General features: G+C 42.8%; 49 protein-coding genes and 1 pseudogene (1 of these 50 cut by a window edge). 24 read left to right on the forward strand and 26 right to left on the reverse strand.

Annotation, left to right across the window (positions count from 1 at the left end):
* The 7 genes from CYLST_RS30085 to CYLST_RS30115 form a co-directional block, all read right to left on the reverse strand.
* Nucleotides 1-149: the 5' portion of an ATP-grasp domain-containing protein gene (locus CYLST_RS30085; protein ID WP_015328313.1), read on the reverse strand. Its footprint begins 1,126 nt before the window's first position; the window shows 149 of its 1,275 coding nt (coding positions 1-149); the start codon lies at nucleotides 147-149; the stop codon falls past the left edge of the window.
* A gap of 292 nt (nucleotides 150-441) precedes the next feature.
* Nucleotides 442-1,218: an FkbM family methyltransferase gene (locus tag CYLST_RS30090; RefSeq protein WP_015328314.1), complete on the reverse strand. Its 777-nt coding sequence runs from the start codon at nucleotides 1,216-1,218 to the stop codon at nucleotides 442-444.
* The gene (locus CYLST_RS30095) at nucleotides 1,218-1,958 is read right to left on the reverse strand and encodes a methyltransferase domain-containing protein (protein ID WP_015328315.1); all 741 of its coding nucleotides are present in this window, start codon (nucleotides 1,956-1,958) and stop codon (nucleotides 1,218-1,220) included. The genes CYLST_RS30090 and CYLST_RS30095 overlap by 1 nt, the downstream gene beginning before the upstream one ends.
* Nucleotides 1,959-3,315: 1,357 nt before the next feature.
* Complete coding sequence (locus CYLST_RS30100; protein ID WP_015328316.1) at nucleotides 3,316-4,299, reverse strand: tyrosine-type recombinase/integrase; 984 nt, start codon at nucleotides 4,297-4,299, stop codon at nucleotides 3,316-3,318.
* Nucleotides 4,300-4,518: 219 nt separating this feature from the next.
* Complete coding sequence (locus CYLST_RS30105; RefSeq protein WP_015328317.1) at nucleotides 4,519-4,944, reverse strand: carboxysome distribution maintenance protein McdB; 426 nt, start codon at nucleotides 4,942-4,944, stop codon at nucleotides 4,519-4,521.
* 24 nt (nucleotides 4,945-4,968) lie between these two features.
* Nucleotides 4,969-5,820 (reverse strand): ParA family protein, encoded by an 852-nt coding sequence (locus CYLST_RS30110; protein WP_015328318.1) that lies wholly within the window; start codon nucleotides 5,818-5,820, stop codon nucleotides 4,969-4,971.
* Nucleotides 5,821-6,255: 435 nt separating this feature from the next.
* Nucleotides 6,256-7,071, reverse strand: a complete 816-nt coding sequence (locus CYLST_RS30115) for an Rpn family recombination-promoting nuclease/putative transposase (RefSeq protein WP_015328319.1) — start codon at nucleotides 7,069-7,071, stop codon at nucleotides 6,256-6,258.
* Nucleotides 7,072-7,772: 701 nt separating this feature from the next.
* Between CYLST_RS30115 and CYLST_RS30120 the strand changes: the two genes are divergently transcribed.
* The gene (locus CYLST_RS30120) at nucleotides 7,773-8,366 is read left to right on the forward strand and encodes a hypothetical protein (RefSeq protein WP_015328320.1); all 594 of its coding nucleotides are present in this window, start codon (nucleotides 7,773-7,775) and stop codon (nucleotides 8,364-8,366) included.
* Nucleotides 8,367-8,702: 336 nt separating this feature from the next.
* On the opposite strand, the gene psbA is transcribed toward CYLST_RS30120, so the two are convergent.
* From psbA to CYLST_RS30160, 9 genes are all read right to left on the reverse strand, one after another.
* Nucleotides 8,703-9,785: a photosystem II q(b) protein gene (gene psbA / locus CYLST_RS30125; protein ID WP_015328321.1), complete on the reverse strand. Its 1,083-nt coding sequence runs from the start codon at nucleotides 9,783-9,785 to the stop codon at nucleotides 8,703-8,705.
* 427 nt (nucleotides 9,786-10,212) lie between these two features.
* A complete protein-coding gene (locus tag CYLST_RS30130; protein ID WP_015328322.1) occupies nucleotides 10,213-12,258 on the reverse strand; it encodes a hypothetical protein in 2,046 nt (681 codons plus the stop codon).
* Nucleotides 12,259-12,313: 55 nt separating this feature from the next.
* A complete protein-coding gene (locus tag CYLST_RS30135) occupies nucleotides 12,314-12,877 on the reverse strand; it encodes a hypothetical protein (protein WP_015328323.1) in 564 nt (187 codons plus the stop codon).
* A 72-nt stretch (nucleotides 12,878-12,949) separates the two neighbouring features.
* Nucleotides 12,950-13,621, reverse strand: coding sequence for a hypothetical protein (locus CYLST_RS30140; RefSeq protein WP_015328324.1), 672 nt, complete (start codon nucleotides 13,619-13,621; stop codon nucleotides 12,950-12,952).
* Between the two features lie 3 nt (nucleotides 13,622-13,624).
* Nucleotides 13,625-14,113, reverse strand: a complete 489-nt coding sequence (locus CYLST_RS30145; protein ID WP_015328325.1) for a hypothetical protein — start codon at nucleotides 14,111-14,113, stop codon at nucleotides 13,625-13,627.
* Nucleotides 14,114-14,195: 82 nt separating this feature from the next.
* On the reverse strand, nucleotides 14,196-14,459 hold the full coding sequence (locus CYLST_RS30150) for a hypothetical protein (RefSeq protein ID WP_015328326.1): 264 nt from the start codon (nucleotides 14,457-14,459) through the stop codon (nucleotides 14,196-14,198).
* Complete coding sequence (locus CYLST_RS35355) at nucleotides 14,449-14,619, reverse strand: hypothetical protein (protein WP_015328327.1); 171 nt, start codon at nucleotides 14,617-14,619, stop codon at nucleotides 14,449-14,451. Before CYLST_RS35355 ends, CYLST_RS30150 begins: the two co-directional genes overlap by 11 nt.
* Nucleotides 14,620-14,876: 257 nt before the next feature.
* Nucleotides 14,877-15,476, reverse strand: coding sequence for a hypothetical protein (locus CYLST_RS30155; protein ID WP_015328329.1), 600 nt, complete (start codon nucleotides 15,474-15,476; stop codon nucleotides 14,877-14,879).
* A gap of 5 nt (nucleotides 15,477-15,481) precedes the next feature.
* Nucleotides 15,482-15,844 carry a hypothetical protein gene (locus CYLST_RS30160; protein WP_015328330.1) on the reverse strand — a complete coding sequence of 121 codons (363 nt, stop codon included), beginning with the start codon at nucleotides 15,842-15,844 and terminating at the stop codon, nucleotides 15,482-15,484.
* Nucleotides 15,845-16,112: 268 nt separating this feature from the next.
* Between CYLST_RS30160 and CYLST_RS35360 the strand changes: the two genes are divergently transcribed.
* From CYLST_RS35360 to CYLST_RS30165, 3 genes are all read left to right on the forward strand, one after another.
* Complete coding sequence (locus tag CYLST_RS35360) at nucleotides 16,113-16,277, forward strand: hypothetical protein (protein WP_172642204.1); 165 nt, start codon at nucleotides 16,113-16,115, stop codon at nucleotides 16,275-16,277.
* Nucleotides 16,274-16,405, forward strand: a complete 132-nt coding sequence (locus tag CYLST_RS36470) for a hypothetical protein (protein WP_015328332.1) — start codon at nucleotides 16,274-16,276, stop codon at nucleotides 16,403-16,405. Before CYLST_RS35360 ends, CYLST_RS36470 begins: the two co-directional genes overlap by 4 nt.
* 644 nt (nucleotides 16,406-17,049) lie before the next feature.
* Nucleotides 17,050-20,043, forward strand: a complete 2,994-nt coding sequence (locus CYLST_RS30165; RefSeq protein ID WP_015328333.1) for a plasmid replication protein, CyRepA1 family — start codon at nucleotides 17,050-17,052, stop codon at nucleotides 20,041-20,043.
* A 54-nt stretch (nucleotides 20,044-20,097) separates the two neighbouring features.
* Here the strand turns inward: CYLST_RS30165 and CYLST_RS30170 are convergent, their stop codons facing one another.
* From CYLST_RS30170 to CYLST_RS34975, 4 genes are all read right to left on the reverse strand, one after another.
* Nucleotides 20,098-20,958, reverse strand: coding sequence for a hypothetical protein (locus CYLST_RS30170; protein ID WP_015328334.1), 861 nt, complete (start codon nucleotides 20,956-20,958; stop codon nucleotides 20,098-20,100).
* The gene (locus tag CYLST_RS30175) at nucleotides 20,951-21,955 is read right to left on the reverse strand and encodes a CobQ/CobB/MinD/ParA nucleotide binding domain-containing protein (RefSeq protein WP_015328335.1); all 1,005 of its coding nucleotides are present in this window, start codon (nucleotides 21,953-21,955) and stop codon (nucleotides 20,951-20,953) included. The genes CYLST_RS30170 and CYLST_RS30175 overlap by 8 nt, the downstream gene beginning before the upstream one ends.
* A gap of 9 nt (nucleotides 21,956-21,964) precedes the next feature.
* Complete coding sequence (locus tag CYLST_RS30180; RefSeq protein ID WP_015328336.1) at nucleotides 21,965-22,432, reverse strand: hypothetical protein; 468 nt, start codon at nucleotides 22,430-22,432, stop codon at nucleotides 21,965-21,967.
* Between the two features lie 108 nt (nucleotides 22,433-22,540).
* The gene (locus tag CYLST_RS34975) at nucleotides 22,541-22,843 is read right to left on the reverse strand and encodes a hypothetical protein (protein ID WP_157162739.1); all 303 of its coding nucleotides are present in this window, start codon (nucleotides 22,841-22,843) and stop codon (nucleotides 22,541-22,543) included.
* A 14-nt stretch (nucleotides 22,844-22,857) separates the two neighbouring features.
* Here CYLST_RS34975 and CYLST_RS30185 point away from each other — a divergent pair, with 14 nt between their 5' ends.
* The 5 genes and pseudogenes from CYLST_RS30185 to CYLST_RS33885 form a co-directional block, all read left to right on the forward strand.
* The gene (locus CYLST_RS30185; RefSeq protein ID WP_015328337.1) at nucleotides 22,858-23,313 is read left to right on the forward strand and encodes a plasmid mobilization protein; all 456 of its coding nucleotides are present in this window, start codon (nucleotides 22,858-22,860) and stop codon (nucleotides 23,311-23,313) included.
* Entirely contained in the window at nucleotides 23,291-24,946 is a 1,656-nt protein-coding gene (locus CYLST_RS30190; RefSeq protein ID WP_015328338.1) for a relaxase/mobilization nuclease domain-containing protein, read from the forward strand. The genes CYLST_RS30185 and CYLST_RS30190 overlap by 23 nt, the downstream gene beginning before the upstream one ends.
* A 1,240-nt stretch (nucleotides 24,947-26,186) precedes the next feature.
* Nucleotides 26,187-27,857, forward strand: a complete 1,671-nt coding sequence (gene ltrA / locus CYLST_RS30195) for a group II intron reverse transcriptase/maturase (RefSeq protein ID WP_015328339.1) — start codon at nucleotides 26,187-26,189, stop codon at nucleotides 27,855-27,857.
* 127 nt (nucleotides 27,858-27,984) lie between these two features.
* Nucleotides 27,985-29,646: an ISL3 family transposase gene (locus CYLST_RS30200; RefSeq protein ID WP_015328340.1), complete on the forward strand. Its 1,662-nt coding sequence runs from the start codon at nucleotides 27,985-27,987 to the stop codon at nucleotides 29,644-29,646.
* A 33-nt stretch (nucleotides 29,647-29,679) separates the two neighbouring features.
* Nucleotides 29,680-29,817, forward strand: a pseudogene (locus tag CYLST_RS33885) (four helix bundle protein); the annotation flags it as partial.
* Between the two features lie 116 nt (nucleotides 29,818-29,933).
* Here CYLST_RS33885 and CYLST_RS30205 read toward each other — a convergent pair.
* A complete protein-coding gene (locus CYLST_RS30205) occupies nucleotides 29,934-32,957 on the reverse strand; it encodes a Tn3 family transposase (protein WP_015207665.1) in 3,024 nt (1,007 codons plus the stop codon).
* Between the two features lie 153 nt (nucleotides 32,958-33,110).
* On the opposite strand from CYLST_RS30205, the gene CYLST_RS30210 reads away from it, so the two are divergent.
* From CYLST_RS30210 to CYLST_RS30225, 4 genes are all read left to right on the forward strand, one after another.
* Nucleotides 33,111-33,731: a tyrosine-type recombinase/integrase gene (locus CYLST_RS30210; RefSeq protein WP_015210838.1), complete on the forward strand. Its 621-nt coding sequence runs from the start codon at nucleotides 33,111-33,113 to the stop codon at nucleotides 33,729-33,731.
* Between the two features lie 292 nt (nucleotides 33,732-34,023).
* Nucleotides 34,024-34,179, forward strand: coding sequence for a ribbon-helix-helix domain-containing protein (locus CYLST_RS30215; protein WP_157162740.1), 156 nt, complete (start codon nucleotides 34,024-34,026; stop codon nucleotides 34,177-34,179).
* A gap of 68 nt (nucleotides 34,180-34,247) precedes the next feature.
* Nucleotides 34,248-34,550, forward strand: coding sequence for a hypothetical protein (locus CYLST_RS30220; RefSeq protein WP_015328343.1), 303 nt, complete (start codon nucleotides 34,248-34,250; stop codon nucleotides 34,548-34,550).
* A 737-nt stretch (nucleotides 34,551-35,287) separates the two neighbouring features.
* Nucleotides 35,288-38,338 (forward strand): plasmid replication protein, CyRepA1 family, encoded by a 3,051-nt coding sequence (locus tag CYLST_RS30225; protein ID WP_015328344.1) that lies wholly within the window; start codon nucleotides 35,288-35,290, stop codon nucleotides 38,336-38,338.
* A gap of 219 nt (nucleotides 38,339-38,557) precedes the next feature.
* On the opposite strand, the gene CYLST_RS30230 is transcribed toward CYLST_RS30225, so the two are convergent.
* The 5 genes from CYLST_RS30230 to CYLST_RS30250 all read right to left on the reverse strand — a co-directional run bounded on the left by CYLST_RS30230 (nucleotide 38,558) and on the right by CYLST_RS30250 (nucleotide 41,605).
* A complete protein-coding gene (locus tag CYLST_RS30230) occupies nucleotides 38,558-38,953 on the reverse strand; it encodes a type II toxin-antitoxin system death-on-curing family toxin (protein WP_015328345.1) in 396 nt (131 codons plus the stop codon).
* The gene (locus tag CYLST_RS30235; RefSeq protein ID WP_015328346.1) at nucleotides 38,950-39,174 is read right to left on the reverse strand and encodes an AbrB/MazE/SpoVT family DNA-binding domain-containing protein; all 225 of its coding nucleotides are present in this window, start codon (nucleotides 39,172-39,174) and stop codon (nucleotides 38,950-38,952) included. The genes CYLST_RS30230 and CYLST_RS30235 overlap by 4 nt, the downstream gene beginning before the upstream one ends.
* Nucleotides 39,175-39,281: 107 nt before the next feature.
* Nucleotides 39,282-39,416 carry a hypothetical protein gene (locus tag CYLST_RS36475; protein WP_281172844.1) on the reverse strand — a complete coding sequence of 45 codons (135 nt, stop codon included), beginning with the start codon at nucleotides 39,414-39,416 and terminating at the stop codon, nucleotides 39,282-39,284.
* 56 nt (nucleotides 39,417-39,472) lie between these two features.
* Complete coding sequence (locus tag CYLST_RS36230; RefSeq protein WP_015328347.1) at nucleotides 39,473-41,128, reverse strand: CobQ/CobB/MinD/ParA nucleotide binding domain-containing protein; 1,656 nt, start codon at nucleotides 41,126-41,128, stop codon at nucleotides 39,473-39,475.
* A gap of 9 nt (nucleotides 41,129-41,137) precedes the next feature.
* The gene (locus CYLST_RS30250; RefSeq protein WP_015328336.1) at nucleotides 41,138-41,605 is read right to left on the reverse strand and encodes a hypothetical protein; all 468 of its coding nucleotides are present in this window, start codon (nucleotides 41,603-41,605) and stop codon (nucleotides 41,138-41,140) included.
* Nucleotides 41,606-42,053: 448 nt separating this feature from the next.
* Between CYLST_RS30250 and CYLST_RS30255 the strand changes: the two genes are divergently transcribed.
* The 11 genes from CYLST_RS30255 to CYLST_RS30310 all read left to right on the forward strand — a co-directional run bounded on the left by CYLST_RS30255 (nucleotide 42,054) and on the right by CYLST_RS30310 (nucleotide 57,371).
* Nucleotides 42,054-42,503 carry a plasmid mobilization protein gene (locus CYLST_RS30255; RefSeq protein ID WP_015328349.1) on the forward strand — a complete coding sequence of 150 codons (450 nt, stop codon included), beginning with the start codon at nucleotides 42,054-42,056 and terminating at the stop codon, nucleotides 42,501-42,503.
* A complete protein-coding gene (locus CYLST_RS30260) occupies nucleotides 42,487-44,142 on the forward strand; it encodes a relaxase/mobilization nuclease domain-containing protein (RefSeq protein WP_015328350.1) in 1,656 nt (551 codons plus the stop codon). The genes CYLST_RS30255 and CYLST_RS30260 overlap by 17 nt, the downstream gene beginning before the upstream one ends.
* A gap of 230 nt (nucleotides 44,143-44,372) precedes the next feature.
* Nucleotides 44,373-44,981 (forward strand): hypothetical protein, encoded by a 609-nt coding sequence (locus CYLST_RS30265; RefSeq protein ID WP_015328351.1) that lies wholly within the window; start codon nucleotides 44,373-44,375, stop codon nucleotides 44,979-44,981.
* A 133-nt stretch (nucleotides 44,982-45,114) separates the two neighbouring features.
* The gene (locus CYLST_RS30270) at nucleotides 45,115-45,819 is read left to right on the forward strand and encodes a hypothetical protein (RefSeq protein ID WP_015328352.1); all 705 of its coding nucleotides are present in this window, start codon (nucleotides 45,115-45,117) and stop codon (nucleotides 45,817-45,819) included.
* Between the two features lie 514 nt (nucleotides 45,820-46,333).
* Complete coding sequence (locus CYLST_RS30275; RefSeq protein ID WP_015328353.1) at nucleotides 46,334-46,594, forward strand: hypothetical protein; 261 nt, start codon at nucleotides 46,334-46,336, stop codon at nucleotides 46,592-46,594.
* A 324-nt stretch (nucleotides 46,595-46,918) separates the two neighbouring features.
* The gene (locus tag CYLST_RS30285; protein ID WP_015328354.1) at nucleotides 46,919-50,998 is read left to right on the forward strand and encodes a HEAT repeat domain-containing protein; all 4,080 of its coding nucleotides are present in this window, start codon (nucleotides 46,919-46,921) and stop codon (nucleotides 50,996-50,998) included.
* Between the two features lie 44 nt (nucleotides 50,999-51,042).
* Nucleotides 51,043-55,179: an NB-ARC domain-containing protein gene (locus tag CYLST_RS30290; RefSeq protein WP_015328355.1), complete on the forward strand. Its 4,137-nt coding sequence runs from the start codon at nucleotides 51,043-51,045 to the stop codon at nucleotides 55,177-55,179.
* A gap of 438 nt (nucleotides 55,180-55,617) precedes the next feature.
* Entirely contained in the window at nucleotides 55,618-56,271 is a 654-nt protein-coding gene (gene parA / locus CYLST_RS30295; RefSeq protein WP_015328356.1) for a ParA family partition ATPase, read from the forward strand.
* The gene (locus tag CYLST_RS30300; protein WP_015328357.1) at nucleotides 56,258-56,527 is read left to right on the forward strand and encodes a hypothetical protein; all 270 of its coding nucleotides are present in this window, start codon (nucleotides 56,258-56,260) and stop codon (nucleotides 56,525-56,527) included. The genes parA and CYLST_RS30300 overlap by 14 nt, the downstream gene beginning before the upstream one ends.
* A gap of 40 nt (nucleotides 56,528-56,567) precedes the next feature.
* A complete protein-coding gene (locus CYLST_RS30305; RefSeq protein WP_015328358.1) occupies nucleotides 56,568-56,924 on the forward strand; it encodes a hypothetical protein in 357 nt (118 codons plus the stop codon).
* A 3-nt stretch (nucleotides 56,925-56,927) separates the two neighbouring features.
* Entirely contained in the window at nucleotides 56,928-57,371 is a 444-nt protein-coding gene (locus CYLST_RS30310) for a type II toxin-antitoxin system VapC family toxin (RefSeq protein WP_015328359.1), read from the forward strand.
* Nucleotides 57,372-57,671: the final 300 nt, after the last annotated feature.

Genomic DNA, 57,671 nt, shown 5'->3' on the forward strand with positions numbered 1-57,671 from the left:
ATATTATAGTTCTTGTATGGTTCTGAGGAAGATGCCGCTATGGCAATATTAAGTCCTGCATTCCTAGCAGATTTTATCTCTTCCTCTCTTTCCAAAGGGAAAGAACGTGTGTCTAGATACAGAATGAAATTACTCGCCTGATTTTTCATATTTATTTTGCGACTCTAATGGGGCTGATTGTCATGGAAATTATTTTTGTACTTGCCTAATCTCTAAATTAAGGGCAGTTAATCTTCCGTAAAACCTTAATATAGCCGTTCTATATTAATTAATATTTATAAATTTTCTGTCTAGCACGACTACTAGATTAAGAGGATCACCTGACTAATATTTTACAGGATTTAGTTGCACAGCAGCTAAATCCTCAATACAAATACCTTGCACCCAACAATAGGTTTTAAACGCAAATGGACACGTACCAAAATCATTGATACCAGAGGTTTAAAAATTTTTGCTAGCAAAAACCATCCTTTCGCGTTTAATGTGATCCTCTGTCCACTTATTCGGGTTAATGAAGTTCTCGTAGACAGAATCGACAATTGGAATGAAGATAGGTGATGTAGTATCTCTGAAATTATCTAGTTCAAACAGTTTGAAACCTGACTCCAAAAGGATGTCCAGTATTTGTTGGTGGGAATAATCCACTAACAAATGAGCAGCATGAATTTCGATAAAGAGATATTTGATAGTCTCATTGAGCGCTTTTTTCATCCCATATAGCACTTTCCCCTCAGCCCCATGCACATCAATTTTCACTATTTCGGGTCTAATATTTTCCTGACTATTCAACTCATCAAAGGTTGTGGCTTTAATCCTTTCTGTTTCTAGTTCGCCTTCAACTTTCATGGTTCTATTATGAAAGAGAACTTCCTTTGTTTCATCAGAAAGAGCTACGTTATAAACCCTAGCCTCAACGTCGTTAATTCGGAGATTGTGCCTCAAAACTTCAAGGTGTTTCGCCCCAGGCTCAAAGGAATAAACCCGGCTGTTAGCACTGATTTTACTCACATAAACTGTGTAATAGCCATAATGCGCTCCTACATCTAAAAAACAGAGATTCTCTTTTTCTAGGATTTGTTTCAAATGTTGAGTAACCGCAGGTTCATAGTCTAGTCCTTGGGTAGTTTCTTTAGCTACACTTCTATCTGGATCTAACAGTTGGAAGCTAGCTCCATGAATTGTGTAAAAATCAAGATTTTTGCCATCAGTATCAATCATTAAATCAACCTACCTTTAACTGCTATTAAACCAGAGAAATTATACCACTTGAAAAATATTTCTATATCGGAAAATCCTGATTCACTAAGCAATTCAAGGTTCTGTTGTAGAGTTAACGGATTCAATATCCCTCTCAAACTCTTAGACTTCTGCCTTATCATAGAATCAGTTAAACCTTGCCTCTCTTTAAAGTCCCAATAAAGCTCTAGCCAGGGACTTTCAAAGAATGAATTTTCACATCTAGTTTTTTCAACCATAATTAAGGCCCCGCCCTCTACTAAACCACCATAAATCCTCCGGAGTACATTTAACCTGTGATTGAAGGGTATGAACTGCATTGTTAGAATACTAGTTACGAAACTAGCATTTTCAAAACATATATTGTGGTCTGTTACATCTTGAAGAATGAAATTAACATTCGGGTAGCTACATTTACTTCGGGCACTTTCTATCATTGATGGGCTTTCCTCTATACCAAATAAATTAATGTTCTTCTTTGAACTATGTTGTTGACACATAGACAATAGAGTTGTGCCCGTAGAAGAACCTATGTCGTATACAGTACTATTATCCCTGATAAAATACTCGCTGATTTCAACTACCATTCTCTGAATTTCTTCATATAAAGGTACACTCTTAATGACATGACTGTCAAAAACCTGAGTTACCTGCCGATCGAATCTCCAGTTTCCATTAGTAGCTGTAATTGAATCATCAACAGCTTCGATTGAATTAGTCATCCATTTATCCTCACTATCATATTGCGTAGTTATTCAGTTTACCCTTCAATTCAGTTCAGATGGATAGCTACTTACAAAAAGTCGGATTATAGGTTATTACTATAATCAATCCTAAATTACTTATGAGTAAATAAGGCTAAGAGTCTTATAACTCCGTACTTTTTGTAACCGTATTCCCTCACGTTTAAACCCGTGTTCCTAAGTCTCTGTTTTGTTCTTCTTCGACATAACAAATTTTAACTCTCGTCTTGGATAAGTTTTGAGTCGTCGCATCAAGAGAGGAACTCATTCTTTTAAGGAAATTATAAAGTCAGGTGAGAAGAAGTTTTCAATACAATGCAAGATTTCTTTGAGCAGGGAGTTAAGTTGAATAGCTATCTTAACCCCCTTCTGTCGAGCTAGGGGGGAGGAGAATAATTTACTAACTAATATTTAAATACAGATGTATTTAAGACATCATGTAAAGCATATCTTGAAAGAACACATCCTGTCAAGAATAAACGACGGTAAAGTTCCAATAAACTAGAGCGTAAATGTAATATGAGTTGACAAAAACATCGTTTATTGAGACATATTGTAATTTTAAATATTTTATAGTTAGAACTTATACATTGACAGAAAAAATGAAGTGTGTAATCGATATTTTCCGACATTTTAGAAAATAATTGAATTTTAAAACGATTGGTGAGCCGTCACAATCTATCTAAGGGTAGATGTTAACAGTCGTAAACAACCAAATTTATCACACATAACGGTCTATTTGTACAGTGCGTAAGTCCTATTAACTAAAGATAGATAAATAAACTCTATAGAATCGATAAATAGTTCCAGTAAATATTATTCAGTAAATATCCTTATTCATAAATATAAATAACCCCCTCAGCGAGTTCCAGTAAATATTATTCAGTAAATATCCTTATTCATAAATATAAATAACCCCCTCAGCGAGTTCCAGTAAATATTATTCAGTAAATATCCTTATTCATAAATATAAATAACCCCCTCAGTCGCCTCTATCGCCATCGGTTCACACTGAGCAAGAGAAAGAGTATGTTCATGCAACCGCTCCAAAGTCAGCGTATCACAGCCATCATGCAACGCCACAGCCCGACCAATCCTTCAACACACCCACACAACCAATGGGCTGAAGCACAATTATAGTTGCATTTAATCCTGGTTTGAAAGTGTGATGATTGCAGGTTTGAGCGATTAGTATTGCAGGTTGCTACACCTAGCATGGATTATTATGAACAACGTTACCAGGAACGAGTCATCAATAACCTCCAGAAAAAGGCTCTAGCTCTAGGTTTTGAGCTTATTCCCCAGCCCGAAGCAAATACGGTTTCTCAGGAGAGGGTTAATTACGCTTATCCCGCCTACTGTAAGGTACATTCAACAAATCAATCGCCCGTTTCTTGGCCGCTTCCCCACGCCTATCATACTTACTTGTAGTACTCGGCGACGCATGACCTGCAAGTTTGGCTATGGTAACGATATCTGCCCCCGCATCCAATAGATTACCGATAAAAGTTCTTCTAAAATCATGAGGTGTAAACGCATCCACCTCAGCTTTTTCTCCCCGCCGCTGCAATGCTCGCAACACCCCCTGCTCACTCATCCGTCTCAGTATGATTTTCTTTGCCTTATTTAAGGGATAAAAAAGCGGACCTGGTGCTTGACCCCGGAGCAGTAGCCAATCAAGGAGAGCTTGCACACCACCTTCAGGTAAGTAGACAATTCGTTCCTTCCGCCCCTTCGCTTCACGTATTGTTAGTGAGCGACTGCGCGGCTTAAAATCGCTCAAATCAAGGTAAGTCACCTCACTGCGACGCAACCCTACCGTCAAAACTGCCAGCAGTGCCGCATCCCTCCGACCCAATGTAGAGTCATCTTGAATACAATCATCCCAAAGTGCAGAGATTTCTTCAGCATCAATTTCTCGCCCTTTCAACAAACTTTTGCCCCGCACAGATTCAATATCAACCGCTCGTCCATACTCATCCGTGGACATTAACCCCAAGCGCCATGCTTCCTTAAGCGTCCGCCGCAACGCACACAACATTTTATTAGCCATTGCCGGACTGTATTTTTCCATCAGCACCGACCGTACCGCAGCAGTGTGCTGGTAACGCAACTTAGACCAGTCTAAAGTACTAGCATCACAAGTATTATTGGTCAAAAGAGAAGCGATCGCATTCAACGCCTCCCGCATCGTCCGCCTTGAACCCTCCCCAAGACTGTTGATATAAACTTCAGCTGGGTGCAAGGTGATGGGCAGCGGCTCTGTTAGTGCGAGTGACTCAGGGTTGAAGTTATTTTTAGCGATCGCGTGGATGTTCACGGGCAGTGAAAAGAAGCTTTAGGATCAATCCTCCTCTAAATGTGCTGCAACTACAAGCCTTTCAGGGCATATAGATTGCGGGAATAACATTTCTCTACACCCTTTGGCGCCAGAAGGCGCTCTACACCTAGATATTGTGTCAAGACATCGTTAAACTTGGGTGAGTGAAAATTTCAAGGAAGAAAGCCCAAGGGTGAGTGTCTGCTATTGGCCTGATTGCTACTTGAGCTTTTTAGCCAAATTAGCTAAACGAGTAATGCTAGAGCGAATATTACCAGCTTCTTTGCGACTCTTGAGCCGTTTTTTGGCTTCTTTTAATACTTGTTTCATGACTGTATCTTTATCTTGGCAGGTTACATAAAAAGCCTCCAAGAGCGTTTCAACTGTTATTTTTTCTTTGTTGCATAGTTCATCAAGTTCAAGCTTTATTTTTACTTCCAAACGTACAGGTACTCTAGGCGCAATTTCAGGCAAGTGAGCTAGTTGCTCTTCTAATCTCTTAAGTTCAGAAACGGAGCTATCAGCAGTCGATGTCACATCAACATCGGGGGTAGGTGAATCCTGCTGTTGTGGAGATAGCACATCTTGTCGTGGTGCAACTGTTGGTTGAGTAGCTCTATTTCTGATTTCGTCTAGGATATTCATGTTTTCACCTTCTATTAAAATTTATTACACTGGTTCTGAGGGAATTAATTTGGCATATTCTTCTGGCAAAGCTGGCTTGAGTCGTTGAGCTAAGACATGAATCGCATATTCCAGATTTGGCTGGAGCAAGTCTGTTGGCGCAACCCGTTGATTGATGGCATTTTTGAATACATCCGATTCCAAAATATGCGGCAACATCAACTCCGAACCCACCAACTGCCGCATCGTATCAATACTGGTTTTAGTAGCATTTGTTGGATGCAACCCAGTCCAGCGTGCGCGAAAAGGCACTACACCCAGTAATTCACCATAGGGTAAGGCTGCTTTAAATTCTTTGATTAATTCCAAAGTCCGCAACAGCGATTGAACTCCCTTGACATTTGACTCTGCTGGAATCACCCATCTATCCCCAGCACCCAAGGAAGTCTGTGCTAAATGTGAACGTTCTGGGGGTGGGTCTACAATTGCCACGCCGAAATTATTCACAATTGGTTGGAGGCGATTTCGCAGAATAAACAGACTTAAGCCGCTGGAAGCCAATTTATAGTTGGCGCTCTCCAACCCATCATCTGAAGGAATTAAGAACAGGTTGGTATTGTTAACAATACGGTCGCTCAGTTTAACGTCAGGTACGGACGCAATGGCATCGGTGATTTTTGTTTTCTCTTCTGGCTGTGTCAGAACTTCCAGTAATGTTGGGGTATGAGGCTGCACTTGCACCCCTAAGAAACTGGTCAAGCTAGATTGGGGGTCGCAATCTACAAACAAAACGGGAATTCCTAAGCGCCCCAAATACCTCCCCAGCATCAGGGCTACTGTAGACTTCCCCTGACCCCCAGCCAAGCCCAAGGAGACGACTGTTGGCGAATTTGGCATAAAGCAATTATATAAAATTACTAAAATACATTGCTATAAATATAACATTCTACAAATGTAGAATTGTACTATTGTTTAATTTAACTTTTGTACAAAAGTTAAATACTATTAATACATCTTGTTGCCGCCCAAAAGCTGATTGTTTCGTCACTGACTCCACACACTCCAGACTTATCAATCGCACCGCCCACAATCCTGATTCTCTAGTGGATTCATAAGTTTTGCTTAAGTCGCTTGATTAGTGTGCTGGATGCACAATGAAAACCGGATGCAATACCAAATTTAGGAGCAATTGATATCAATGACCAAAAAGTGATATCAACTCTACTGTCTAACAGCCCCAGTCCCAGATTTTCACACTCGGTCAACCAGAAACGGCAGTCTGCACCAACGTCTACACTATGTCTACACCGAAACCAACCGGCTCTCGTGCGCTTACTTCTCCGTGTTCTCCTGTGCAGCAAGCCGGACAGCTTCTACATCAACATTGAGTTGTTGAGCAATCTGTTCTACACTCATCCCCGTTTTTAGTAACAGGGGGACGGTAACTTTCAACATTTCAGCTTCCCGTTCTTCTCGACCTTCTTCTCGACCCTCAGCTTTCGCTTCCTGATAAACCCTTGTTTGCTCTAAAGTCAGTCCCAGCATAGCTTCTACTTCCTCTCTACTCAAAGACGAAAACTTGTAAACAGCAATTGTTGTAATAATATCTATTATTTCGTTTCTCGGCAGTGCGTCCGTTGACTCTAATTGTACCCGCTCAATCAATAGACGAGCTTGAAGAGCCATCTCTTTCTCTGAGGCAATTGTCAACTGTATTAAATTGATGCCTATTGGCAGAGTATTGGGAATACCTAACTCATCCAGATAAATTCGCTGCACTTGGTCGCTGTTTAAAAATATTCGATGAGTTCTTGTATCGCTTGGTTCCAAACTACGTGAGGGAAAAATTACCACACAGTACCAGTCATCGTATTGAGACTGATTCCGGTTCAAATACATGAGCGACTCAGTAAAGAAGCGATGATAAAGAGCTTCCTCTTTTTGAAATTGAACTTCTGCAAAAAAGATAATCCTGGGTGTTACACCTTCTGGAGGTAAAAAGACCCCATCAATACGAAAGGCCGTTTCTTTCACCTCAACCGACTCAAATCGATAATTCAGCGCCTGTTCAGGACGGTAATCAACAAGTTCAAAAATTAATGCAGGAAAGCGCTTAAAAATTTGGTAATAAATGGAGTCGCGTTTCACTAAATTATCCGAAAATAGGCTGCTTATTAACTATTAATTTTATCGTGAAAATGACAATTCCTATATATCAAATAATGCTACTCACGGGCGCACTACTAAGAAGACGTTCAACAAATCAATTCGTGTGGCCCCGACAAACTGGGAGCCGCTGCGCTTAGAGTAGGCGGTGTCAGGGACGGGCAACAAATTAACTCGTGGAGCCGCCAAAATCCGGGAAGCCCGCCCCTGACACTCCGCTGCGCCGCCTACTCTACTCCCAGTTTTTGACCTTGGTCTTACTCAAAAAATGTCTTATCTAATATCTGGGTTGCTATCTGCCCCTAGTCAGGGTTTTGGCAAGAGTAACTTACTGAGTTTAGTATTTTAATCTACTCATAAATTATAAGTAACTTAAAGCAAGCTACTTATTCAAAGCATTACCTTACAGTAAGGCAAATCATCTGCTGTCTGTAACTTACTTAATTTTAATAGAGCCACACCGCTTGCCTTATTTAATCTAAGTCAGATACTAACCATAGTTTATAAAACTAAAGTCAGACACTGAATATTTTTAGTCATTTACTTTAGTTTTCTTAACTCAATTTAGTAATTCAATAAATCCAAATAGCAAACTACCATTAAATTATAAGTAACTTACTTTAAATTACCTTTGTTAAAATGTAACTAACTTTCACATACCACTACTAGATAAAGCAGAGTACATGGCGACTAAAGACTGGTTAGATAATCACGCTAAAGTCACTGCATACCTGGACTTTAGCCTCTACGCTAGTTTGGAGAAGTGGATGCAAAAACACAAAATCAAGAAAGCATCTCAGGCTCTCACTATTATACTTGAGCATTACCTTGAGGGGAATATCCCGATTGAAGTTCTGCCAGAGAACCTCGAACAAGAGGTGAAACAGCTTAAGGTGAAAACCACCGAAATAGACTCTCTTGAGGCAACTGTCGCTGAACAACAAAGCGAGTTTAATGATGAGATTAACTCGCTCAGGACAGAAATTGATGAACTACGGCAAGCTCTTATCAATGCGGGGTTATCATCTCTCAAAGAGAAGGTAGAGGACATCCCCAGAGGGCAAATCAAATTCTCATATTCTGATGGAGATATTAAACAAGGACTCACTAAGACTGACCTGTGTGAGCGGATAGATATCAACGGCAGCACAATCAATCAATGGGCAACGATGCTCAATCTTGACCCGGATGAATACCTGTTTGAGTTGACTGGCTGGAAGAAACCCCCTAATACCCGTCGATATTTCCCGGTTAAGGATAATGAGTCTAACTTATGAGAACAGAGAGCGCCCAATCCTTGGGGATTATACAGATAATTGACGCTCGGTATTATAGAGCCTCAATTCAATTCAAAATTCAAAATTATCAATTCAAAATTAAAGACAATTAGTGGGAGCGTGAAGGAGCCACTTTCTTGTTGACCGCCAAATCAAAGATTATGGCGGGGGCTTGTACCCAAAATTAATCAATTCAAAATCTTAATTCTTCTTCATTTTGAATTGATTAATTTTGAATTCAAAAGAAGGTCAACTTGACCCCCAAATCAAAAGCGCCCTCCCCATCGGAAGAGCGCCTTTTATTCGCAGAGAAACTATTACTGATGTCCGGGAAAATTAACCGTTGATAGCAGGAGCAGTTAAAGCCACAGGAGCAACATCACCAGCAGCCAAATCTAGAGGGAAGTTGTGAGCGTTACGCTCGTGCATTACTTCCATACCCAGGTTAGCGCGGTTGATGACATCAGCCCAAGTACCGATGACACGACCTTGAGAATCAATGATTGATTGGTTGAAGTTGAAACCGTTCAAGTTGAAAGCCATTGTGCTCACACCCAAAGCGGTAAACCAAATCCCGATTACAGGCCATGCAGCTAGCAAGAAGTGCAGTTGACGGCTGTTGTTGAATGAAGCGTATTGGAAGATTAAGCGACCGAAGTAGCCGTGAGCAGCAACAATGTTGTAGGTTTCTTCTTCTTGTCCGAACTTGTAACCGTAGTTCAAGGATTCGGTTTCGGTGGTTTCCCGAACCAAGGAAGAAGTAACTAGAGAACCGTGCATTGCAGAGAATAAGCTTCCACCAAACACACCAGCTACACCAAGCATATGGAAGGGGTGCATCAAGATGTTATGTTCAGCTTGGAACACAATCATGAAGTTGAAGGTTCCAGAGATACCCAAAGGCATACCATCAGAGAATGAACCTTGACCGATGGGGTAGATTAAGAAGACTGCGGTAGCGGCTGCAACAGGAGCAGAGAAAGCTAGGCAAATCCAAGGACGCATTCCCAAGCGGTAGGAAAGTTCCCACTCACGACCCAGGTAGCAGAATACGCCAGTTAAGAAGTGGAATACTACCAATTGGTAAGGGCCACCGTTGTACAACCACTCATCTAAGGAAGCAGCTTCCCAAATGGGGTAGAAGTGCAAACCAATAGCGTTAGAAGAAGGAACAACTGCACCGGAGATGATGTTGTTTCCGTACATTAAGGAACCTGCAACTGGCTCACGGATACCGTCGATGTCAACGGGGGGAGCGGCGATGAAAGCGATGATGAAGCAGGTGGTTGCAGCTAGGAGGGTGGGAATCATTAATACACCGAACCAGCCGATGTAGAGGCGGTTGTTGGTGCTGGTAATGAATTCGCAGAAGCGATCCCATACGTTGGCGCTGGAGCGCTGTTGTAAGGTTGTGGTCATGGTTTTATGATTGCGGTTATGTTTTTTATGAATCAGGCAAGTTTGTTTCTTGCTTGTAACAATACTTTACACTGCTTTACAAAACTTAAGCAACAAATTAGCTTGAGTAAAAATGATACTTTGTATAATATTTACTTATCTAAAGGCGTGAGTTATCAGCGCTAATCCCCTCCCCTTGGAGTCAGTGACGGATTTCAGCCAACCTCACCAAACAGAAAATCCCTCAGTATTTCTCAGAGGGTTTTGTCTTGAATATTCCTTTAACTACTGCTACTCGGGAGCAACGCGAAAAAGTGAGGTGCTGAAATCGGGTACGTAAATAGCCTATTTCGGGATGCGCTCGCAACGAAAATACCCGGTTTTGTTGAGAATCTAGCGGTGGAATTGAGAATTAAAGCCCGATCTCACTTTGGAGCGTTGCTCCCTGCTACTCCCCCATTAATTCCTTGAACTGGGCATAAGCTTGTTTCCAAGCGGCTGAACCGCCCTTCTTGCACTGCCATAAGCGCTCGATGATCTCCGTTTGGTTCAGTTCAGGTTTCAGACGGTTAATCAGTTCCAAAACCTGCTCTCTGTTCAATTTCAGCGGCGTGTAGAACTGAGTTGTGTTTAGGCTTGCGTCCTCATCAGTCGGTTGGTTCAGCAGTTCAGATGGCAGTTCAGACGGTTCCAATTCGGGATGTTCATTCGGGCGATCGCTACGCCCGCCTCCGGCATCGCTTTCTCCAGTCCGCTCCCTCTCTATACCTCCTGGAGGCGTTGCACCATCACCTGTCTTTGGCTCAATCTCAAATTCAAGTTGCAGCAAAGTTTCAAGATAATCAGGCGACACAGTATCAAGTTTAGTAAGTTGCTGCTGACCTGGTTTATAAGCTGTTAAGTCAGGCAGCAACGCCACCCTAGCAGGTTCAAGAGTAGTAAAAATAATAGGACGCTGATTAGCTCTAGATATCGGCTTCAAGCTTTTAAATACTACCAGCAGAGCTGCCCGCTCCTCTTCATCAGGAACCATATCCTTATTACCTACCATATTGGCAAGCACACCGTAGCTTTCATTAATCCCACCAAACTCATCAACCGAATAATTACCCAAGCCAATCAAGTTAAAATTCTTACGGCTGTTGCGGTCAGCTTTTAAACCAATAGCAGCTAAATTAAAACTCTGCAAATCAACTCTTAAAGAAACATTTAACTCCCGCCCATTGTAAATAATGTCTGAGAGCTTTGTTAAGTACTTAGAACTTTTGACAGGCTCCTCATTTTTAGCCTCATCCAAAGCTTGATTAATCGAGAGCCAATCAGCCAAAATCAACCGGACTGGAGATAAATCCCAGCGTGAGTGTTCTGGTAGACGACGGCGTTTGTCGTAGATGCTGTGTACATGGTCAATTACAGATAGAGCCGCAGCCGGGTCTAAAGAGTCAAAAAGTACTACCCGCCCCTTCTTATCCAGACCACAGAAAGAATCATTCTTTTGAGCAATGACCCAGACCTCAGCATCAGAGTAACGTCGTAGAATGTTAGTCAAAATGTAACTTTGGGTAACTGACTTACCAGCACCTGTACCCCCGACAATCAGCGTAGACAACCGGGAAGTTATCACAGAGTCCAGAATAGCCTTGCCTATATTTTCGCTTGAGTGGTCAAGCTCGCGCGTACCGCCCACCGTAGGTGATATTTTTGGTTCATTAGAAGGAGTGATGTCTTCAACGGGCGGAGCGATGCCGGAGGCGGGCGTAGCGATCGCCTGTTGGTCAGTGCCAGTAATCTTGTCATCACCACGGGCAACATCTTGCATGGATTGCCCCGGTAATGCCCCAGCAGGTTTACCCATCGTCTGTTGTAGTTGCCTTTGTGCAGAAGCTTCTGCCATCAACCTCACCTGTTGCTGATAAACTGCTAATTCTTGAGGACTCATCGCGGCTAACTGTGCGCCCCTAGCTCTCCTATCTTCCAGCCAGCGGTGGAATTCATAATCCACTTGGGCGCTATAGGCTTCTTTATGCAGTCGCAACGCCTCACGTAGTTTGGTAATTAGCCAACTGGTACGCACTTCTTCCCGGTACTGAGGCAGAAGTTGCACCAATCTACGCTCACGGGCTTTACTCAGTCCGTAGGCTCCACCCATTAGCACAGTTGCAGCTAGTCCCCAAATCGGCTTGTTGGGGTTACTTGGGGGAATTGTCCTGAGTCTAGTTGCCTTAGCTGGTAGGAAATTCCCCTCACGCTGAAATTCTGGGTTACTGGGGGAGAATTTTTCAGCATTAAATTCCAATTCTGGCATCACATAGCGCTTGCCATCTGTGCAAAATTTAGGTGAGTTGTTGGGTTTGAAACAATATTCTACTAGGGTAATCTGTGTACCTGTGAAGGATTTAGCACCACATATCAGCCCTAGCACTGCCAATACTCCTACAGTGATGTTGTTGGCAGTGCCAGAGCGCTTATATTCCTCAAACTGTTTACGTTTCATCGCTTCCCCCAAGTGCTGGCAGTTTCATCGTTTCACTCGAATAAGTACTTACGTTTCATCGTTTCCCCCTCAAAACTGCTGCAACTGCCAGCACTGCAAAAGCCACAACACCCACAACTAGCCACGGTGCATTACTCGATGGTGTGGGCTTAACCTCGTATTCCTTAACTTCTTGGTAGAATCGTTGTTTGCCTGTAATGCTTGCGTTTGAAACAGTTCGGTACTCGTCGAATGCCAGAAACAGAGCTGCACCCACACTGACGGTTTGAGCAGCTGCAAGGATAAAATCTTGGTCAATGTGGATTCTGCCGTCGTAGCTGAGTTTGCTGAGGGTATTGGCTAGGAATAGCCCAAGTACAATGCTGCCAAGTGTGCCTGATGCGATCGCCGATATTCCCAAACTGGACATCAAACTTACCCCACAGTTAGCTGTGAAAACGCCTAAAAATGTAGCCAGTGCCTTATTTAACAGTTGCTTACTGCTAAAAACTTCTCTAATGGATTGCTCAAGGCGATCGCCGTCGTCATCTTCTGGCGTGACTTTTTGGGCTTCCCCCCAGAGCAAGGGTTGGGCCTGTTGGGGCTTCCATTGCGATAAAAGTTGATCTAAATCTTGCATACGCTACCTCCTATAAGGCCCATAGGAAAGCCAGAGGTAGTGCAATCCTCTGGCTTTTGAACTGGCTACTGATTAAAGCCCCATAAAATTCTTAAACCAATCGCCCACCTTGGAAAGTCCAGCAGTGCGGATAAAGTTAGGTTTGGGGATACGGTCAGTTTTCGCCTCACTGCCCTTTGCCCACAATGCAGAAGTAACAGCAGTTTCATAAGCCAAATCAGCTGCATCTTGGGCATCCGGCACACGGGCGGCGGCTCTAGCTAAATCAGCCTCATGTTTTGCTAGAGCCATCAAATCAGCAGTCGCCCCTGCTATCACAATTAAGGAGGAGCGCTGCGCGTGTCGGGTAGCTTCTGCGGTCGTAGCATTGACTAGTTCCGCCTTCATTTCCACGGTTTCATTGTACAGTCGCTGTTCTGCCAACTGTGAAGAGTTAATCGCTTTCAGGGTTTGCGCCCCATGCTTCTGGGTTAGTTTCACCAGCTCACTGTATGCTTCATTAATATCGCCAGTAGTCTCGATTACCTTGCGATATGCCTCCAACGCCTTGGGTAGGTAGGCTTTGGCTATATCCGAAAGCCTTGCCATATCAGCAACCCGCTTGATTGTCTCTTGGTCGCCGTTGACAGCTGCGGCAAAATCTTCAGCACTGACACCGAACAATTGCCCCATTGCGTTGAGCGTACCGGGGGCCACACCAGGGATATGGTTTTTCAGTGTGGCAGAACCATAATTACGTGCCATTGTTTACTCTTCCCCCAAATATTCTGCAAAGAGTCCATAGCCTGAAGTTTCACCCAGATAACCACACACTCTATCTAGTGCCTCATTACCCGTTGTGGGGAATTCTCCTCCCTGGTGGTAAATTGCTGATAATTCTCCGCATAGGTCAGCATCACCATTACAATGTGGCAATATTTGTCCTTCTGGAAACCCAACGCTATCAACTTCATTTTGCAAAAACTGCCAAGATGAAGAGATGGTTGCTTGGTCTTGCTCACTTCTCCCTAAAGAAGGAAGATTTGGATTATCGTTAATTAAGATTTTGGCTGACTCTGATGCTAAATCTTCAGGTACACCCGCATTTGTTAGGGTGTCGAAATAAACATCTAGCTGTTCTTGGTGTTGACCTACCCATTCATCCAGGGGCACGTCATTGATACTTTCAATGCCCGATTCAATATCGTCAAAATCAATATCACCAAAATTGATGGGGTCAAAAACCGAGTCTGTCATGTTATAGAATCCTAGTATCTGCTGTATTTTCGGTAGATAGTCAGGCAATCTCTTACTTCTTGGTCGGAGGGGAGGTTGCCTTTCAAAAAAGTGACATTTGAATTGACTTGTCATCTACGACAGATGCATTTGTGGTCATGCCTTCTACTTCTTGACAGCGGGTAATTAGTTTGCTGTGGTTGAGTTGTAAATCGGCTTTTTTCTTTTGTCCTGGCAGAGGACGGAACAAATATTGAGGATGCTGGATTGACCCGTCTTTGTAGAGGAATCGGTAGAGTATCCCCTGAATTTGATAAACATTTGATTTGCTCAACAATGTGCTGTCATAGACAGAATTAAGTTTCACTATTCACCTCCCAATCAAGATAAGTAAGTGCTGTGCTGGCATCATAGATATTTAGGTCAGGTTGATATCCTTTAGCTTCCAGTGCTTTGTAGTCGGGATGTTGGGTGATTTGGGCTATCACTTGTTGGGCTTGAGCAATGAGTTCTGAAAGTGAATTCATTTTTCTCCTAGTTTTATCTGAGTTTTCGGCTAGTAAGAATAATTAGCGTATTGTCCACCTAGTAGAGTATTCACAGCTTTAGCCATTAAATTGTTTAGTCCATCAAATGCTTTTAAAATTCCCATCGGTCTATCCTCCAAGTAATTTGGCAATTGTTTCTAAGCAGTGGTTCAGAAAGTCAAAAGGCAGTAGTAGCGGGTTTAGTTTGGTTGACTTCCTAGAGGCTTTAGCCCTTGCTAATTGATGCTTTTGTGCCTCTAGGATGCTAATTTTTTTCCCAGTGCTGACATGGCAGCGTCAATTTCTGCCTGTAGGTTGATTTCGTCTGGGGTGAAGGGTGTTGTTTCCCGTGCTAGTTCTACTAATCCGTTGAGAGTGCCTAGATACCCAGCTTTTTGGGCTTGCCAATTCTGGTTGAGAGTTTCTACTAATTCTGTATTACGTGCGGTGACAACGTTAACCACAAGCTGGTTGCGGATATCGGCGATGGCATCAACTAACTGCACTTCCTCCCCAACTTGGCGGGTAATCAAGTCTGTGATTGTCGGTTGCTGTAGTTGTTGGGGTGCAGTGGTAATCTGCTGCTGTTGTGCTTGAGTTGCTAGTGGTGCGGCCTGCGGCTGGTGTTCTGGTTCTGGTTGGGGATTTTCTCGTGAATTTGAGGGGGGTAGCAGCGTTGGAATTTTGGCAGTGATTTGGTCTAAATCAGCTTTTGGGACTGCTTTAAGGGTGTCGAAGTCTGGGTATAGGTCTGCGATCGCTAGTCTCAGTACCTCCTCTGAAATTTCAAACTTTTGGCACAGTTCAGCAATGGTAATGGTTTCAGGTTGTTCAGGTTGTTTCGTGGTTCTTGCCATTGGGGTTATGCTCCTAGCTTGAATACGTTTTTACGTTGGTTTTCGTAGGCATAGCGGCTAAATTCGTTTTGCTTTGCCTTGATTGCTTCTTTCAGTCGTTCCTTGTTGCGGGTATGCAACATTGCTCTACCTAGTTTGCAGATAACCCAGCTTTGGTAAGGGCTGAGAGGTGATTCTCTGTCTGTCGTGCCATCGGATTTTTTAGGATAGGCATTGCGAAAGTGGCCAATACGCCAAAATGCCAGGTCACACCAATTAACAACCGTGTTCCGATGGACTCCCAAGATGTCTGCAAGTTCAGTTTTTGTTGCTGGATAGTCAAGAAAAATATCGCTATTACACGAAGTTTGGTTACGTCGCGGCCTCATATTGGTTAATCATTGGTCAGTAATTGGGTAAATATTGGTGGCAGTATTGGTCACATTTGCGCTAAATCCCCTCAAAAGTCAGTCTGCAACTGCGTTACATGGCTGTATTGGGTAGTAATTGGTGAACAATTCTTGCCTAATTCGTGGTTATAGAGTTATGGTAATCAACAAGTACATCACTTGTCAACAAAGTTTATTAGTGATGTATTTTAAACGTATTGGTGCTGATGGATGATAATGGCGGTTAGATAGATAAGTGATGCTATTCATGGCTACTAAACGACCAAGAACAACTATCAGCTTTGACCCGGATGAGTACAGCACACTAGAAAAATGGGCTAAATCTGAATTTCGTACAGTACCCCAGTTAATAAGTGCGATAGTCAAGAAAGCGCTACTCGAAAGAGCCAACACAGAGCGTGACTCATTATGACGGAAGAAAACCAACCAGACACGCCTGATCAGGAATTTGACGCCGTAACAGATTTGAGGAACTGGTCAGCAGGCACGAGGCAGTCACCAGCACGCTTGATTACCCTGTACCCTAATCAACAGATGTAGCGAAATTTAAAGTGAAAAATCAAACAAATGTTAGATTGCATGAGTCCCAAACTTCTGTAAGATCAGGCTACTACTTAAATGAAGCGAGTAACTTATGTGAAGAGATAATATCGCCAAAAATGCCAAAAGGACAAAACGCACACCTATAGTACACGCTTTGTCCCTTTATAAAAATGGCACATCTGACTTTGCTCGATCAGAGTGGGGTTAATTTCAAAGAAACCAAAGAAGTGGCGTTTAGTTTGGCGACTTTCCCACCAATTGGCTTTCTTGAGATTATTTTGTGCTGCACCAGCAGGGGCAGGTGCTTCTCATTCATATTATACGAGTCGCCGCTGCAATGGAATCCGTTTCTAGAGGAATATTTTTAGAAAACAAATGATCCGATTTAAGATTTACGCAAAAGAATTACTGGTTGAGACAGAGTGTGATGTGTGGGATGCGCCGTGCAGTAATAGTTTTGGCGTTTTCTCTACCACCTGCACCTGCACCAAGAGATTTTTAAACCACCTGTGTAAGTCCTGAAATTATTTGTTCCTCTCCCAGAATAGCCAGCATCAAGCAAAGCAGCAGATTTCGTAGATATGTAAGTGCAGCACGAATAACCCCCTCTGATACTCAACCAAGTATCTGGGGATTTTACCGTGCTAACTAACAATCAACTAACATACTCCACACCAGAAATTGCTCAACCCCATTGGGACGAATGGCTCTCAAGTGCCATTGACCCAGAACTGATCACCGCCAACCTGCGATCACTCTGGGGAACAACCCCCTACGAATATCTGCTCTACAGCCCCAAAATCTCCCGCCGCAACGATGGACGCTTACGGGATGGAGATTTAAGGAACTATCGCCACATAGAACATGGGGGTTGGTGGTGTAACGGCATTGACCCCTTGAATAACTACCAACCAATGCCGTGGGGATGCTTCAAGCCCGATAAGCCCCGGCGCAACAAGCAGAAAATTCATAAGATAATCAAATACGAGCATCCCTACAAAGAAGCAACCAGGGCCTTCTTCCCGTACGTCACCGAGAAAATTTGGGCAAAAATTTCAAACCGCTGCGGCATCCCCATCACCGAAGAAGACAGACAAAACCCTGGTGGCTTCTGGCACTGGGTTTGGCTGCACAACGTCCCAGTAATCATTGTAGAAGGCGTAAAGAAAGCAGCAGCATTACTTTCTGCTGGGTATGTGGCGATCGCCCTCCCTGGAGTCAATGGTGGCTACCGCACCCCTAAAGATGAAGATGATAACGCCATTGGTAAGCCTTACCTCATCCCTGAAATTAAACACTTTGCCTCATTGGGCAGACAAGTAAATATTTGTTTCGACCATGACAGCAAAGCAGAAACTCGCCAACGGGTAAGAACCGCTATTAACCGCATGGGACGCTTACTCATTGGTGCTGGCTGTGAAGTTAGGGTGATAGATTTACCAGCAGGGGCAGAAAAAGGAGTAGATGACTTCATCGCCGCATTGGGTCAAGACGCATTCCACGCCCTCTACAACACAGCCGAAGCCTTGTCCATGTGGCAAATACGGCTGTCTACCCTACTAACTTACCCCCCTGCCATCGCCCTCAACCAACGGTTTCTGGGACAAATCCTCATCCCCGCTGGTGAAAAGCTCATCGTCCTGAAAGCGCCAAAAGGCACAGGCAAAACCGAATGGCTGGCAAGTGTTGTAGCCAGAGCGCATGACCAGGGGCAGAGGGTACTGGTTATAACCCACCGCATTCAATTAGGTGAAGCCCTGTGCAATCGTTTTGGCGTTAACTATGTCACAGAAATTCACGATTCAGAAATAGGGGACTTACTCGGTTACGGAGTGTGTATTGACTCCTTACACACAGAGAGCCAAGCCAAATTCAACCCCAACGACTGGTCTAACGATATCGTCATCATCGACGAAGCTGACCAAGTATTCTGGCATCTGTTAAACTCCGGCACTGAGGTATCTAAACGCCGTGTTGCTGTCCTTGACAATCTGAAAAAATTAGTTCAAAACGTCCTCAGCAGCCCACAGGGGAAAATCTACCTCTCCTCTGCCGATTTAAGCGATGCTGACGTAAATTATATCCGCTCCCTGGCTGGGGGAATTCACATTAACCCCTTTGTAATTCTTAACAATTATCAGCCCCAATCTGGGAATTGTTATAATTATCAAGGTAACGACCCCAGGAATGTAATTGCTGCATTGGATAAGGCCATGGCTCTTGATGGTGGACATCATCTACTGTGCTGTTCTGCCCAAAAAGCCAAATCCAAATGGGGGACACAGGCTTTAGAAGCACGTTACCGACGTAAATTCCCACATTTACGCATTTTGCGGATTGATAGCGTTAGCGTGGCAGACCCTAGTCACCCTGCTTATGGCTGTATTGCTCACCTAAACGAAATTTTGACAGAATATGACTTGGTTATTGCCTCACCTAGCCTAGAAACTGGGGTGTCCATTGATATCAAGTCCCATTTCTCAGCAGTCTGGGGAGTTTTCCAGGGCGTCCAAGCTGTTAACTCTGTGCGGCAAATGCTGGCACGGCTGCGAGAAAACGTTGACCGCCATATCTGGGTGAGAAAGCAGGGGCTAGGAGTGATTGGGAATGGCTCCACGTCGATGGGGGTACTGCTGGCTAGTCAACACGCAGCTACGCGGGCGAATATTGCCTTATTGTCAGCGGCGGATAATGCTGATTACAGCTACATTGATGAGAATTTTCAGCCAGAATCTCTACAAACTTGGGCAAAACGTGCTTGTGTGATTAATGCCCAAACTAAATGTTACCGTGACTCGGTGCTGCAAGGTTTGGCTGATGATGGTTATACAATTATTGATGCAGATAGCTTGAAATTGGACTCTAAGGAAACTGAGCAGGTTTTCAATGAGGTACAGAATGCTGCTGAGGAATTGCACACTACTCAGTGCGAGGAAATCGCCACTGCTGAAAAGCTCTCAGATGCTGAACTCAAGAAACTGTCAGAGAAACGGGCTAAAACTAAGAGCGAACGCCAGCAGGAGCGTAAAGCTGATATATCCCAGCGTTATGGGGTGGAAGTAACACCGGAAATTGTCAGAAAGGATGATTCTGGTTGGTATCTACAGCTGCGGCTGCATTATTATTTAAACCTTGGGCGTAAGTTTTTGGTAGCCCGTGATGCTTCCAAGGCTAAAGCGCAAGTTGAGAAGGGTAATAATGCTATCTGGAAACCAGATTTTAACCGGGGGCAGATGCTACCTGCGGTGCTGTTACTGGAAAAACTGAATGTTTCCCAGTTGTTTAATGCTGAGGTGGAGTTTCGCAGTTCTGATGTGGAGTTGCAGAAATTGCGATCGCTGGCTGTGGAACATAAGCAGGTGATTAAAAACTATTTGGGGGTTTCTATTTCTGAGAAGGATAGTGCGATCGCGATCTGCCAAAAGTTCCTGAAAAAGTTGGGGATGAAGCTGTCCTATCTTGGTAGGTTTGGGACAAGGGAAAATCGGGAACGGGTTTACAAGTTTATCCCACCCCAGGATGAGCGGGAGGCGATTTTCCTTGCTTGGCTAGGGCGGGATGAAGCAACGAGTGCGTCCACTAAGGAAAACATGGTGGATGCTCCCAATGTGTCCACCCCCAATAATAAGAGATAAATACATGAATCATGGACACGGACGAGAGAGAATGTTTAAGAGCGAATAGTTAACTTATTTTTGGCGTTTTGGCTCAGTACCCAAATGTTTCTCAACCCGCTGTAGCTTGGTATAGCTGTAGCTGGTCTGTTTCCATATTCCCCGTAAATAGCTGGTGATATCATGGGAGATTTTCACCGGAATAACTTGATTAACCACAAAGAAAAACACCAAAAAAAGCAACGAAGTGAGAGACGCTATCCTCCAGTATTTCCCTAGAGGTTCAGAGCGAAAAACCTCTTTTTCTATCGTTATTGTTCTTGGCGGCTGGTTTTTCACCTCCTGAATAACCGTAGTCAACCGGTTCGTGTGACTGACCAATTCCTTCCACCCCTGCTTCAACTCCGATACTTCGCTCTTTAGCCCTTTCAACTCTAAACTTTCTAACGTCGGCGAGGACTTGGGCGTACTCTGAGACGGCGACAGCAAGCGACTTAATTCTTGCTTCAAATCTGCATTGCTCCTCTCGAACTCGTTCCAAGAGACTCCCTGATTCTTCAATTCCTTTGTCAATAACTCGATAGTCGCCATAGCTTGACTCAGGAGTTGATTCTGGATTAAATTCGTTTGTGCCCATGCCTGTAACTCCGCCCTATCCTTTTCCCGTTCAGCCTTTTGAGATAGCTTAAAACTTTCAAATTCCTTATATAATCTCCCTAGTGCCGTCTTCACCTCACCCAGTTCACTAGCTCCCAAAGAGAGCGAACTGGAGGCAGTAGAGATATCGCTATTGCCGATATCGTTATTACTGCTATTGGTATTGCCGTTATTGCTATGACTGCTGTTGCTATTGGTGCTATTGCTAATGCCGATATCGTTATGATTGCTATTGCCGTTACTGCTATTGCCCCTATTGCGTTTATTGTTATTATTCATCGGCTTTTTTTCTCCCCCGACGAGCTTTAGTTTCAGTTACTTCTGATTTATTTGCAGTACTCGCACTCCTACTCGTCGAAGACACAGCTTGATTAACCTCTGCTGATGATGATTGACTCACCGCAGATTTATTGATATCTGCTGCTGATGATTGACTCACCACAGATTTACCGTTATCTACTGATAAAGACTGACTCACCGCAGATTTATTGTTATCTGTTGATTTATTTATATCTGCTGCTGATGCTGATAAAGACTGACTCACCACAGCTTGATTAGTTACTGGTTGATGTAACCCCAGATAAACAGCAGCCTTCTCCAGTTCCGGTTTAGCCTGGTCTAAAAACCCACTCACCAGCAGATAATCCCCAAAAGGGAACCCATTCTCCTCAGTAGCCGCAGAGAAAGGTAAACCCTTCTCAATCAACATATCAAAAGTTGAATACTCAAGCTCAGGCAGTTCAATCTCTATTCCATTTAATTCCGATATAGCAACTCTAGTTTTACTATTATCCCAACGCTGAAAACCTAACCCCTTATCCCAGCAGAGATTCTTCACCACCACATAATCAGCTTGATTACCACAGAACTCTAGCATAGCCTTCAAGCTAGTAATCACCGAATAACCCAGATTCAGCACAGTCACCAGAGACACCCGATAACCCAAATCACCAGCAATCTTAAACAGCCCAAACTTATTGATAATTTCCCTAGTCTTATTACCAGAAGCCCCCGGCATATCCACCACCACCACATCAGGAGAATCAGCTTTAATTTCCGTAAAGAATCTCTTAGCCTCAGCCACCTCAATGAAATTTAGCAACTGTACACCAGAGCCAAAATTCTGATAATACTCGAAAAGTTCTGGATTTTCAGTATCAGCATCATAACCGAGATAGTGGATATTATTCGTGTGCAGTACATCAAGCAATAGTCGAGTGAAAGCCGTTTTCCCAGTACCGCCCTTTCCCCCCAGAATCATGACTATGCGTTTCATACATTACTCCTAGACACTACTCCTATCAGTGACATTGAACTGAGAATTAGTCTTAGCAGCCCCCTTCTTTGCCTTTGTACCTTGAGAAGTTTGAGAAGATGACGGAGATGATTTTTCCACAGTAGCAGGTGGCATAGCATCCACCTCTGGTGGTGGGTTATTATCCACAGGTATAGTAGTTGAGTCAGAGTCAGAAGAAACCGCAGATTCAGAACCAGGCTTATTGGTATTAGTTGCCATAGCCCTTTTATGGAAACTCTTCATCCCACTAGCAGCCAACTCTACCCCATGTCCCTTAAACACATCAGAGACATCCTCATAGGAGTAGCCAGCATCCAACATATCTTGGATAGGTTTAGCCAAACTTTTGACCAACTCTTCCACGCTAACAGTTTTAGGAGTAGCCGCCTTCTGTTTGAGACTAGCTTGAATATCATCGACTTTAGATAAAGGAACAGCCTTGGGTTTGCGGGACATAATTAGTAGTGATAATTTCCTTTATTTTAGGAGAAGTCCCAGCCTTTTCATCAACTAAAGTCATCAACTAAAGCAGCTGCATCTACCCAACCTCAGAACCCATAAGTTTTATTGTGTAGATGCAAGCGGGAGAATTAACAAGGGGTTGATGAGTTGGTGAGGTAAACTAGTGTAGATAATGTAAATAGAGTGGCGTAAAAAATTAGTTAGTGGCGTAGCCTCAGCGGTCAGACCCATGCCACATCTCGGCTGTTCCCCTACGTGGGTGTCATGCCACAGATACTCGTGTCCCCGCCGCGCTCCCAGAGGCAAGCAATACGCCTTAACGCGCCTAGCGGCGCTACTTTCGCTACGCTCAAGAGGCGTGAATTGCTTGTTGGGGGTGTCCCCCAAACCCCCATTGTCGTACACTTAATAAGTCGGTTATGACACAACTAGATCCCCGTACAGCATTAAGTAATCAACTAGCAGATGTACTAAGCAATCAGTCAGTACAGCCTGATGAAAAGCGAGAGATAACTGTTACATTTAGGGTGAGCTATGCCGAAAAAGCTAGACTAGAGCAACGGTGCATTGGAGTAGTGCAAAGCGATTATATTAGAGCTAGGTTATTCGATTATTCTCTACCACGTCCTAAGTTAATTATCCCAGAAGTTAATCGCCAAGTCATCTATGAATTAAAGAAAATTGGTAATAACCTCAACCAGCAGACTAGAGCCATTAACGAAGCAGTCAAAGTTGGATATCAACCATTAAATCATGAGGTACAAGAGTATTTACAAACCCTGAAAGAACTAGTAGATATATTAGAAGAAACTCATCGACAAATTACCCAGGCATCAGCAGAGGCGCAGCGGGATGATTACCAAAGTCAAAGCTAATAAATCATTTCGTGGCACAACCAAATACGTCCTGGAGAAAGAGAAAGCCACAATCATTGGTGGCAATATGTACGGCTCAACCACCAATGAACTAGTAGAGCAGTTTAGCCTATCAGCTCATCTTAACCCCCAACTAAAAGACCCCTGCTACCATCTAATGCTGTCAGTTCCCAAAACTGATAGAACCCTCAATGACGATGAATTGACTAACATCTCCCAGCGTCACCTTGCCAATGTCATTGTGCTATCTAGGCTAAAAGGTGAAGAATCCCAAGTTAAACAACCTGATAAAAGGATAGCTGATACCAAGCTAAACCAACTAGTTGATGAATTTATCGAATCAGAACTGCCAGCTTATGACTTCTTCATAGCCCGACACTCTGACAAAGAAAACGACCACACTCACATCGTTGCATCAAGAGTCAATAACCTAGATGGTAAATCCATCCGCACCTGGAATAATTACGCTTACTCGGAACACTCAGCCCGACTGCTAGAGCGAGAATTTCACCTCACCCCAGTCCAAAGCAGTTGGGAGAGTAAACGCAAAGCCATGACCCGTAATCAACTGGAACGGGTAGAGCGAGATGGACTTCCTGGTGAAGAAATAATGCGACGGGCTATAGATGCAGTTGCAGCTGATAAACCCACAATGCCACAGTTAATTGAGAGATTATGGTTAGATCATCAAGTCAAAGCCATCGTCAGTTATTACAGTCATGGTGGAGTCAGGGGTATTAAGTTTGGTATTAATATAGGTGCAGTGAATGAAGATGGTTCTTCCCAACTGCTCTGGAAACAGGGAGGGAATTTAAATAAATATAAGTGTTCGTTCAATAAATTACAGACAGAATTAGGGGTAAGCTATGACTCTAAACGGGATGATAGCGAAATTAAACGCCTGACTGAGATGTTGGAATCTGCTTCTATAGTTCAAGCTAATCAGCAGGTAATAGACGATTTAGCATCTAATAAACCTATATATAATTCTCAAATATATTCTAATAAACCTGAAGCTAAAGTAGAAAATAAACCACTACTAACCCAGGAGCAATCGGTAGAGCTTTACAAACAGTATAGTGACGGACTGCAACAGGAATTGGTTACAGACCGAGATAAGGAAATCGCTGTCAGGGCGCTAAAAGATGATAGGTCAGCCCTGGAGGTTGCAGAGATTATCAGAGTTAGCCCAGCCGGATGGACTGAAGATGAGGCTAGGAAACTGGTGTTAATTGCTAGTGATAAACTGGAGTTAGAGCAGCCAAACATCGAACTGAGACAAGTTGAACAACCGGAGTTAGTCAACGAATTATTAGCTGTAGCAGTACCTGTTGGTGTTGAGTTAATTAATCGCTTACTCAGAAACCCTGGTGAGAATAGTCTGAGATTAAAACGTGCAACTTTAGCTAAAGAGGGTCAGGAATTGGTGTTTACCCATGATGAACGGGGTGAGGTTTTTCGTGTAGCTGTCAGTCGAAATCAAGAAGGTAATCTAGAGTATTCCCCAGTGAATATAGGTGAAGTGCGTCTTGAGGATATTCACACTTGGCGTGAGGTAAAGCGGGCGTTGCAGCAACAGATGAAGGAGGAACGGCAGCAGAAAAGAACGCAAACTAAAGGATTCTCTCTGTAGGTGTAGTGACCTGCAATTATAAATGCCCAAACCTGCAATCAAGACCAGAGCAAACCAGGATTATTGTGATTTGAACGATAATTTGGGTCTTGCTCACTTTTGGTGATGCGGGGTGGATAGAGACGACTCAGAAGAGCGAGCGCCAATAAGAATGAAGCTCTAGAACGTTTTTGTTTTATGGTTAAAGTAGGTATTGAGCCGAGATTTGAGTAATTTTCTGCAAGATGGTCTGGAAACCCTTGTCCTGTCTGGCTTTGATAATTTGTTAGTTCCGAGTCAAAAAAGCCGTTATTTACAACGTAAAATCAAGCCTTTTCAGGTCATCTTGCAGGTTTTTGGTTGCATCTCGGCTCAATACCTAATTAGGGGATGGAGAAACTACCACCGTTACTGTAAGATGGATGGTTCAAGATTCTCATTGTGGTTTACCCGTTTGAGAACATGGAATGTCTTTAATAAAGTGTAGCGAACTGCAAACATCCAGCGATAAAACTGCAAACAAGGCATTTTTGAAACCACATTCTGGGTCTTGGCAACTTTTGGTGATCTTGGTTGGGGTAAGGCAGCTATGCTGAGGACAGAAGGGAGAAAGATATAATTGAGATACTTCAGTGCGACCCGGAAGTCGCTCGCGAGAATGGAACCCTCAAAAAGTTCCCAGGTTAGTATCCAAACCTGTACCCACCCGAAGGGGCATTTTGAGTAATCAATATGTCTCACAGCTAGAGGGTAATGTCTAATCCCAAGTAATAGTCACAAACGAAAGGGAGGGCTAGGGTAAGACCAATATGGATAAGATGATGAATCTGCGTTGAGGCTCCGATATTATTAAGGCTATCGAAAGTGACTGATACGGTAGTGTGGGGTAAAACATCCGTTATATAAACGGAAACAGGAAAGATGCCTGAAGTACATCTTTATAGGATACCAAACTCCCGGAGTATAGCAGAATCCTAAATTGGTTGTATCTGTTGCGTGTGAAACGGGGAAAACCCAATGGGGTCTAACTACGTTGCTGTTTGTAGTTAGTAGGAGTGACCGTAAGGTACTCGGAACTCCCCAGTGGGAGTAGGAAATCCCAGTAAGCGAATGCTGCCATACCGAAAGGTAATAGAAAACAGGACTTGTCCCTGATAACTAAGCAGATAGGTCTGATGACCAACTCGAAAGGGTGCCGACGGGGATTGGTAAGTCTCTTGAATCTCAAAGTAAGGGAATCGAACTTTTTGGGAAAAGTTAGATGCAGACCGAAAGGAATGTAAATGTAACCAAAAGAACAACCGATTGGCAACACGTCAATTGGCGCAAAGCCTATTGCATAGTTAGAAACCTAAGACAGAGAATATTCAAGGCTGTCCAGAAAGGAAACTATCGATTAGTGAGAAGCTTGCAAAAGCTAATGATGCGTAGCTATTCTAACATTGTACTTTCCGTTAGAAAAGTTACACAAACTAATCATGGCAAGAATACGCCAGGTGTGGACAAACTTTTGGTGAAAACACCAGAAGCCAGGGGATTTTTAGTTGATTCACTCAGAAAATTTATTCCTTGGAAACCACTACCAGCTAAACGGGTGTATATCCCTAAATCCAATGGGAAAAAACGACCTTTAGGTATACAAACAATAATAGACCGTTGCTTACAGGCGATTGTTAAGAACGCACTGGAACCCTTTTGGGAATTCCATTTTGAATTAAGCAGTTACGGCTTTAGACCTGGAAGAAGTACCCACGATGCAATCAGTAAAATCTATATGATTGTACGTCCAAATAAAAAGAAAAAGTGGGTATTAGATGCCGATATTAAAGGTTGTTTTGACAACATTTCCCGAAATTTTCTGATGAAAACCATTGGTAACTTTCCCGCAAGAAAGCTAATAGACCAATGGTTGAAAGCAGGATATATGGAAGAAGGAAAATTCTCCGAAACGCTCACAGGTATACCACAGGGGGCTATTATTTCGCCCCTCCTCGCTAATATTGCGTTGCATGGGATGGAAGATGCACTGGGAGTAAAGTATAACCGACGCGGTGAAATTGTCAGCAGACGCGCAGTTGTGAGATATGCAGATGATTTTGCAATCTTCTGTGAAACAAAAGAGGATGCAGAACAAGCCCAAATTGATATAAGTGAATGGTTGAAATCTAGGGGACTCGAACTATCAAAAGAGAAAACTAGAATTGTTCATCTCAATGAGGGGTTCTGTTTTCTAGGTTTCAATATCAAACAATACCGAGTCAGCAACACTAAAACCGGGTGGAAACTACTCATTAAACCTAGTAAAGAATCTCTTCTAAATATACGGAAAAAGCTAAGAGAGGAGTGGCTAAATCTTAAGGGGCATGACATTAAAAGTGTCATCAAAAAGCTAAACCCCATTATTAGAGGTGAAGCAAATTATTTCCGTATAGGTGTTGCCTCTGAGGCATTCAGAAGCTTAGATGACTGGATGTTTAAACGGGAATGTAGATATGTAAATCATACACATCCGAATAGAAATAATAAATGGCGTAAAAATAAGTATTGGGGAAGGCTGAACCTGGAAAGAAAAGATAGATGGGTGTTTGGAGATAAACGCACAGGTTTTCACCTGATAAAATTTTCTTGGTTCAATATTCAAAGGCATCAACTTGTTCTTGGTAGGTCATCACCAGATGACTCAACACTCAAAGATTACTGGAAGGAAAGAGAAAAAGTGAAAGCTTCCAATCATCCTAAAAGTATTCAGAAAATTGCTGAGAAACAAGGTCATGTTTGTCCTGTCTGTGGACAAAGCCTATACAACGGTGAAGAAATCCACAAACATCATAAATTCCCAAGAAAGAAAGGCGGTTTAGATACATACTCAAACCTTGAGTTAGTTCATCTTTATTGTCATCATCAATTCCATTCTGGAGCTACAGCTACATGACTTGCTTAAGCCGTGTACTTGGAAACTTGTACGCACGGTTTTCAGGGGGGAAAGAGGTAGAAATATCTCTGACCTACCCGACAACTTCGCTCTATCAAACATTTGAGGGATAAGCCTCAGCTTGATTATGTCAGTGCTAACTCACCTACTACCAGATTCAACCAATCTGAAACTTGAGAATTGCCAAGTAGACAAGATAAAAACTCAGATAAAGTTGATTGTTTCCGCAATCAGAACAGTAGTTAATTGCCCAGTTTGTAACCAACCTACTCACAAAATTCATAGCCGCTACGAACGCAAGTTAACAGACCTACCTTGGGCTGATTACAGTATTACCCTACAGTTGCGAGTGCGAAAGTTTTATTGCATTAACACTTTGTGTAAACGGCGCATTTTTACCGAAAGACTGACAAGTGTGACCGCACCTTGGGCGCGAAGAACTCTACGTTTAGCTCAAAGACTGAGTGCAATTGGTTTAGCTAATGGTGGGGAAGCTGGGGTAAGACTCTCAGAGCAATTGGGGTTAACAGTCTCTCGCAACACGCTATTAAAATTAGTCCGCTCAATCCCACTTCCGCCAATCGTAACGCCGCAGACTCTTGGAGTAGACGACTTCTGTTTTCGTAAATGTAAAACTTACGGCACAGCACTAATTGACCTAGAACGAAGCCGACCAATTGCTCTACTCAAAGATGCAAAGGCTGAAATCTTAGCAGAATGGTTAAAAGCACACCCCGGTGTCAAAGTCGTTTCACGAGATCGGTCAAAAACTTATGAAAGTGGTATTCGCCAGGGCGCGCCTGAAGCCATTCACGTTGCAGACCGTTTTCACTTATTGCAGAACTTAGCTGAAACACTTAACCAAGTTTTCGCTACGAATCATCAAGCTCTCAAAGCCGTCGATGAAGCATACAGTCTTTCATCAGTAATCCAAACCGATGGTACTGTAGTTGTGCGAGTACCACGGCCAAGCCGCGAACAACAGGCACTACAATTAACAGAACGAAACCATGCAAGAAGACTTGCTATCCATCAGCAAGTTTGGGACTTACATGATCAAGGTTGGAGTGCAAAAGCTATAGCCTGTCAAGTTGGGATTGGTGTTACAAGTGTATTCCGCTATCTACGTACTCCCACCTTTCCAGAACCAACTAGACGAAGAAGCCGAGGTCGAAGTATTTTAGTTCCGTACCAGGAATATATCCTTAAACGCTGGGATGAAGGTTGTTACGAAGGTTTAGCCTTGTTTGAGGAAATTCAAAAACTGGGTTACAAAGGTAGCTATGATACAGTAGCCCGTTACACGCGACGCATCCGTACTGTCCAAGGAATCAAGCCACGAAAACGGTATTCAGTTAAGTCTTTACCAAAAGTCACTCAACCCAAAAAACTTTGTCTGACACCTCGTCGTGCAGTATGGCTAGTGCTACGCAACCCGGATTCGCAACAGCCAGAAGATGAAGAATTGATTGCGCTACTCATAGGGCAACATCCAGATTTAGCCGAAGCCATCAAGTTAGCTCAAGGTTTCGCTCAAATTGTGCGTCAGCGACTGCCCCAACAACTCCAACGGTGGCTAACTGTTGCAGAAAGTAGTAATTTGACTGCTTTTCATCGCTTTGCTAAACGATTGCGTGAAGATTACGACGCAGTGAAGGCGGGTGTAACTATGTCAGTTAGTAATGGCCCCGTTGAAGGACATATTAATCGACTGAAAATGTTAAAACGGCAGATGTATGGTCGTGCCAAAATAGACCTACTTGAGCGAAGATTTTTGTTGGCTATTTGAAGAGAAAAACTTTGATAATTTTCATTTAACTATATGAGTTATAGAAATCAGTTTATCTGGCAAAGGGCGGTTCAACTTGCCATCAATTGTTATAAATTCACACGACTATTTACTCAGTCAGAATTGTATGATTTAACCAGCCAAATACGAGGTTCTTCTGTATTTGTAGCATTGCATCCAATATGGGGTATTGCAACGATTCATGAAAAATTCCGCCATATCGCATGAAACGCTTGCCCAGAGAGAGTTTTAGCGATACCATAACTCTTTCCTCACTTATGCCTATCTCAAGAATTATCTACATCCATGGGAATTAGAGACAGATCATAATCAACATCTGGGGGTTTGCGATTTAAATCCAGGCTATAGCGTCCAAATCGGTTGATATGTTTAGTCAGATATGGACTTAACGCCCCCATAATCTCCTCATCAATGGCATACCCTTCAGCAATTAATTCCTGCAAAATCCTCGTCATTTCAAAGACATTATAGAAAATTAAGCAATTTGAAACCAAATGGTTATACTTAATCATCTTGCGTTGTTCATCTCGATTATTACTAGGAATTAAACCTGATCCACCGAAACTGACCCATTTGGTAAAACCATTAAAAGATTCACTCTTATTTAATGCAGCTTGGATGGTAAGGCGTAACTTTTCATCAGATAAATATGACAACAAAAATCCTGTGCGAATCACTAGCCCTAGCTCAGAGAATGACTGATAGAGTCGATTATGTCTGCTATAAGTTCCTAACTTACGTAAAATGGTTGAGGCGGTAAATTTTCCCGCTTTAATTGAAAGAACAACCCGTAACATATCTGGCAAATGAGTCTCAATCAAATCCCAATCGACTACATCAGAAAAGAGACCATCAATATGGTGGTAACGAGACTCCTTAGTAGGACGATACAACTTTAAATCATGCCAGTTGCGAATGCGAGGCATTAAATTGATTCCCAACAAATAAGCCAACCCAAATACAGGCGCACTTTGACCTTGAGTATCAGCATGAATAACGTCAGGTTGAATTTCTGATTGATTATTTAACAAACCATCAAGAATATAAACGGCTTCCCATACACCACAAGGAATAAAATGACTAAATAAGGCAATATAAGTATCAGAAACATGATAATAACCAATGCCTCCATAACCACCATACCTAATGTGGTATTCTGCTAAAAGATTCTGCTCATAAATATCCCACTTTGTCCCATCGGCTGAAGCTCGTTTTCCAGTTCCCCAAAATTTAGGCAGAGAAAACCGATTATAAGCGTTAATAATTGAAGTAATCGCTTTATCTAAGGTTTCTTCAGTAATATGACGCTGATTAACCCAAGCCACTTGTCGATGGTCAAACGCTCCTAAAGAACGGGCTGTTTGAGAAGCTCCTAAATGACAACCATAACAAAAAGTGGTAGTTAGATAACGAGCAATTGGATGGTCGATTTTAGCTTCATATCCTGAAATTGGGTGAAAGAAACGAGTCCAGTTTAACCAGAGTTCTGTATCGGTGAGAATATCCAGTATGTTAACTGGGTGCAGCCGTTCTCTGATGAGAGACTCAATCAATTTTACTTTTTCCTGGTTAACCTTCTTGTTAGTTTTTTGAATAATTGGTTTGCCATCTTCTAGGCGAACAAACTCATTTTTAGGAAAAGATTTATCTGTCTGGGATGCTACCTGAGAAAGCCACTCTTTTAAATGAACAACAAAGGCTTTTCCTTCAACAGGTAAATTGACTAATTCTCCATAGTTAGCAACTGTCGCCTTATAATCAGACCAAGAAATCTGCTGTTTTCGGTAATCAGCAAAGGCATCACTTCCTTCTACATATAAATCTCCTGATTTCAGTTCCCACATCACCTGTGAAAAAACACAAACCTCAAAATGCTTACGATTAATTCGTGTGGGGTAAGAATGACGGTTTTTCTGGTTGGTGATTAATTGCCACCACTTCGTAGGTATCCAATCTAAGTTGAGTAAATTCCTGGTTTTTTCTTCAGCAGTACCTGGGTTTTCAACTATGATTGTTTTTAACCAATCTTTGCGGCTTCCTTGATGCTTACTCAAAAATTCAATTGCTTCTTCTAAGGAAGTATCTTGGGTAGTTGACTGGAGTTTTACCCATCTGAGAATCTGAAAGAGAGTAGAACGATGACTTTTATAAAATCGCCACAGAAAAGGATAATAATTATTGCCTGCATAGGCAATATGAGCTTCACAATCTTCTAGAAGCTGTTCGGGAGATTCGCCAATAACTGTTTCTATAGCAGTGAATTTTTGGGAGATTTGACCTTCACTGGAGTAAGCAATTACCACATCTCTTAAGGTCGTAATTAATCTGTCACTTCTGGCTTGGTGTTCTTGACGATAACGCGTTAATGCCTCCTGTCCATAGAAATGAATCTTGAGCATTCTTTTAATGAACATCTCCGCAATATCATCCAGTGTTCTTGCGGCTTGAATGGCAATTAAAGTTAATGTCAATGTATAACGTTTATTAAGTTCTAGCTCTTTCATGCGTGCCGCATCTAAGGTCATAGCTTCGGCTGCAAAATATTTAACCTTGCTATCAGGAATATCTGTTAATAGTTTCTGAGCTGGATTAATTTCATCTATCCATTTCAACCGCTCGACTAATGCTTTTAAATTCTTGAGTATGGGTTTACCAGCGTCTTGTTTGAGTTCATACCAAGGAGTTTTGAGATTGAGAATACTCGTCTCCAATAACCCATCTAGCATGACCTTAGTTTCTAGATTTAAACCATCTGCTACTTGTCGATAAAAGATTTGAGAAATAGTTGCTCTAACTCTTCTAGCTGCACGAACTAAAGTTGTGAAAATAGGTAATTCATACTGGTGATGAACTAATTCTTCAATCGCTACATTGATTAAGTCAGCTAGGTCATTTTTGGTTTGTGCTGCTTGTGCCATTGATTTGACGATAATTCGCCTTGCACCGACACCATAGGGGATGATTTTGAGATAATCCCGAATTAGAGTTAAATGTCGCCAGCGTGTTCCTGATCTATCATAATTCTCCAACTTTTGGGGAATAAAGTTGATTTTAACTGCCTCAACAATGTGCTTAATAATTGCATCAGGCACATTTTTGACTAAAACAAAGTATCCCAATCGCTGAAAAGTTTTTAACAGCACTAAAAAACCTAATTTGGCAACTTTACCTTTGGTATGTTGGCTGGCAAACTGAAGTTCAAGGTCAGTTGGGGTATAAATTTCTAAGAGTTCTTTGGAACTAATCTGGTTTTTCAGTCGGGGATAGGCAGTTTCAGCAAGACTTGGCACGGACGTTAAAATTCTCTATGATTAAGGGGTAGTGCGAATTTAAGTTTAAAAGATACAAGCCTCTCGTTTGAGGTAATTTATAACTTTGCCTAGTTCGTCTCTTTTTAGGCAATGTATGCTGGAGATAGCAACTAAGACATGAGGATTTGGCCCATGTCTACCCACACTACTCAACTTCCATTTTCGGCAAAGTCAACTAACTACTCGACTCCACCAGCTAAACGCCCATCTACACGCCAACGAGAATATTTGCGACCGAAAGAAGTTGATGCCATGATCTGTGCGGCTCGTTCTATCGGTCGGCACTCTGTGCGGGATGCAGCGATGATTTTACTCATGTTCCGGCATGGACTTCGTACTGCTGAGTTAGTTGCGCTCAAGTGGTCACAAGTAGATTTGTCAGAGGGTTATATCGACATTCGTCGTCTCAAACATGGGCATGATACTGTTCATCCGTTACGCGCTCCAGAATTAAGAGCCTTGCGTCAATTGCAACGCGATTATCCTGATACTCCCTATGTTTTTGTGTCTGAGCGTAAAGCTCCACTATCAACTAGAGCCGTTCGTCACATTATCGCACGCGCTGGCGAGCGCGCTGGAATCACTGAACCAGTTCATCCCCATCAATTGCGCCATGCTTGTGGCTACTATTTAGCAGCCCAGGGTCATGATACCAGAGCAATTCAAGATTACTTGGGACACAAGAATATTCACCACACCGTGCGTTACACGCAAATGTCTCCCCAGAGATTTGAATCTTTTTGGACGGACTGAATATATCTACAATCCTTTGTGTGTAACCATTTCACTCAATATGGCGGAATTTTTTACGAATCGTTGCAATACCCCAAAACGCTGTAACTATTGCTGTATCTGCGTTATAGATACCTAATTAGCAGGAATTAGTGAAAAATTACTGCTTAATTTGTGCTATGTGGTTATATTAGTTGACGATGGCTGCCACTGTCAACACTAAGTTGAAAATACCAAATCACTATTGTCCAGTTTTATGCTTGAATCATGGTGTAGACAAGTGTTGATAATGGCAGCTAGAAAACCACGTATTATGTTCACCTGTTCCGAAGAAACAAAACAGGTTTTGGAGGAATGGTCAGAAGATGAAGGGCGTACTATGAGCAATTTAGTGGAAAGAATCGTAGTAGATGCGATCGCCAACCGTAACGCCCAAAAACAACCCAAGCATGAGAAAGAGGCATCATAACCAAGGTAAGTAAATTATGATTCAAGCCTTATCTAAAACCAAACCAGTAACCTTACCAGGACGTATCTATGATTCAAGGAAAATTAGAAGTAACCATAAAAATTAACCAACTCCCAGAAGCTAAGACGGTAGAGAACGGCTGGCAACAGTTCGAGGTAGACTGTGACGGGCGTATCCTCAGCATCACAGTTAAACCCAAAATGTGGAAGAAACTGACTGATGCTCAAGCCAACTATCCCCAGTGGGTAGCTGCGATTGCTGGTAAGCTCGGTCAACAAACGGAAACCGGCTTTGTACTGGAGGAACCTAATATCCAGACTTTTGAAAAAAAGGTGAAGGCAGAGGCGACAGATGCGGCTGTTGTCACTTGAGCAAAAGCGAATACCACAACGGGGTAATCACAGCTAAAAAGAGGGTGTCACCAGCACGCTTGATTACCCTGTACCCTGTTCAACAGATGTAGCGAAATTTAAAGTGAAAAATCAAACAAATGTTAGATTGCATGAGTCCCAAACTTCTGTAAGATCAGGCTACTACTTAAATGAAGCAAATAACTTATGTGAAGAGATAACAGCGCCAAAAATGCCAAAAGGACAAAACGCACACTTATAGTACACGCTTTGTCCCTTCATACGAATGGCACATCTGACTTTGCTCAATCAGAGCGGGGTTAATTTCAAAGAAACCAAAGAAGTGGGTCTTAGTTTGGCCGCTAGCTCCACCAATTGGCTTTCCTGAGATTATTTTGTGCTGCACCATGCGGGAGCAGGTGCTTCTCATTCATATTATACGAGTCGCCGCTGCAAAGGAATCCGTTTCTAGAGGAATGTTTTTAGAAAACAAATGAGCAGATTTAAGATTTACGCAAGAGAATTACTGGTTGAGACAGAGTGTGATGTGTGGGATGCGCCGTGCAGTAAGAGTTTTGGCGTTTTCTCTACGAACTGCACCAAGCCAAGAGATTTTTAAACAACCTGTGTAAGTCCTGAAATTATTTGTTCCTCTCCCAGAATAGCCAGCATCAAGCAACGCAGCAGATTTCGTAGATATGTAAGTGCAGCACGAATAACCCCCTCTGATACTCAACCAAGTATCCGGGGAATCTACCGTGTTAACTGACAGCCAACTAACATACTCCACACCAGAAATTTATCAACCCCACTGGGACGAATGGCTCTCAAGTGCCATTGACCCAGAACTGATCACCGCCAACCTGCTCACGCTCTGGGGAACAACCCCCTACGAATATCTGTTCTACAGCCCCAAAATCTCACGCCGCAACGACGGACGCTTACGGGACGGGGACTTAAGGAACTATCGCCACATAGAACACGGGGGCTGGTGGTGTAACGGCATTGACCCCCTGAACAACTACCAACCAATGTTATGGGGGTGCTTCAAGCCCGATAAGCCCCGGCGCAACAAGCAGAAAATTCACAAATTCATCAAATACGAGCATCCCTACAAAGAAGCAACCAGGGCCTTCTTCCCGTACGTCACCGATAAAATTTGGGCAAAAATCTCGAACCGCTGCGGCATCCCGATTACAGAAGAAGATAGACTTCACCCTGGTGGCTTCTGGCATTGGGTTTGGCTGCACAACGTCCCAGTAATCATTGTAGAAGGCGTAAAGAAAGCAGCAGCATTACTTTCTGCTGGCTATGCGGCGATCTCACTACCTGGAGTCAACGGTGGCTACCGCACCCCCAAAGATGAAGATGGGAACGCCATTGGTAAGCCCTACCTGATTCCCGACATCAAACACTTTGCCACACTAGGCAGACAAGTAAATATTTGTTTCGACCATGACAGCAAAGCAGAAACTCGCCAACGGGTAAGAACCGCTATTAACCGCATGGGCAGCTTACTCATTGGTGCTGGCTGTGAAGTTAGGGTGATAGATTTACCCCCAGATGATGGGGAGCAGGGGAGAGAGCAAGAGAGCAAGAGAGCAAGAGAGCAAGAGAGCAAGAGAGCAGGGGGGCAGGGGAGAAATCTTTCTCTCCCTCCTCAACCCAAGAGCCTGAAAGGGGTGGATGATTTCATTGCCGCATTGGGTCAAGACGCATTCCACGCCCTGTACAACACAGCCGAAGTGCTAGAGATGTGGCAAATTCGGCTGTCCACCTTGCTAACTTACCCCCCAGCCATCGCCTTTAACCAACGGTTTCTGGGAGAAATTCTCATCCCCGCAGGTGAAAAGCTCATCGTCCTCAAAGCACCCAAAGGCACAGGCAAAACCGAATGGCTGGCAAGTGTTGTAGCCAGAGCACATGACCAGGGGCAAAGAGTTTTAGTGATAACCCACCGCATCCAATTAGGTGAAGCCCTGTGTAATCGGTTTGGCGTCAATTACGTCACAGAAATTCACGATTCAGAAACAGGGGACTTACTTGGTTACGGAGTTTGTATTGACTCCCTACATACAGAGAGCCAAGCCAAATTTAATCCCAACGACTGGTCTAACGATATCGTGATCATCGACGAAGCCGACCAAGTATTCTGGCATCTGTTAAACTCCGGCACTGAAGTATCTAAACGCCGTGTTGCTGTCCTTGACAATCTGAAAAAATTAGTTCAAAACGTCCTCAGCAGCCCACAGGGCAAAATCTACCTCTCCTCTGCCGATTTAAGCGATGCTGACGTAAATTATATCCGCTCCCTGGCCGGGGGAATTCACATTAACCCCTTTGTAATTCTTAACAATTATCAGCCCCAATCTGGGAATTGTTATAACTACCAAGGTAACGACCCCAGGAATTTAATTGCTGCATTGGATAAGGCCCTGGCTCTTGGTGGTGGACATCATCTACTGTGCTGTTCTGCCCAAAAAGCCAAATCCAAATGGGGTACACAGGCTTTAGAGGCACGTTACCGACGTAAATTCCCGCATTTACGCATTTTGCGGATTGATAGCGTCAGCGTGGCAGACCCTAGTCACCCCGCTTATGGATGTATTGCTCACCTCAATGAAATTTTGACAGAATATGACTTGGTTATTGCCTCACCTAGCCTAGAAACTGGGGTGTCCATTGATATCAAGTCCCATTTCTCAGCAGTCTGGGGAGTTTTCCAGGGCGTCCAAGCTGTGAACTCTGTGCGGCAAATGCTGGCACGACTGCGGGAAAACGTTGACCGCCATATTTGGGTGAGAAAGCAGGGGCTAGGAGTGATTGGGAATGGCTCTACGTCGATGGGGGTACTGCTGGCTAGTCAACACGCAGCCACAAGAGCGAATATTGCCTTATTGTCAGCGGCGGATAATGCTGATTACAGCTACATTGATGAGAATTTTCAACCAGAATCTCTACAAACTTGGGCAAAACGTGCTTGTGTGATTAATGCCCAAACTAAATGTTACCGTGACTCGGTGCTGCAAGGTTTGGCTGATGATGGTTATACAATTATTGATGCAGATAATTTGAAACTGGACTCTAAGGAAACTGAGCAGGTTTTCAATGAGGTACAGAATGCTGCTGAGGAATTGCACACTACTCAGTGCGAGGAAATTGCAACTGCTGAAAAGCTCTCAGACGCTGAACTCAAAAAACTGTCAGAAAAACGGGCTAAAACTAAGAGCGAACGCCAGCAGGAGCGTAAAGCTGATATATCCCAGCGTTATGGGGTGGAAGTAACACCGGAAATTGTCAGAAAGGATGATTCTGGTTGGTATCTACAGCTGCGGCTGCATTATTATTTAAACCTTGGGCGTAAGTTTTTGGTAGCCCGTGATGCTTCCAAGGCTAAAGCGCAAGTTGAGAAGGGCAATAATGCTATCTGGAAACCAGATTTTAACCGGGGGCAGATGCTACCTGCGGTGCTGTTACTGGAAGAATTGAATGTTTCGCAGTTGTTTAATGCTGAGGTGGAGTGGAGGAGTTCTGATGCTGGGTTGCAGAAATTGCGATCGCTGGCTGTACAACATAAGCAGGTGATTAAGAATTTCCTGGGGGTTTCTATTTCTGAAAAGGATAGTGCGATCGCGATCTGCCAGAAGTTCCTGAAAAAGTTAGGGCTGAAGCTGTCCTATCTTGGTAGGTTTGGGACTAGGGAAAATCGCGAACGGGTTTATAAGTTTGTCCCACCCCAGGATGAGCGGGAAACTATTTTCCAAGGGTGGCTACAGAGGGATGAAGCTACGAGTTCATCTAAAGCGTGAAAATGTCTCGGTTGGTGTCCACCCTCAATAATAAGAGATTAATACATTAATCCTGGACACCTGGACACCTGGACACGGACTCACATAACGTTTCCCCAAATGTAAATCGGGATGACGACATTCAGGACGAACTATTGCTGATAATTGTGGTGAAAATTGCTCACCGGAGAGAAGTTTACCGATAGAGAACCAGTATGAACTTTAAAGTCAGGGAGTCACCTAGTCATGTTGAATAGAATTCTTTTGAAGCCATTGGGCTATTGATTCTTGAGTTTCAGAACCTGCGGCCAGTCGTTCCATTACCAAGACAACTTCCGTCTCTGGAACATCCAATGAATATCCATTTAATTCAAGAAAGGTAGCCATCACTACGAAAGCTACCCGTTTATTACCGTCTATAAAAGCATGGTTTTTGGCAAACCCATAACCATAAGCCGCAGCCAAATCAAATATGGTGGGTGTAGGCTCACCATAAGCCAGCAAATTCTTCGGTCTATCTAAACTAGCTAAAAACAAATTGTTATCTCGTACACCAGCAAGACCACCATGCTGTGCTAATTGGTCTTCATGCATAGCTCTAACAATTGTTTCATCTAGCCAGAAAAGTCCATTCATTTCCCTAACTCATGAAGTGCATTCCTGTATTTAGTGCTGACTTTTCTGTATGCCTCCATTGCCTTGTCAAATTCAGGATTACAGGCAGTCACATGAATACCAGAGGGAGTTTCAGTGACAAATACGCTGTCGCCTTCTTGTACCCTAAGTTTTTGCAGAGCTTCTTTAGGTAGTGTTACACCCAAGGAATTTCCAATTCTCCGAATTTTTAAGGTGTACATAAATTAATCGCCTAATCGCCTCCTTCTAGGAGTAATACTATTGTAATAACATACTTTGACGACATTTGTTTCAGTATTTATTGAGAATTTATTGATTTTGATGCCTACTATTTGCGGTCAGTCCCCAAATGTTTTTCAACCCGCTGTAGCTTGGTATAGCTGTAGTTGGTCTGTTTCCATATTCCCCGTAAATAGCTGGTGATATCATTGGAGATTTTCACCGGAATAACTTGATTAACCACAAAGAAAAACACCAAAAAAAGCAACGAAGTGAGAGACGCTATCCTCCAGTATTTCCCTAGAGGTTCAGAGCGAAAAACCTCTTTTCTATCGTTATTGTTCTTGGCGGCTGGTTTTTCACCTCCTGAATAACCGTAGTCAACCGGTTCGTGTGACTGACCAATTCCTTCCACCCCTGCTTCAACTCCGATACTTCGCTCTTTAGCCCTTTCAACTCTAAACTTTCTAACGTCGGCGAGGACTTGGGCGTACTCTGAGACGGCGACAGCAAGCGACTTAATTCTTGCTTCAAATCTGCATTGCTCCTCTCGAACTCGTTCCAAGAGACTCCCTGATTCTTCAATTCCTTTGTCAATAACTCGATAGTCGCCATAGCTTGACTCAGGAGTTGATTCTGGATTAAATTCGTTTGTGCCCATGCCTGTAACTCCGCCCTATCCTTTTCCCGTTCAGCCTTTTGAGATAGCTTAAAACTTTCAAATTCCTTATATAATCTCCCTAGTGCCGTCTTCACCTCACCCAGTTCACTAGCTCCCAAAGAGAGCGAACTGGAGGCAGTAGAGATATCGCTATTGCCGATATCGTTATTACTGCTATTGGTATTGCCGTTATTGCTATGACTGCTGTTGCTATTGGTGCTATTGCTAATGCCGATATCGTTATGATTGCTATTGCCGTTACTGCTATTGCCCCTATTGCGTTTATTGTTATTATTCATCGGCTTTTTTCTCCCCCGACGAGCTTTAGTTTCAGTTACTTCTGATTTATTTGCAGTACTCGCACTCCTACTCGTCGAAGACACAGCTTGATTAACCTCTGCTGATGATGATTGACTCACCGCAGATTTATTGATATCTGCTGCTGATGATTGACTCACCACAGATTTACCGTTATCTACTGATAAAGACTGACTCACCGCAGATTTATTGTTATCTGTTGATTTATTTATATCTGCTGCTGATGCTGATAAAGACTGACTCACCACAGCTTGATTAGTTACTGGTTGATGTAACCCCAGATAAACAGCAGCCTTCTCCAGTTCCGGTTTAGCCTGGTCTAAAAACCCACTCACCAGCAGATAATCCCCAAAAGGGAACCCATTCTCCTCAGTAGCCGCAGAGAAAGGTAAACCCTTCTCAATCAACATATCAAAAGTTGAATACTCAAGCTCAGGCAGTTCAATCTCTATTCCATTTAATTCCGATATAGCAACTCTAGTTTTACTATTATCCCAACGCTGAAAACCTAACCCCTTATCCCAGCAGAGATTCTTCACCACCACATAATCAGCTTGATTACCACAGAACTCTAGCATAGCCTTCAAGCTAGTAATCACCGAATAACCCAGATTCAGCACAGTCACCAGAGACACCCGATAACCCAAATCACCAGCAATCTTAAACAGCCCAAACTTATTGATAATTTCCCTAGTCTTATTACCAGAAGCCCCCGGCATATCCACCACCACCACATCAGGAGAATCAGCTTTAATTTCCGTAAAGAATCTCTTAGCCTCAGCCACCTCAATGAAATTTAGCAACTGTACACCAGAGCCAAAATTCTGATAATACTCGAAAAGTTCTGGATTTTCAGTATCAGCATCATAACCGAGATAGTGGATATTATTCGTGTGCAGTACATCAAGCAATAGTCGAGTGAAAGCCGTTTTCCCAGTACCGCCCTTTCCCCCCAGAATCATGACTATGCGTTTCATACATTACTCCTAGACACTACTCCTATCAGTGACATTGAACTGAGAATTAGTCTTAGCAGCCCCCTTCTTTGCCTTTGTACCTTGAGAAGTTTGAGAAGATGACGGAGATGATTTTTCCACAGTAGCAGGTGGCATAGCATCCACCTCTGGTGGTGGGTTATTATCCACAGGTATAGTAGTTGAGTCAGAGTCAGAAGAAACCGCAGATTCAGAACCAGGCTTATTGGTATTAGTTGCCATAGCCCTTTTATGGAAACTCTTCATCCCACTAGCAGCCAACTCTACCCCATGTCCCTTAAACACATCAGAGACATCCTCATAGGAGTAGCCAGCATCCAACATATCTTGGATAGGTTTAGCCAAACTTTTGACCAACTCTTCCACGCTAACAGTTTTAGGAGTAGCCGCCTTCTGTTTGAGACTAGCTTGAATATCATCGACTTTAGATAAAGGAACAGCCTTGGGTTTGCGGGACATATATAGTAGGGATAATTTCCTCCATTTTAGGAGAAGTACCCGCCTTTTCATCAACTAAATCCATGAACTAAAGTCATCAACCAAAGCAGCTACATCTACCCAACCTTAAAACCCATAAGTTTGATTGTGTAGATGCTTGTAGATGCAAGCGGGAGAATTAACGAGGGGTTGATGAGTTGGTGAGGTAAACTAGTGTAGATAATGTAAATAGAGGGGCGTAAAAAATTAGTTAGTGGCGTAGCCTCAGCGGTCAGACCCATGCCACATCTCGGCTGTTCCCCTACGTGGGTTTCATGCCACATATACCCGTGTCCCCGTCGCGCCCCCAGAGGCAAGCAATACGCCTTAACGCGCCTAGCGGCGCTACTTTCGCTACGCTCAAGAGGCGTGACTTGCTTGTTGGGGGTGTCCCCCAAACCCCCATGTTTGTACAACTAATCTATCGGTTATGACAGAACCAGACCCCCGCACTGAGTTGAATAATCAACTAGCAAAAGCACTGAGTAATCAGTTAGTGCAGCCTGATGAAAAGCGAGAGATAACTGTAACATTTAGGGTGAGCCATGCTGAGAAAGCTAGACTAGAGCAACGGTGCAGTGGAGTAGTGCAAAGCGACTATATTAGAGCTAGATTATTCGATTATTCCTTACCACGCCCTAAGTTAATTATCCCAGAAGTTAATCGCCAAGTCATCTATGAATTAAAGAAAATTGGTAATAACCTCAACCAACAGACTAGAGCAATTAACGAAGCAGTCAAAGTTGGTTATCAACCATTAAATCATGAGGTACAAGAGTATTTACAAACCCTGAAAGAACTAGTAGATATATTAGAACAAACTCACCGACAAATTACCCAGGCATCAGCAGAGGGGCAGCGGGATGATTACCAAAGTTAAAGCTAATAAATCATTTCGTGGCACAACCAAATACGTCCTGGAGAAAGAGAAAGCCACAATCATTGGTGGCAATATGTACGGCTCAACCACCAATGAACTAGTAGAGCAGTTTAGCCTATCAGCCCATCTTAACCCCCAACTAAAAGACCCCTGCTACCATCTAATGCTGTCAGTTCCCAAAACTGATAGAACCCTCAATGACGATGAATTGGCTAATTTATCTCAGCGTCACCTTGCCAACGTCATTGTATTGTCCAGGCTAAAAGGTGAAGAATCCCAAGTCAAACAGCCTGATAAAAGGATAGCTGATACCAAGCTAAACCAACTAGTTGATGAATTTATCGAAACAGAACTGCCAGCTTATGACTTCTTCATAGCCCGACATTCAGATAAAAAACATGACCACACTCATATCGTTGCATCTAGAGTCAATAACCTAGATGGTAAATCTATCCGCACCTGGAATAACTACGCTTACTCAGAACACTCATCTCGACTGCTAGAGCGAGAATTTCACCTCACTCCAGTACAAAGCAGTTGGGAGAGTAAACGCAAAGCCATGACCCGTAATCAACTAGAACGGGTAGAACGAGATGGACTGCCAGGTGAAGAAATAATGCGACGGGCTATAGATGCAATAGCAGCAGATAAACCCACAATGCCACAACTAATTGAGAGATTATGGTCAGAGCATCAAGTCAAAGCCATCATCAGTTATTACAGTCATGGTGGAGTCAGGGGTATTAAATTTGGTATTGATGTAGGCTCAGTTAATGAAGATGGCTCAACCAGATGGCTTTGGAAACAGGGAGGTAACTTAAATAAATACAAATGCTCCTTTACCAAACTTCAGACAGAATTAGGCGTAAACTATGACTCCAAACGGGACGATACAGAAATTAAACGTTTAACAGAAATGTTAGAATCCGCCAAAACTGCATTGACTAATCACCAGAAAATAGACTATTTATCCTCTACTAAAGCTACAGATGCATTCCAAGCATCTCCTAAAAAATCTGAAATTATACCGTCAATTAAATCTCAGCCAACCTCGGCTCAAGCATTAGAACTTTACAGTTACTACAGCACTGGTTTAGAACGTGAACTAGTTACAGACCGAGATAAAGAAGTAGCTATAAAGGCGCTCCTAGATGATAACCCTTCCCATGAGGTTGAAGAGATTTTGAAAGCCAGCCCTGCCCAATGGAGCCAAGCAGAAGCCAGAGCATTGATATTAATTGCTGAAGATAGCTTGGCATCACAACAACTTAAATCTCAATTATCACCCGCAGATAAACAGCAACTAAGCCAAGAATTATTAGCGCTTGCTGTGCCTGTTGCTGTTGGTTTAATCAATCATCTTGTCAAAAATACTGGAAAAAATAACCTAAGATTTAAAGAATCTACACTCAGAAAATCGGGGGAAGAACTAGTGTTCACTCATGATAAACGAGGTGAGATTTTTCGGGTAGCAGTGAACCGAAACCATCAGGGTAATTTAGAGTATTCACCAATTCATGTGGGGGAAATATCGAGGGAAGATATTGACCATTGGCACAAAGCAGAGCATTTGTTGCAATCATACATACAGGAGACACAGCCACTTCGAGCAACAAGGAACAAAGGATTGTCCCTGTAGAAGATTTTTCGGGTAGTTGCGACTTTGTGGTAATAGTGGTCTAAATGAATGATTGAGGCAACAAGCGCTCACTAGAATATATTTAGCTAAGAATAATAACAAAAGTACCTTTAAAATTTCAGATAATTAACCGAAAATACAACTTTTAACAGTTGCTTTAATTCGGACAATAGCGCGAAAATACTTTTCTTCCTCACAACCCCATAAATTACATATTGAATCTTGTTACCATGAGCATTACTACCGTTACACAGCAGTTAACAGTCAATAATCAACTGATAACACCCACAGATTCTCTACAATATCGTGCAATTGGGCGGCTGTGGGGAAAGTATATTCCCAGTAGTGAGCAGATTAATCAAGGCAAACTAATAACTGCTGATGGTGTAATCATCAATGCCATTGTGAGGAAGAGAGCATCTAAACGACTTCGCTATCCAATTGATTTATCACAAGATTACTTGTGGACTGTTTATCCCAGAACACCAATAGAAGATTCTGGCATAGGATTTTATATGAGGTTAATAAGTGTGAGGACACCCTCTGAGTACACCGACTTAATGAAAACGGAATTTCAGTTACTAGCTGATAACTTTTCAGTCCAAGGTCTTGTTGTCTATCAAGACTATGAAAAAGGAATAGTAGAAGTCAAGATTCACCGTTCACCTTGGATGATAAATGATACTCCCAAGGGTTTTAAACTGAGACTATTCGGATTTATACCGCCCAAATCCGTTAAGTGTTTCTGGAATTTTCAGGTGCGGCGTGTGGGGACTGACTTAGTAATTCAATCAGGGGAGTGCATTAAATATATGGCTGATGGAGCCATCAAAAACTGAAAATTTATCAACCATACCAGCAGAAAATACTCTGCCCGTAGTTGAAGCTAATCCAACACATCAGATGTATTTATCACCCTGTTATTGTTTATTTACCTAACGCTCAAAAGTGCATTGCTGCTAATAATTTATTATGCCCAAACGTCAATCCAAGAAAACCAATAGTTCACCATCAAAAGAAATACCTGTACCCCAACAACCAGCCATTGTCCGTATCGTCAAGCAAAATATTCCTGCCACTTCAACCAATAGTCCAGAACCATCTGAATCATCATCAACTGCCGCCAAGAGAGAAAATCATCCAATTGAGCCGGAGTTGCAAGTAAATAGTAACCAAAGCCAAAGTATTGAAGTGGAGTCATCAAACAGTAGCGCTGTCTCTACTCCTGATGTTGTACCCCAAAAAATGAATGCAGCTTTAGATGAGTCATCCTTACCATTAACCGTAGAGACGGCACCAGTTAATTTATCAGCATTAACTGCAACTGATGAAAGTAAATCTAACTGCTTTGCACAATCAGAACGAGACTCTCAACAACCGCAATTAGCTAGACTAATACCACCATATAAAAGATTTGAAACAGTAACTAATAGTCAAGGACAGACCTTTGCTGTTGGAGAAGAGATACAAGCGAGTACCTGTAACTTTGGCGAACAAAGAGCTTTGATTACGTTCTTATATTCAGCACCAGATGGAAGTATTTGGGCTAGTTTTTATCCTTTGACTAAATCGCATCAACGGCAATGGCGGCGGGGTTGCTGCCGGATTGAACATTTGAAAAAGCTAGATGAAAACGTAAGCAATGAAACAATTGAGACTAATCTAAGACGCATCTAATTTTTTGTTCTGAAGACCGCACGGTAAGATTTTCAGACTCCCATAAATACAATTTAGATGCGCGACAGCTTAAATAGCGGTAGATTGATAAGTTACCAGAGTCGCTCAATAGGATTGAGTTTGGGACTATGGGAAGGTTGAAAAATTAGTATATTTCTGGAAAGTTATGTATTGGCTCGGAAACGAGTCGCACCTCATCTTATGCCTAAAATTACAGTTTACTTCTTCTGACGATGGGGCCGTTTGTAAGCAGGTACACCATAAATTTCATCTTCTAGTTGTTTCCACTTTATTTTAATAAAAGTACCTGGTGGGGCAAAACCAAGAAATTCTGCTTTCTTAACTAGCCCGGCAGTCGAATGCCAAAGGCGCTTTTGTCCTAAATTCCAAGATTGGCATAAGAGTTCAATTTCTATATGGGGGTCTAAATTTTAAATCACTCCCCTAACCAACTGTTTATCGTGCTATTGTAGTGAATTCAATTTCAATTTGTAATACCTAAGAACAAGCAAGTATGAAGTTTCAAGGAGCAGTTATCAAGGAGCAAGGGGTGACCTTTGCAGTGGTTGTGGTAAAGGAACAGATTTTGGATAACAAGACTGAAGCCAACAAAACCATACAGATGTTTCAACCTGTATTTCCAGGTATACCTATTGTGCTAATGGCTCAAGACTTCAAAGGCTCTCCAAGTTATTATGGTCGCAGGGACATATCCCAATTTATGGCAAATGTTCCGATTCAAAGTGTGCCGTGGAAGGAATACACATTAAATTGAAATCGTGTAACGAGGGACTAAAAGTATTGTACCTTCGTTGTGACCCCGAAAGCGACAACGAGCCATCAAATCCAACTTATCAATCGCAATCGCTACAACCCTCATTCTTTCGTTGACTGATAAAACTTGCTTATGATTGCAGCAGAAGGCGCGATTGCAGGTATAGTTTTTGGCGCACACATAGTTATTGAAGTCGCCGTGGTTAGAAATAAATAAAACAACGGTAATTTGGCTGCTGTTTCCCGCCACGCAAGTTAGTTGTACTTAGTATCCTGCGTTTTTATAGGAAAAGTTCTCTTGAGATGTATATAAATTTACTCTCGCATGATTGCCCCTAACGAGTTTCAGCGTTATCTACAATCTATCCTTGATGCGTCACGAAAAGATACTCAGCAGGAGGTACGCGATCGCTATATTCCAACGCTGGCAGAATTGCCATTGCAGGTACAAACCTATACATCGTCTAAGCCAGACTCACAGGAGTCGCAGGATAAAAAGCGAGAGCAGTTCGCGGTGCTGGAGGGGCTAAGGAACCACTCTCCAGAGCATGTACTGCTAGTAGGTAAGCCTGGTTCGGGGAAATCGACTTCGCTGCGGCGGTTGCTATGGGAAGAATCGCGGTGCTGTGTAGAAGCAATCGAGCAAGGCAAGAGTGAAATTCCTGCAATCCCTATCCTGCTCGAACTGCGCGGTCTTAGCGGTTCGGTGTTGGTAGCAATTCAAAAAAAACTGGAATGGTGGCTTGACCTGGATGAAAAAATTTTAAGATATCTCTTGCGCGATAGACGATTGTTGGTGATCTTAGATGGTTTGAATGAATTGCCCAATGACAAAGCTTGGCAGGAAGTAGATGAGTTTAGACAGTTATGTGCTGATTTAAAGGTTCCTTTAATCTTGAGTACGCGGGAGATGGGTTCAGGCTCAAATCTGAGAATTCCTAAGAAACTGGAAATGTTGCCACTAACCGAACCTCAGATGTGGGAGTTTGTCCAAAAGCGGTTGTCGGAGACGGGTGGGGAACTGTGGCGGCAGATTAAGGGGCGGCTTCGAGAGTTGACACAAACGCCACTGTTACTGAAGCTGTTGTGCGATGTTTTTGAGCAGAATGGTGAAATTCCCACAAACCGAGGCGATCTGTTCCGTAAAGAATTTGCGCGACGGTATGAGGAATTTAAACCTGAACGACTCAGAAATGTTTCTGAGGACTCGCGTCGTTCTATGTTCGACCTACTGAGCTATCTCGCTTTTACAATGGTTCAGGGTGATCCGCATACCGATCCTTGTAAACCTAGCGCTTCTTGGGTCACTATTCCCAAAATTCAGGCAGAGAAAATACTAGCCACTTTTCTGGCAGGCGATAACACACCAGATGTGGCGGTTACGCAAAAGGCTAAAGAGTGGTTAGAGGATTTAGTGGAATGGCATTTGCTCCAAGTAGCTAGTAACCCTGCCCACCTTGAATTTCACCATCAACTGTTTCAGGAATATTATGCGGCGGAGTGGCTAGTACGGCAGTTGACAGAGTTGAATGATGAGGAACTGAAGTATTACTTGAATCATCTAAAGTGGACAGAACCGCTAGCAATGGGGATGACGTTTGTGGAGTCTGAGGCGGTGGCGGTGCAGGTGGTGAAGCGGGCGCTGGAAGTAGATTTATATTTGGGGGCAAGGTTGGCGGGAGAAGCTAGGCTATCTCTACAAGAGGCTACTGTAAACGTCCTTCTCCAAAAAAATTTCAGCACATCACTCACAATCTGGCTTTTAGAACAAACTCAGTCGCAAAGGGCGTTGCCATTCTTACTTGATGTTTTAAAAAATGGAAACTCCGATACCCGTTGGCGTGCCACGCGAGCTTTAGGCAATTTTGAAAATGTGACAGTTTGGATACCTTTGATTGAGCTATTAAAAGATGATGACTCTTCCGTTCGTTACAAAGCAGCAGAGTCATTGGGAAAATTGGGTAATGTGGAAACAACTTCATATCTGTGTCCACTACTAGATGATGAGAACTGGTTGGTTCGCAGTATTGTTGTAGATGTTTTAGGACAGTTGGAAGGAAGAGCAACTATTGACTGTTTGAAGAATGCGCTAAAACATGAAGATTCTACTGTTAGAAACAAGGCTGCTGAATATCTGGGACAGCGTGCTACTCAAGAAGTAATAGCTTTACTGAACGAAGAGTTTAATAGAGGTAATATTGATACCAAAAGGGACATTTTACAGCTTTTAGGTGAAACAAAAAGTGCTGCTGTTCTTCCCATCTTGATTCATGCTTTATCAGACGAAGATTGGATTATTCGTTCAGAAGCTGTCAGTCAAATAGGTTTACTAGGTATCTGGCTAGATTCAGATTTATTTGACGATGCCATAACTGCATTCATAAACATTCTAAAAAACGATTCAGAAACTTCAGTTCGTTCTAGTGCTGCAATGTATCTAGGAGTGATCGGTGACTCACGAGTAGTACCAGTCCTCATCGAGGCTTTATATCAGGATGATCAGGTTGTGCGTTCTTCTGCTGCTTATGGTCTAATGCGACTACAGGATCAGTCAGCCATTAAAGACCTTACTGAATCTTTAAAGGATACAGAGGATAATGTTCGTGAAGCAGTTATCAGAACACTACGCAGCCTAAATGCAGTGAACGCATTACCTGCCCTAAGAAGATTGTTGCAATGTAAAGCGGTTAATATTCGGCGGGAAGTAATATTCACTCTTGGATTTCTTGGTGACTCTAAAGACATACCTAATTTGTACAAAGCTTTGCAGGACAAAGAATTTTCTGTCAGTGTCTATGCAGCTCATTCATTAAGTCAGTTAAACAATCGAAAAGGAATACCTATTTTAGAGGATGCCCTTAAAACTGGAAATAAAGATGCTCGCAAGCTAGCGATTAGCGGTCTACAGAACTTTAAGGGAAAAGTTGGTTTGTCCAGTATTCTCACAACAGCATTCATGGATGATGAGTACTCTATCCGAAAAGCATCTATTGACTTTCTAGAACATTTTAAGGAAAGTCAAGAGGTAGTTAGTCAACTCAAAATCGCTCTCAGCAATCAAAATGAAGATATTTGTCGAAACGCAATGGATGCTGCCAAGACGCTAGGCAATGCTGAAGTTTTATCTGATTTGAGGCGACTTGCAGAAACAATCACAGTTGTCGAAAGACCTTTAGAGGCGATCGCTGCTATCCAATCACGCTGTCAGTTCTACAACTACGACATTGCCGGACTGCCGCCTCCTCGGAGAGTGAAAAATTTGCTACATAATAAGCTAGACAACATTATCCAAGAACTTAAAAACGTGTCGGAAGAACCCAAGCGTGTTATTAACACTGAGAACTACTTTGAAAAAGGTACCCATACTCACACCCACAATTATGCAAACGATTCAGTCATAAGGAAAGCTAGTATGTTTGGTCGCAAACCCTCTGCCAATTCACAGCCCAATGAAGACAGTAAAATGACTGGTTTAATAAAAATATTAGGATGCGACAACCCCAGCCGACGAGGGGATGTAGTTTTTGTTCATGGGTTGGCAGGTCATGCGTGGAATACTTGGCATTGGCAAAACCCAGAAGATAAAGATTACAAAAAGGATAACTTTTGGTTAACTTGGCTGGGGAACGATTTAGTAGATGTTGGAATTTGGACTTTTGGCTACAGTGCGGCACGGTTGAGAGCGAATGGTTCAGCCATGCCACTTTTTGACCAAGCTAGTAATTTTTTAGATGATTTAGAAAATTTTGGCATAGGTGAGCGCCCGGTGGTTTTCGTCACTCATAGTATGGGTGGCTTGCTTGTCAAGAAAATGTTAAACACTGCGACAAATTTTTCACGAAACAAAAGTAAAGAAGCAGTCCTTAAATATACTCAAGGAATTATATTCTTATCTACTCCGCACCTTGGTTCTGACGTTGCTCAATGGGTAAAATCTTTGGCAGGCTTTTTGACTACGGTTAATGTCGAAGAATTAAAAGCTCATGCTCCCCAATTACGCGAGCTTGATGAATGGTATCGCCAAAATGTTGATGAATTACGAATTCAAACAAAAGTTTATTATGAAACACAACCAACCTGCGGTGTTTTAATAGTAAACGAGAGTAGTGCTAATCCTGGTATTAAAGACGTAAAACCGATTGCAGTAGAAGCAGACCATGACTCCATTGCTAAACCAAAACCAGGAGATAGCAAAGTCTATTTGGGTGTCAAAAAGTTTATTGAAGAATACTTACCACCATCACAAAAATCTCTACCTCCGGCTGCTAATCTAAGTCATTTACCACAACAAATGAACGATATTAATCAAACTATTCAAGCAGAGTATGCTGCTACATCTGGACAAGGAGATGCTATTGTTGACGTTACTAACAATCACTACCACAATAACGAAAACCCTCAGTAGCCCCTTTAAACTCCTCCAGTGCAAGTTTAGGGGGGCGGCAGATATTGCAAGCACAACCCTTACCCACATACTTTGTAGAGCGCCCAGAGTACAGTAACGATTTAAAAAATCGTCTTCTCAATAGTTCATTGTCAGAAAATCGTGCATTGGTAATTACTGCAATTCACGGTTTAGGTTCTGTAGGGAAATCTACTCTGGCAGCGGCTTTAGCACATGACGAAGAAGTACAACGCCACTTTAGTGATGGCATCCTCTGGGCAACACTAGGTCAAGAACCCAATGTTCTTTCTTTACTGAGTGGTTGGGTACAGGTACTAGGAGACTATAACTTTAAACCCACCAGTGTAGAGGCAACTTCTAGCCATTTGCGGACTCTGCTTTATGACAAAGCTGTGTTGTTGGTAGTAGATGATGCGTGGAATACGAAAGATGCACAAGCTTTTAAGGTGGGTAGTGGGCGTTGCCAGGTTTTAGTGACTACCCGTGAAGGTGTGATTGCAGATGCCTTGGCAGCCAGCACCTATAGTTTGGATATCATGACAAAATCCCAGGCAATGGAACTGCTGACGAAAAAGCTAGGACGTGAGATTACAGGTGCAGAACGTCAGTCAGCAGAAAATTTAGCCAAAGGTGTTGGTTATCTCCCTTTAGCATTGGAATTAGCAGCGGCAGCGGTTACCAGTGGTATAGATTGGACAATCTTGTTAAAAGATATCAAACAAGAAATTGCGCGATTAAAAACATTTGACAGACCTGGAGCGAGAGATACTTATGATGAAGCTTCTTTAAAACGCCTCAGCTTAACTGCATCATTGAATTTAAGTGTAAAGCGATTGCCAAAAGAAGAAAAAGAATATTTTGTTTGGCTAGGGATATTACCGGAGGATGTCACTATTACCAAGATGATGACAGCAACTCTCTGGGAAATGCAGGATGAACGCGATGCTGCTGATATATTGGAATATTTGCGGAGTAAAGCTTTATTATTACCTAGTGTGACTCTAGATGATGGGATGCTAACCTATCGTTTGCATGACTTATTTCACGACTTAGCGCGGAATTTGTTAACTGCTCCTGCAACACCAAAGCGTGGAGGTGATTTACCAGGAATGGGTATACCCTTTGCTAATGCTCACACCACTTTGTTGGAGAAATATCAGCAAAAAACTCAAAATAATTTATGGCATACCCTGCCCAATGATAATTACATTTATCAGCATTTAGTTTGGCATTTAGAAAAAGCTGGAAAAATAGACGAAATTCACCAGTTGTTGCTGGAGGAGTCTACGACTGGGAATAATGGCTGGTATGAAGCGCGAGAAAAATTGGTACAAACTGCGGGCTACATTACAGATATTTCTCGTGCCTGGGAACTAGCAGAAGCAAAGTGGACTGAATCAAATTTGTCTCAAGTGGTGAGTTTACAGTGTCGCTATGCTCTAATAATTTCATCCCTGAATAGCTTGGCGGCTAATGTTCCAATAGAACTGCTGGTAGCATTGGTTAAAAAAAATGTATGGACTCCCGAACAAGGACTAGCTTACGCTATGCAAAGCTCAAATCCAGAGCAACAAGTTAGCTCACTTACAAAGTTAGTCGATTGTTTATCACCAAATCTAAAAGAACTAGCATTCTCAAAAGCACTGGCTGCGGCTAGACAAATTCAGAATGAGGAGTATCGCACTCGCGCACTAGCAGCCTTAGTCAACAAACTGCCACCAGAATTATTACCAGAAGCACTGGCTGCGGTTAGACAAATTCAGGATGAGAAGTATCGCGCCCGCGCACTAGCGGTCTTAGCCAACAAAATGCCAGAGTTATTACTAGAAGCACTGGCTGTAGCTAGACAAATTCAGAATGAGGAGTATCGCGCCCGCGCACTAGCAGTCTTAGCTGACAAAATGCCAGAGTTATTACCAGAAGCACTGGCTGCCGCAAATAAGATTCAGAATGAGTTTAATCGTGCCAATGTCCTAATAGACTTAGCAAACAAACTGCCACCAGAATTACTACCAGAAGTACTGGCTGCTGCTGAACAGATTCAGAATGAGTGGAATCGCGCCCAGGCATTAGCAGGTTTAGCTAATAAACTGACACCAGAATTACTACCAGAAGCACTGACTATGGCTAAACAAATTCAGTTTGAGTCAAGTCGCGCCCAGGCATTAGCAGGTTTAGCTAATAAACTGACACCAGAATTACTATCAGAAGCACTGGCTGCTGCTGAACAGATTAAAGATGAGTCAAGTCGCGCCAATGCCCTAGCAGGTTTAGCCGACAAACTGCCACCAGAGTTATTACGCGAAGCACTGGCTGCGGCTAAACAGATTAAAGATGAGTCAAGTCGCGCCAATGTCCTAATAGTCTTGTTCCACAAACTGCCAACAGAATTATTATCCCAAGCACTGGCTGCGGCTAAACAAATTCAGGATCAGTCAATTCGTGCCAATGTCCTAATAGTCTTGTCCCACAAAATGCCAGAGTTATTACCAGAAGCACTGGCTGCGGCTAAACAAATTCAGGATCAGTCAATTCGTGCCAATGTCCTAATAGTCTTGTCCGACAAACTGCCACCAGAGTTATTACCAGAAGCACTGGCTGCGGCTAAACAAATTCAGGATCAGTCAATTCGTGCCAATGTCCTAATAGCCTTGTCCGACAAACTGCCACCAGAGTTATTACGCGAAGCACTGGTTGCTGCCAAACAGATTAAAGATGAGTTCAGTCGTGCCCAGACACTAGCAGCCTTAGCCGATAAAATGCCAGAGTTATTACCAGAAGCACTGGCTGCTGCCAAACAGATTCGAGATGAGTGGATTTGCGCCTACGCACTAGCAGCCTTAGCCGACAAACTACCACCGGAATTATTACCCGAAATACTGGCTGCGACTAAACAAATTCGAGATGAGTCAAGTCGCATCAATGTCCTGATAGCCTTAGCCGACAAACTGCCAGACCTATTACCAGAAGCACTGGCTGCGGCTAAACAAATTCAAGATGAGTCAAGTCGCATCAATGTCCTAATAGCCTTAACCAACAAACTGCCAGACCTATTACCAGAAGCACTGGCTGCCGCCAAGCATATTCAAGATGAGTTAAGTCGCGTCAATCTCCTAACTGCCTTAGCCGGCAAACTGCCACCAAAGTTATTGCCAGAAGCACTGGCTGCTGCCAAAGAAATTCGGAATGAAGAGTATCGCGCCAATGCCCTAAAAGTCCTAGCTGACAAACTGCCACCAGATTTATTACGCGAAGCACTGGACACCATCAAACAGACTCAAGATGAGTGGGGTTACATCTATATCCTAAGTATTTTAACCAAAAAACTACCAGACCTGTTACCAAAAACACTGGACACCATCAAACAGATTCAAGATAGGCGGAGTCGTGCCCAAGCCCTAAGAATTTTAGCAGATAAATATTCAACGGTATTACCAGAAGCACTGGTTGCCGTCGAACAGATTCAAGATGAATTCAGTCGCGCCCAGGGTCTAGCAGACTTAGCTGACAAATTACCAACAGAATTGCTGCCACAAGCACTGACTGCGACTAGACAAATTCAGAATGAGGAGTATCGCGCCCGCACACTAGCAGCCTTAGCTGACAAACTGCCAGAATTATTACCAGAAGCTCTGGCTGCGGCTAAACAAATTGAGAATGAATCAAGTTGCGCCAATATCCTAATAGCCTTAGCCGACAAACTGCCACCAGAATTGCTGCCAGAAGCACTGGACATTATCAAACAGATTCAAGATGGGCAGAGTCGCGCCAATGCCTTATATACCCTAGTCGACAAATTGCCACCAAAGTTATTACCAAAAGCTTTTGCTGCGGCTAAACAAATTGAGAATGAGTCAAGCCGCGCCCAGGCTCTAGCAGCCTTAGCCAACAAACTGCCACCAGAATTGCTGCCAAAAGCACTGGCGACAACCAGAAAAATTGAGAATGAGTCAAGTCGCATCCAGGCTCTAGCAGCCTTAGCTCTACCTTTATCTATAATGACAAAAACATTACTTTTCCTTAACTGGCAACAGACACTTCATGAGCTATCTCTCCATAATCGCCAGAATTTACTGCAAGATATAAAAGAATTAGTTCCAGTTATCTTTGCGTTAGGAGGTCAGTCCACAATAGCAGAAGTCAATTGTGCCATACAGGATGTAGCGCGATGGTGGGCTTAAACAAAAATCCTTGTTAACAGGAACAGTCAACGAAAGTGCCATTTCGTTGAATTACTTTTTTTCCCAGGATTATTTGCTTTTTTGAGCATTTTTACTGGATATGGGAGCAGCGTTTTTGATATCGTAATTTTGATAGCAAACTGTATATATACAAGGACACCAGGGGCAACACTTGAAATAAGCTCTATGAGCCTCAAGTAAAAGTCGAAATAAGTAGGGGCTTTTGGTAGCTGAAATATATACTATTGGAATAGCAATAATACTTATAAAACATGAAGCCGTAGCCTATCTGAATTATATGTAAATTTGTAATAAATTACATCTGTAATTTTGTAATTATGTAAAAATAGAAATCTACAGATATCCATAAAGCTTTTTATGGCAAGTGTTTTGACTTTGTAATAATGTAATTAATTACAAAAACACAAATTTACATTTATGAAAATTGCCATTCTGAACCAAAAGGGGGGCAGTGGTAAGACAACGGTATCCATCCATCTGGCTCATGCTTTGAAATTAAAAGGGTATCGAGTATTACTGGTAGATACCGACCCCCAAGGCTCATCCCGTGACTGGGCAGCAGCCCGCAATGGAGAAGCACCATTTAGCGTCATGGCGTTGGATCGCCCGATTATCCACAAAGAATTGCCCAAATTAGCGCAGGGGTATGAATACGTACTGATTGATGGTGCGCCCAGAGTTTCTGACCTCACCCGTTCGGCAATTATGGCAGTAGATTTTGTGCTAATCCCCATTCAGCCATCACCCCTAGATATCTGGGCAGTGCATGAAGTCGTCGAGCTAATTCAGGAAGCAAAAATATATAAGCCAGATTTGTCAGCTGCATTTTTGGTTAACCGGAAAGTTGTCAATAGTAGCATTGCGCGGGAAGTATCCGAAGTGTTACAGCAGTATCCCTTCCCGGTATTGAACGCCCAAATTAGTCAACGAGTAGTTTTTGCGGAGTGCTTAAATAGCGGCAGTACAGTTTTGGAAACTGCTCCAAAAAGTGCTGCTGCGGATGAAGTCAGGGCAGTTTGTGAGGAAATTTTAGCAGATGTAAAGGAACCAACGAATCATGGCAGAAACTAAAAAAACATCAAAACTCAGCTTAAAGCCAGGAGTGAAGACAACGCCTGTTATGGACGAGCAAGCAGCATGGGTTGAAAGTCGTAATGGTGTTGAAGCCTCTATTCCCAAAGAAGAACCCAGCAATAGCAAAATGAAGCGGATTACCTTTGAGGTAACAGAAACCCAGCATCAGGCAATTAAAATTTGCGCTACTAAGAAAGGGATGAGTATCAAAGAACTCATGATTTCCCTAATTGAACAGGAGTTGGAGGATTAATGTAATAATTAACATTATTACATTTGTAGATTTTAACAAAATGACATATTTACATTTTTACAAAAGTAATCAAGATGGTAATGGTGTTATGCCTATGAACAGTCAAGTTTCTGAAATTCTTCGTCATTTTGAGGAAGCCCACAAAGAAGACATTGAGGTAATCACCCAGGTTCTGGCGAGAATAACAACTCTTAGTCCTGAGCAAATTAAGCCATACCTTGATACGATGCTTGAGCGATTAGTGAAACCACAAGCGGAGCGTCCTTTGTATGAGACTGCTACTCCTTTTGAATTGTCGCAAGCTTTTCGGGAGTGGGCAGATAGTCACGATCGCAATACACCACTGTTATCCGACTATGCTGTCAGCCGCGAAAGTATGTACTCAGACGAGGAGTGAAGCGTGGCCTTTCTTGTAGACACAAACCTACTTCTGCGTAGCGTTGAACCATCTCACCCAATGTATGGGGATGCAAGTAATGCCATCGCCACTTTAATATCGCAGGGCGAGCAGGTGTGCATTGTCCCCCAAAACTTAATTGAGTTTTGGAATGTTTACACTCGACCTGTAGAGAGGAACGGCTTGGGACATAGCGCAGCCGAAGCAGAAGCTGAAATTCAACGCTTAAAGGCATTTTTCCCTCTATTGCTGGATACCGAAGCAATTTACCAAGAATGGGAAAGGCTTGTGGTAGCTCATGCTGTCAGAGGAGTAAACGTGCATGATGCGAGGCTTGTTGCGGCAATGCTTGTGCATGGCTTAACCCATATAGTCACATTTAACACCAGCGACTTTACCCGTTACTCAGAAATTATAACTGTTCATCCCACAGCTACAACACCTTGACTTTACCTAAACGGGAGTAAAGCACTGCACTTACAATATCTATATGCTGTGTATCAGTTATCTTAGTTCAAGAGTATTAATTGTTGATGGAATAACATAGGGATGGTAAGCGATCGCTAATTGAGTGCTGATTCCTCGCGTATAGATGAAGGTGTAGAGATGTTGTCATAACGATATATAACGACTTTTTCTGGTAGATGGGTCTACTAGCGCCAAAAAATCAAAGCAGCGCATTATAGCTTTTTGCGCTCCCCTCGGTGAATATATAAGGAATAATCATCATCATCGCCCCAAACCCTG

Origin of the sequence: Cylindrospermum stagnale PCC 7417 (genome assembly GCF_000317535.1) — a bacterium.
Classification (GTDB): Bacteria; Cyanobacteriota; Cyanobacteriia; order Cyanobacteriales; family Nostocaceae; genus Cylindrospermum; species Cylindrospermum stagnale.

What these genes read in the sequence shown, in the direction of transcription:
- CYLST_RS30090 (WP_015328314.1), bottom strand. Translation starts at nt 1,218, where the DNA reads ATGATTGATACTGATGGCAAAAATCTTGATTTTTACACAATTCATGGA.
- CYLST_RS30095 (WP_015328315.1), bottom strand. Translation starts at nt 1,958, where the DNA reads ATGACTAATTCAATCGAAGCTGTTGATGATTCAATTACAGCTACTAAT.
- CYLST_RS30105 (WP_015328317.1), bottom strand. Translation starts at nt 4,944, where the DNA reads ATGAATATCCTAGACGAAATCAGAAATAGAGCTACTCAACCAACAGTT.
- CYLST_RS30110 (WP_015328318.1), bottom strand. Translation starts at nt 5,820, where the DNA reads ATGCCAAATTCGCCAACAGTCGTCTCCTTGGGCTTGGCTGGGGGTCAG.
- CYLST_RS30120 (WP_015328320.1), top strand. Translation starts at nt 7,773, where the DNA reads ATGGCGACTAAAGACTGGTTAGATAATCACGCTAAAGTCACTGCATAC.
- psbA (WP_015328321.1), bottom strand. Translation starts at nt 9,785, where the DNA reads ATGACCACAACCTTACAACAGCGCTCCAGCGCCAACGTATGGGATCGC.
- CYLST_RS30130 (WP_015328322.1), bottom strand. Translation starts at nt 12,258, where the DNA reads ATGAAACGTAAACAGTTTGAGGAATATAAGCGCTCTGGCACTGCCAAC.
- CYLST_RS30135 (WP_015328323.1), bottom strand. Translation starts at nt 12,877, where the DNA reads ATGCAAGATTTAGATCAACTTTTATCGCAATGGAAGCCCCAACAGGCC.
- CYLST_RS30140 (WP_015328324.1), bottom strand. Translation starts at nt 13,621, where the DNA reads ATGGCACGTAATTATGGTTCTGCCACACTGAAAAACCATATCCCTGGT.
- CYLST_RS30145 (WP_015328325.1), bottom strand. Translation starts at nt 14,113, where the DNA reads ATGACAGACTCGGTTTTTGACCCCATCAATTTTGGTGATATTGATTTT.
- CYLST_RS35355 (WP_015328327.1), bottom strand. Translation starts at nt 14,619, where the DNA reads ATGAATTCACTTTCAGAACTCATTGCTCAAGCCCAACAAGTGATAGCC.
- CYLST_RS30155 (WP_015328329.1), bottom strand. Translation starts at nt 15,476, where the DNA reads ATGGCAAGAACCACGAAACAACCTGAACAACCTGAAACCATTACCATT.
- CYLST_RS30160 (WP_015328330.1), bottom strand. Translation starts at nt 15,844, where the DNA reads ATGAGGCCGCGACGTAACCAAACTTCGTGTAATAGCGATATTTTTCTT.
- CYLST_RS35360 (WP_172642204.1), top strand. Translation starts at nt 16,113, where the DNA reads ATGGCTACTAAACGACCAAGAACAACTATCAGCTTTGACCCGGATGAG.
- CYLST_RS36470 (WP_015328332.1), top strand. Translation starts at nt 16,274, where the DNA reads ATGACGGAAGAAAACCAACCAGACACGCCTGATCAGGAATTTGACGCC.
- CYLST_RS30170 (WP_015328334.1), bottom strand. Translation starts at nt 20,958, where the DNA reads ATGAATAATAACAATAAACGCAATAGGGGCAATAGCAGTAACGGCAAT.
- CYLST_RS30175 (WP_015328335.1), bottom strand. Translation starts at nt 21,955, where the DNA reads ATGAAACGCATAGTCATGATTCTGGGGGGAAAGGGCGGTACTGGGAAA.
- CYLST_RS30180 (WP_015328336.1), bottom strand. Translation starts at nt 22,432, where the DNA reads ATGTCCCGCAAACCCAAGGCTGTTCCTTTATCTAAAGTCGATGATATT.
- CYLST_RS30185 (WP_015328337.1), top strand. Translation starts at nt 22,858, where the DNA reads ATGACACAACTAGATCCCCGTACAGCATTAAGTAATCAACTAGCAGAT.
- CYLST_RS30190 (WP_015328338.1), top strand. Translation starts at nt 23,291, where the DNA reads ATGATTACCAAAGTCAAAGCTAATAAATCATTTCGTGGCACAACCAAA.
- ltrA (WP_015328339.1), top strand. Translation starts at nt 26,187, where the DNA reads ATGCAGACCGAAAGGAATGTAAATGTAACCAAAAGAACAACCGATTGG.
- CYLST_RS30200 (WP_015328340.1), top strand. Translation starts at nt 27,985, where the DNA reads ATGTCAGTGCTAACTCACCTACTACCAGATTCAACCAATCTGAAACTT.
- CYLST_RS30210 (WP_015210838.1), top strand. Translation starts at nt 33,111, where the DNA reads ATGTCTACCCACACTACTCAACTTCCATTTTCGGCAAAGTCAACTAAC.
- CYLST_RS30215 (WP_157162740.1), top strand. Translation starts at nt 34,024, where the DNA reads ATGTTCACCTGTTCCGAAGAAACAAAACAGGTTTTGGAGGAATGGTCA.
- CYLST_RS30220 (WP_015328343.1), top strand. Translation starts at nt 34,248, where the DNA reads ATGATTCAAGGAAAATTAGAAGTAACCATAAAAATTAACCAACTCCCA.
- CYLST_RS30230 (WP_015328345.1), bottom strand. Translation starts at nt 38,953, where the DNA reads ATGAATGGACTTTTCTGGCTAGATGAAACAATTGTTAGAGCTATGCAT.
- CYLST_RS30235 (WP_015328346.1), bottom strand. Translation starts at nt 39,174, where the DNA reads ATGTACACCTTAAAAATTCGGAGAATTGGAAATTCCTTGGGTGTAACA.
- CYLST_RS36230 (WP_015328347.1), bottom strand. Translation starts at nt 41,128, where the DNA reads ATGAAACGCATAGTCATGATTCTGGGGGGAAAGGGCGGTACTGGGAAA.
- CYLST_RS30250 (WP_015328336.1), bottom strand. Translation starts at nt 41,605, where the DNA reads ATGTCCCGCAAACCCAAGGCTGTTCCTTTATCTAAAGTCGATGATATT.
- CYLST_RS30255 (WP_015328349.1), top strand. Translation starts at nt 42,054, where the DNA reads ATGACAGAACCAGACCCCCGCACTGAGTTGAATAATCAACTAGCAAAA.
- CYLST_RS30260 (WP_015328350.1), top strand. Translation starts at nt 42,487, where the DNA reads ATGATTACCAAAGTTAAAGCTAATAAATCATTTCGTGGCACAACCAAA.
- CYLST_RS30265 (WP_015328351.1), top strand. Translation starts at nt 44,373, where the DNA reads ATGAGCATTACTACCGTTACACAGCAGTTAACAGTCAATAATCAACTG.
- CYLST_RS30270 (WP_015328352.1), top strand. Translation starts at nt 45,115, where the DNA reads ATGCCCAAACGTCAATCCAAGAAAACCAATAGTTCACCATCAAAAGAA.
- CYLST_RS30275 (WP_015328353.1), top strand. Translation starts at nt 46,334, where the DNA reads ATGAAGTTTCAAGGAGCAGTTATCAAGGAGCAAGGGGTGACCTTTGCA.
- CYLST_RS30285 (WP_015328354.1), top strand. Translation starts at nt 46,919, where the DNA reads ATGATTGCCCCTAACGAGTTTCAGCGTTATCTACAATCTATCCTTGAT.
- parA (WP_015328356.1), top strand. Translation starts at nt 55,618, where the DNA reads ATGAAAATTGCCATTCTGAACCAAAAGGGGGGCAGTGGTAAGACAACG.
- CYLST_RS30300 (WP_015328357.1), top strand. Translation starts at nt 56,258, where the DNA reads ATGGCAGAAACTAAAAAAACATCAAAACTCAGCTTAAAGCCAGGAGTG.
- CYLST_RS30305 (WP_015328358.1), top strand. Translation starts at nt 56,568, where the DNA reads ATGACATATTTACATTTTTACAAAAGTAATCAAGATGGTAATGGTGTT.